Here is a 50,202-nt window from a genome sequence, read left to right as displayed (position 1 = left end):
CGAGGCGGGCGCATGAGCGAGCGCAGCGAGCGAATCATTCACAGGTGCGCGTGGGCGAATGCCCCTGCCGAACGAAGCGAGGCGGGCGCATGAGCGAGCGCAGCGAGCGAATCATTCACAGGTGCGCGTGGGCGAATGCCCCTGCCGAACGAAGCGAGGCGGGCGCATGAGCGCTGTCGTGCCCGACGGACGGACGGTGGTCCGCGCCCTGGTGGCGCTCAAGCTGCGCCTGCTGCGCAACGGGCTGCGCCGCAGCCCCGGCCGTACCGCGGTCTACATCATCGGCGGCCTGTTCGGCCTGGCCTTCGCGAGCGGTGTCGCCGTCGCCATGGCGGCGCTGAACGGGCGTTACGACGGCTCCGCGAACGCCGGGGTGGTGCTGCTCGGCGTGCTCACGCTGGGCTGGGCCGCGCTGCCGCTGTTCCTGTTCTCCAGCGACGAGAGCGCCGACCCGACCCGGCTCACCATGCTGCCGCTGCGGCCCGGTCCGCTGCTGCGCGGCTCGCTGCTGGCCGCGCTGATCGGGCCCGGTCCGCTGATCAGCCTGGTGCTGGTGACCGGCGCGGCACTGTCCGGCGCCGAGGGGGGTGCTTCGGCCGCGGCTGCGGTGGTCGGGGTGCCGCTCGCGGTGCTCTGCCTGGTGACGCTCTCCCGCGCGGTCGCGGCCGGCAACGCCCGGATGCTCTCCAGCCGGCGCGGCAAGGACTTCGCGATCTTCGGCGGACTGGCCTTCGCACTGCTGGTCCAGGCCGCCAACGTCGGTTCGCAGAGCATCTTCGGCCGCCGGGGCGGCCCGATCGACCTCAGCCCTCTGGCGCCCATCGCCTCGGTGCTCCGCTGGATCCCGCCGATCAGCGCGGCCGACGCCACCCACACCGCCGGCGAGGGCCGGTACGCGTCGGCACTGCTGCAGCTGGCCGCGGCCGGGGCACTGCTGCTCCTGCTGCTGCGCTGGTGGCGGAGCAGCCTGCAGGAGCTGATGGTCACCGCGGACTCCTCCACCCTGGAGGTGGCGCGCGGAGTGCAGACGTCGCGCGGCTGGCGCTTCCTGCCGCAGGGCAGGACCGGCGCGGTGATACAGCGCCACCTGCGGTACGCCTGGCGCGAGCCGCGGGCCAAGGCGGCGCTGTTCACCAGCATCGGGATGACGCTGGTGATCTGCGTGCTGTCGGTGGTCCAGGGCTGGTCGAGCGTCTACCTGCTGGCGATGACCGGGACCTTCCTCGGGCTGCAGATGCTCAACCTGTTCGGCATGGACGGCTCGGCGTTCTGGATGGTCGCCGCCACCCTGAGCACCCCGGCCGACGCCCGGGACGAGCTGCGCGGCCGGGCGTACGCGGTGCTGTCGTACGCCGTCCCGGTCACAGCGCTGCTCGGGCTGGTGCTGGCCACCGTCACCGGCGACTGGGCCGGGCTGCCGTCCGCGCTCGGCCTGGCGCTGGCGATGCTCGGCTGCGGCGTCGCGCTCGGCTCGGTGTTCAGCGTGCTCGCGCCGTACACCATGCCGGCCGACAGCAACCCGATGCGCAACGCGGCCCCGGGGCAGGGCGGACTGATCCTGCTCAACCAGTTCGGCTCGATGTTCGGCGTCGCGCTGCTCGCCCTGCCGGTCGGCGGTTACCTGCTCTGGGCGCTGACCTCGGACGGGCCGGCCTGGCCGGTGCTGCTGATCGGCCCGCTGTACGGCGGCCTGATCGCCGCCCTGGGCATCCGGCTGGCGGCCGCCCGGCTGCTGGAGCGCATCCCCGAGATCCTGGCCAAGGCGATCGAGCGCTAGGGCCTGTCCCGTCGGTCGGCTCGGCCGCTCCGGCATCATGGGCCGGAGAGGTCGAGCCGTCGAGGAGAGCAGGGACACACCGTGGGCAAGCGCGCGCAGCAGGCCGGGAACGCCGGGCCGCTGCTGGAGCAGGCGGTGCGGTCGGTGCTCACCGCCCCGGACGAGGGGCTGGACCTCGCGCTGGACACCGGGGCCTCGCTGCTGGCCGCCTCGGCCGGGCAGTGGCCGGCGGTCAGCCGGGCGCTGCTGGGGTACGTGGACACCGCCGTGGGCCGCTGCTGGTCGGCGGGCTGGCGCCCGGCCGACCTGGTGCGGGTGGTGCGGCGCACGCTGAAGCCCGTCCACCTGGCGCTCGCGGTGGACCTGATCGCCGCCGAAGGCCGCCGCCACCCCGCCGCGAGCCTGGACCGGCGCTGGCAGGAGCAGCTGCGCGAGCTGGAGACCGAGGTCTGGTGGCCGGACGACGAGCGGTACCTCGGTGCCTTCGCCCACCGGCACCGGCTGGACCGCTTCGCGCTCGCCACCGCCGTCCTGGAACTGCTGCGCAGCTGGGGCCGGCTGCCCCCGATCGCCCCGGTCGGCCCGGGGCCCGGCCAGTCGGTGCGGGCGCAGCGCCCCGCCGACCCGGTGACCGGTGAGCCGCGGATGCTGGCGCGGATCCGGGCGCTACTGGCCAAGGCCGAGTCCACCGAGTACCCGGAGGAGGCCGAGGCGCTGACCGCCAAGGCCCAGCAGCTGATGGCCCAGCACAGCATCGACGAGGCGCTGCTGGCCGCGGCCGGTGCCGACCGGGACACCCCGGCAGCGCTGCGGATCGGCGTGGACAACCCGTACGAGGGCCCCAAGACGATGCTGCTGGACGCGGTCGCGGCGGCGAACCGGTGCCGGGTGGTGTGGGCGAAGGAGTTCGGCTTCTGCACCGTGATCGGCTTCGACGGCGACCTGGACGGCGTCGAGCTGCTCTACACCTCGCTGCTGGTCCAGGCCACCCACGCGCTCAACAAGGCCGGCTCCGGCAAGGACTCGCGCAGCAAGGCGTACCGGCAGTCCTTCCTGGTGGCGTACGCGGCGCGGATCCGCGAGCGGCTGACCACCGCCACCGCGCGGACCACCAGCGCCGCCGCGGCCGGGCGCCACCTGCGCGAGGACGGCACCGAGGAGCAGCTGCTGCCGGACGAGCGGCTGCTGCCCGCGCTGGCCGCCCGCTCGGAGGCAGTGGACGAGGAGGTGGGCCGGCTGTTCCCGAAGCTGGTCTCGCAGCGGGTACGGGTCAGCGACGGCGAGGGCTGGGCGGCCGGCCGCGCGGCCGCCGACCGCGCCGCCCTGCACGGGCGGGGTGAGATCCACAACTGACGGGCCGCCTGGTAGAACGTATCCCGCCACGAACGAAGGGGGATTCGACGTGACGGAGTCGGCGGCCGAGTCGGGCTACCGGGACCGGGTGCGCGGAGCGCTGCTGGGCGGTGCGATCGGCGATGCGCTGGGTTGGCCGGTGGAGTTCCTGCAGCTCCATCAGATCCGGGACCGTTTCGGGCCGCAGGGCGTGACCGCGCTGCCGGCCGGGAGCGGGCCGGTGGAGGTCACCGACGACACCCAGATGACGCTGTTCACCGCCGAGGGCCTGATCCGCGGCTTCGTCCGCGGCTGGTCGGGCGGCGGCGGCTCGGTGCCGGAGGCCATGCACGGCGCCTACCGGCGCTGGCTGCAGACCCAGTACCAGCCCGCGCCGGACACCGAGCCGCAGCCCCGCCCGTACGACGGCTGGCTGCTGAGCCGGTCGTTCCTGTACGCGCGGCGGGCACCGGGCAACGCCTGCCTGAGCGGGGTGTCCGAGCACCCGGTGTTCGAGGCGCCGTCCGCGATCGGGCTGCCGGGACCGATCAACCCCGGTTCCAAGGGCTGCGGCACGGTGATGCGCTCGGCGCCGTTCGGGCTGGCCCGCCTGGGCGTCGAGCAGTCCTTCGGGCTGGCCGTGCAGTGCGCCCAGCTCACCCACGGGCACCCGACCGGCTACCTGGCGGCGGGCGCCTTCGCGGCGCTGGTCGAGCGGCTGGCGGCCGGGACGGAACCGTGGGCGGCGGTCGGCGAGACGGTCGAGCAGATCCGCGAGCTGCCGAAGTCCAAGGAGACCGTCCAGGCGCTGGCCCGGGCGGTGCGGCTCGCCCAGGAGGCCGAGCCCTCGGCGGACACGGTGGAGCGGGTCGGGCTGGGCTGGATCGCCGAGGAGTGCCTGGCCATCTCGGTGTACGCGCTGCTGGCCGCCACCCTCGACCCCGACCCGGTGCGCACCGCGCTGCTGCTGTCGGTGAACCACTCCGGGGACAGCGACTCCACCGGCGCGGTCTGCGGCAACCTGGTCGGGGCCGCGTACGGCGCCTCGGCGCTGCCCGCCGAGTGGGCCGGGGCGGTGGAGGGGCGGGCCGAACTGCTGACGGTCGCGGACGACCTGCTGGTGCTGTTCGGCAGCCGTGACCCGGGCCACCCGGCGCTCAGCGGGCGCTATCCGGCCTGGTAGGAGCTACTTCGCCTGAGGGTCGGCGACCTGGCCGAGGAACAGCGGCCGCCCGCCCGAGGTGTCCCGGATCAGGAACAGGAACGGCCGGTCGATGTGCAGTTGGGCGGCCCGTTGCGGAGCGGGCGCTGCCATGACGCCGATGTTGACGCCGCTGCCGGCCGCCGCGACCGTGCCCTCCTCGTCGACCTGGACGGTGGCCTTCTGCACCACCGTGCTGACAGCGAGCGGCGGCTCCTTTGCGATGCCGGTCAGGTCGGCGTTGTCGAAGGCCGAGTGGACGCCGAGCGAGCGCAGCGCGGGGGTGAGCTCGTTGGACGTGTCGAAGTGGAAGCGCGGCAGCTGCAGGTCGACGGGCTGCGCGCTGAGGGCGCCGAGGATCCGGTCCAGCTCGGGCTGGTCCAGGCCCTTGGTGAAGGCCGCGAAGCCGCCCTGTGCCGGGACGATCAGGTCCATGGCCAGGTTGCCGTCCGCGTAAGGGAGTTCAACGGCCTGCCAGGGCTCGCCGACGATGCCGCCGGAGCCGTCGGCGTACTTGAATTCGCCGGTCTGGCTCATCATGGAGACGTTCGGGGTGGCGCCGTCGAGCTTGTGGAACGGGCGGTCCTCGGTGTGCGCGGGCTTGAACTCGGAGGCCCACTTCGCCTTGAGGTAGAGCGCGTCGGTGAGGACCACCCGGGTGTCCGGGTTGATCGCCTTCGCCGCGAAGAGGTCCTTGATCCGCCCCTCGGTGGCCTTCTCCACGGCCGCGTTGATCGCCTTGCGGCTGCCGTCCGGGTCCTTCTTGAAGTCGGTGGTGTGCACTCCGGCATCGAAGGCGGCGGCGAGGGTGGCCAGGTAGTCGGACTCCACCGGGAAGCCCTGCTGCGTCCAGACCTCGTCGCTCTGGCGCAGGGTGAGTCCGTCGGTGGTCGGCGCGGGTCGGTTCAGCGCGCCGGTGGCGAGGGCGTACTGCTTCGGGTCGAGGTCGGTGTGCAGGGCCTTGGCGAGCTCATCGGCGGTCGCCCCTCGGGCGCCGGGGAGCAACATGGCGAGCACGGTGGCCAGGCCGGACGGGGAGACCACGAGGTTGCGCCCGGCGTCGTCCGGCTTGGCGGTGAGGGTGTGCAGGAGGTCGAGTCCGAAGGCGTCGGTGGCCTTCGCGGTGGCGGCCGCCTGGGCCGGGTCCACCGCGGGCCGACTGGCCGGCGCGGAGGCCCGCAGCTCCGAGGTGCCGGCGGCTCCGGTGCTGCCACAGCCGCTGACCAGCGGCGCGGCGAGCGCGGCGGCGAGGAGCAGCGCCGCCGGACGGCGGGGCGTGCGACGACTGGTTCCGGTGCTGCTGTTCGTCATGGCCCTTCGACGCGGCACCCCGCCGACCGGTTCCGCGCCGGCTACCGGACGACAGGAATCTGACCGCTTCGCCAGTCATCGAGCCGCTTACGGATGCTCGCGACCATGGGTAGCGCGTCCACCTCGTCCGGGTGGAACCAGGCGACTTCGAAGGACTCGTCCGAGGTGCGAAGGGTGCCGCCGATGGCTCGACCGAGGAGACAGATGGAGAACTCCTGGCGGACCTCCCCGTCGTCGTACGCGAAGACGTGGCCCGGATTCGTGTAGGTGCCGACGATCCCGGTGATCTCGATCTCGATACCAGTCTCCTCGTGGGTCTCGCGGATCCCGCATCCCGCGGGGGATTCGCCCAGCTCCATCTTTCCACCGGGCAGTGCCCACATGCCGTTGTCGGTGCGCCGCTGCAACAGAACTCGGCCTGTCTCGTCCACCACGACCACAGAGGCAGCCGGAACCAGGCTGTTGGCCTCGGGGGCGTTCGGATCGTCTTCGTAGTCACGCCTGGCCATGCTCGGTCGCCTCCCGTGCTGCTCAATGCTTCGCACTTCTGAGGATGCCTAGAACGGGAGGGCGGGTTTGCCCTCCGCCCCGATGGTGACCACCTGCTCATGGAACTGCCTGGTCAGGACCTCCTGCGGGTAGTTCGTCTGAAGTTCCTGGTCCAGTTCTCCGGCGATCATGAGCAGCGACGGCAGCGGCTTCCGCTCGGCCTCGAAGGCCCGCCCGGCGACGGAAACAGCCTCCTCAAGCTCACCTCGGCGAGCCGCAGCGACACCGAGCGTGAGCCGGGCCTCCGCCATGCGCATGGGCGACCGCTCGGACCCGTCTGACACGGTGCCCACTCGGATGACCTCGCGGGCGTGGACCGAGGCGCGGGCGTCGTCACCGAGCAGCCGGTACGCATCCATCGCGTAGAAGGCCCACTTGTCGGGGTCGATGACGAAGTGGTGGTCCGAGTGCTCCGGCTCAGGAAGTCGCTCCAGCCTCGCACGCCCGGCCTCCAGGGCGTCTCGCACACCTCGGCCGTCGCCCATACGCCCGTACGCCTTGGCGGCCTGTCCGTAGAGCTGGGCCCCGATGGAGTGGCTGGCGTCTGCGGCGTGTCCAGCCTCGACAGCGGTGATCACATCGGCGAACCGGCCCTGCGTGAGGGCGAACCATGCCTCAAGTTCCCATGCCCAGGCGACGATCTCCCCATGGCCGCTCTCGACTCCGATGCGGAGGGCTGCGGCCCTGCTGAGGTTCGCCGCCTCGACCTGGCCCATGTCGTATTCGAGGCACCCACCCAGCAGGAAGAGCCATCCGGCGTCGACCAACAGGTCACGGTGCTGCTTGAGTGAGATCCGGCGATCCAACTGCCGGGTGACGAAGTTGATCCCCTCGCGGGTCTTCTGGTGGAGGTCGGCAGCCGGCGCGTACGGATAGGCCCGGCAGAGCTGGTAGATCGCGGCTTCGATCGACTCCATCGACGCCGGATTTATATCGGACTGCTCAATGCGTCGTACCATCTCGGCCACCTCCCACAGGCCGAAGCTTCCTGCGGGCGGCAGAGCAACGGCGACTGGCGGTTGTGTGACCACTCCTACCACAGCGCCGCGTTCCCAGGGCCGGGCGGCCAAGCCGAGAAGATGGCCGGGAATCCGCAGACCGTCCGCGACCTGGATGATCTTGTCCATGGTGGTGATCGCGCCTTCACCACGGGCCAACCTGCCGACCCGTTCGGCCTTCATGTCGATCGCCTCACCGACCTTGGTGAAGCTGATGCCGCCCCACTTCCGGGCCAACGCGAAGACTTCACCCAGGTCGCGACGGTTCAGCGCATCGCGCACGTCGGCGCGCTCAAGGACATGCGGTGGGAGTTCTGCGGGCGTTGGAGCTTCAGGCATGGCCACGTCCCCATGAGTCGACCTGACGCCGAGTCGCGCGGTGATCACCAAGTGTACCCATCATGGGTGTACCCACCATGGGGAAGCGACTTGGGCCTCCGCCCATGAATCCTCTTCTGAGCGCGAGGAATTGCCATCAGAGGAGAGACGCGATGTCAACCGTCGGACTTTCCGCGTTCGAAACGATGCTCACGCGGCATCGGCGGCCTGTCGGAGCAGCCAGGGATTACTTGCGTCAGTTCCTTGAGCAGGTTCCCGGAGGTTCCGCCCTCCTGGGCGATGGCCAACTCGTGGTTTCGGAGTTGGTTACCAACGCGGTGGTGCACGCACGGGTTTCGCCCGGGCGGGAGATCGCCGTGCGCTTCGAGTTGGTCTGCGGCCATCTTCGAATCGAAGTGCACGACGCGAGCAGCGAGAAGCCGGCGATCCGGCGCGCGGCCGGCCCGGATGACCTCTCGGGGCGCGGGTTGTGCCTGGTGGAGGCCCTGTCCGTGGAGTGGGGCTGCGAGCCTCGGCCGGAAGGCATTGGAAAGATCATTTGGGCCCTGGTGGGCCCGGAAGGTGGTGCGTGACGAGGCTCGTGAGTGCGTCCGGGGAGGCTGCGCCGCACCCGTTCCCCGTAGTGGTGCGAGGCGCGCCGCCCACCGCGAGGTGACGCGGTGGTGCGGCGAGCCTGGGTATCTCGACAGCTACCGGATGCAGTTGATGCGACGGATCTGGCGGGAACACACAGGAGTTGACGACCCGCTGGCCGGCCTGAACGAGGCGGCGCTGTTCCGGCGGATCTTCGGCCGCGAGACCGGGCCTTGACCGCTCGAACTAGTAGTTGACGGGGGGATAGCCCTGACCGGCCGCGGAGGGGTACCAGATCTGGTTGTTGCCGTTCCAGCAGTCCCACTGCTGGATGTGGATACCGTTGGTGTTCGCCCCGCCGGGGACGTCCAGGCACTTGCCGCTCCACGCGTTGCGCAAGGTGTAGCCGGTGCCCGGGACATGGGTCCAGATCCACTTCTGGTTGGCGCCGCCGTTGCAGGACCACTGCTGGGCGGGTGCCCCGTTGTCGGTGCTCCAGCCGCCGATCTCCAGGCACTTGCCGCTGCTCACGTTGACCAGCGAACCGCCCACCAGGCTCCAGTTCTGGTTGGCGCCGCCGTTGCAGGACCACTGCTGGGCGCGTGCGCCGTTGTCGGCACTCCAGCCGCCGATCTCCAGGCAGTGCGGGCTGATGGCGCTGCCCAGGGTGACGACGTTCGGGACCCCGGACGGGTGGTAGTCGTCGGCACTAGCACTGGGCACGCCGACGGTGAGCGCGAGGCCGGCGCCGAGGGCGGCAGCGGCTATGCGGGTCTTGAGGGCCAAGGTTGTGATCCTCATCAGAAAGATGGGTGATGAAAGGGGCACGTCGCTCGCGAGCACGATCGCCCCCAGCTGCTAGGCGGCCACACTAGTGGATCGACCACCTGACGATCACAAGGGTTTCACCTCATCACCCATGATTGAGGCGGCGCTGTTCCGGCGGATTTTCGGCCGCGAGACCGGGCCTTGACCGCTCAGTCCCAGAGCGCCCCGAGCGCCAGCAGCTCGTCCCGGTACTCGATCCGCTCGACCCACTCCCCCGGCCAGACCGCCTCGCCGTGGTGGGCGCCCGCGAAGGCGCCGGTCAGGCATGCCAGGGAGTCGGAGTCGCCGGAGCTGTAGGCGGCCCGGCGCACGGCGGCCACCGGGTCGTCCGGCAGCAGCAGGAAGCAGAGCAGGCCGGTGCCGAAGGCCTCCTCCGCGACCCAGCCCTCACCGGTGGCCAGGCAGGGGTCGGCCTCGACGTCGGGCGCGGCGAGCGCGGCCTCCAGCTGGTCGAGGACGGCCAGGCAGTCGTCCCAGCCGCGGGCGATGACGGCCTGCGGCGAGGAGCCGTACCAGCGCGCGGCGAGGTCGCCGAGCCAGAACTCGTCGTACCGCTCGCGGCTCGCCAGCGCGTACGCCCGCAGCACCGCGGGCAGCCCGGCCGGCGGGAGGCCCTCGGCCAGCTTGCGCACGGCGTAGGCGGTGAGGTCGCTGGCGGCGAGCGCGGTCGGGTGGCCGTGGGTGAGGGCGGACTGCAGCTGGGCCGCGCCGGAGAGCTGCCGGGCGTCCAGCTCACGGATCAGTCCGATCGGGGCGACCCGCATGTTGGCGCCGCAGCCCTTGGAGCCGACGTCGCTCGCCTGCTGCCAGCGGTACTCGTCGTGACTGAGCCGCTGGCAGGCGCGCAGGCAGGTCATGCCGGGGGCGCGGTTGTTCTCCGGGGAGCGCCACCAGTCGACGAACTCCTCGCGGACCGGCCGCTCCAGCCGTAGGGGCGTGAGCGGCCCGCGCTCCAGGGCGGTGCGCAGGCCGCGGCCGAGGGCGAGGGTCATCTGGGTGTCATCGGTGACCAACGCAGGCTCGGGCAAGGGCAGTTGCCGCCAGTCCGGGCAGTACTGAGCGATGTGCTCGATCTCGTCGAACTCAGTACGGTGGCCGATCGCGTCCCCGATCGCCAGCCCCAGCAGCGCCCCCGTCGCCTTGCCCACGGCAGCTCCCCCTCTTCCCGTTACAGCTCGACCAGCAGTTCCTTGAGCCCCCGGATCACATAGCCCGGGTTCCACTCGGGCTCGCGGACCAGCCGCAGGCCCGGGGCCCGGCGCAGCAGGGTGCCGTAGGACTCGGTGAGCTCCAGTCTGGCAAGCGGGGCGCCGAGACAGAAGTGAATTCCGGCGCCGAAGGTGATGTGGGGGTTGTCGGCGCGGGCGAGGTCGAGGCGGTCGGGGTCGGCGAAGCGCTCGGGGTCGCGGTTGGCGGAGCCGAAGAGCAGGGCGATCTCGGCGCCGCGCGGGATGGTGACGCCGCGGACCTCGACGTCCTCCAGGACCCAGCGCTCGAACATCTGCAGCGGGGTGTCCCAGCGCATCAGTTCCTCGACGGCGGTGGGCAGCAGCTCGTCCACCGAGCCGCGCAGCCGGGCAAGCTCCTCCGGGTGGCGGAACAGCGCCCACCAGCCGTTGCCGGTGGTGTTGACGGTCGCCTCGTGGCCGGCGTTGAGCAGCAGCACGCAGGTGGAGACCATCTCCTGTGCGCTGAGGGCGTCGGAGCCCTCCTGGGCCTGGATCAGGGCGCTGATCAGGTCCTCACCCGGATTCACCCGGCGCTCGCGGATCCGGGTGCGCAGGTAGTCGGAGAACTCGATGCTCGCGGTGACGGCCCGGCGGGCGGCCTCCTCGGTCGGGTTGAGCTCGAACATCCCGGTGATGTCGGCGGACCAGGGGCGCAGCAGGTGCCGGTCGCTCTCCGGGACGCCGAGCATCTCGGCGATCACGGCGACCGGCAGCGGCTCGGCGACGGCGGCGATCAGGTCGCCGCCGCCGGCCGCGAGCAGGTCGTCGACCAGTTCGCCGGCCAGGCGCCGGACGGTCGGCCGCAGTCCCTCGACCATGCGCGGGGTGAAGGCCTTGGAGACCAAGCGGCGGATCCGGGTGTGGTCGGGGGCCTCCAGGTCGAGCAGCCCGTGGTCGTTGAGGGTGTGGAAGGGCTCGTGCGCCGGGTCGGGCTCGGGGCGGCCGAACTCCTGGTGGCTGAAGCGGTGGGTGTAGGTGCGGCCGAGCCGCCGGTCGCGCAGCAGGGCGCTGACGTCCTCGTGGCGCGAGACCAGCCACTGGTTCGTCGGCTCGAAGTACGCCACCGGCGCGTGCTCGCGCAGCTCGGCGTACGCGTCGTACGGGTGGGCCACGAACGCCGCCGACCAGGGGTCGAACTTCGCCGTCGTCGTCATCGCTCGATCACTCCAGGCCGTGAGGGGAAGCCGGGAAGATCATCGTATGCATGCGGTACGTCCGTAAAGGGTCGTCACGCCCGTTCCGTCACCAGCCGCCGCACCAGCTCGGGCAGCGCGGTGGAGATCGGCTCCCGGATCACCTCGGCCGCGGCCTCGTCGAAGGGTGTCGGCTCGCCGTTCATCACGATCAGCCGGGCACCGCCCTCCACCGCGATCTGCGGCAGCGCGGCCACCGGGTAGACCTGGAGGCTGGTGCCCACCGCGACGAAGATGTCACAGGCCTTGGCGATCGCGTCGGCCTGATCCAGCACCACCGGGTCCAGGTTCTCCCCGAACATCACCGTGCGAGGCTTGAGGATGCCGCCGCAGTCCCGGCACGCCGGGTCCGGCTCGCCCGCCTCGACCCGCGCCAGCGCCTCCTCCATCGAACCGACCACCCGACAGCGCACGCACTGCACCTCCCGTGCGGTGCCGTGCAGTTCGAGCACCTTGCGGGCGGGCAGACCGGCCCGCTGGTGCAGCCCGTCCACGTTCTGGGTCAGCACCCGCATCGGCAGCCCGGAACGCTCCAGGTCCACCAGCGCGCGGTGCCCGGCGTTCGGCTCGGCGGCCAGCGCGCCGGCGTCGCGGCGCATCAGCCAGGCCCGCTTGCGCACCTCCGGATCGGCCAGGTACGGGCCGATGGTCACGAGCCTCTGCGCCGACGGGTCCTTCTGCCACAGCCCCTGCGGGCCGCGGTAGTCGGGGATGCCGGAGTCGGTCGAGATGCCCGCGCCGGTGAGCACGGCGATCAGGGGGCGCTTCGCGTTCATATCCGGGACGGTACGACCACCGCCCCGCCCGCGGCCACCGAAAATCCGGTGCGCCCGGTCAACTCCCGCCGCACACTGGGCCGGTCACCCGCCGTACCGCGAAGGAGCCCCGTGCAGGGAGCAGTCAGCGTCTCGCCCGCCCAGATCCCCGAGCTGCTGCTCGGGCTGGCCACCGTCCGTCCGGTCTTCCTCTGGGGAGCGCCCGGGATCGGCAAGTCCTCCCTGGTCAGGGCGTTCGCCGAGTCGCTCGGCCTGGAGTGCGTGAGCCTGGTCGGCACCCAGCTCGCCCCGGAGGACCTGATCGGCGTCCCCCAGCTCACCCCGGAGGGCCGCTCCCGGTTCTGTCCGCCCGAGCAGATCGCCCGCGACGAGCCGTACTGCCTGTTCCTGGACGAGCTCAACGCCGCCTCGCCGGACGTCCAGAAGGCCTTCTACTCGCTGATCCTGGACCGCCGGATCGGCTCGTACGAGCTGCCGCCCGGCTCGATCGTGATCGGCGCCGGGAACCGTGCCACCGACGGCGCGCTGGCCCGCCCGATGGCGTCCGCGCTGGTCAACCGGATGGTCCACGTCCATCTGCGGGCCAGCTCCGAGGACTGGCTGCGGTGGGCCCACGGCGCCGGCATCCACCCCTGGGTCGTCGACCACCTCACCGACCGGCCCGACCACCTGTGGTCCGCCCCGCCCAAGACCGAGGAGCCGTTCTCCACCCCGCGCGCCTGGCACATGCTCTCCGACACGCTGCACTCCTTCGGTCCCACCCTGGACGAGGAGACCCTCAAGGTGCTCGCGTACGGCCTGCTCACCGCGCAGCACGCGGTCGCCTTCTGCGGCTACGCGAAGATCGTCCGCAACTCGTACGGCCTGGAGGCGATCCTCAAGGGCGACGCCCGCTGGCCGCACCGGCTGGAGGACCGCGACCTGCTCTACTACCTCGCCGACTCCTTCCGCGGCCGCCTGGTCAAGGAGCTGCCCGCCCGCAAGGAGCACGCCTCCGGGGCGCAGCGACAGACCGCCTTCCGGGCCAAGTCGCTGCTGGTGCAGCTGGCCGAGATCTCCGTCGAGGTCGCCCAGACGGTGATCGCCGACGGCGCGGACGGCAACCCGGTGCTGCCCGCCTGGTTCCTGATCGAGGCTGCCCGGGACATGCCCCGACTGGTCGAGGCCCGCCGGTGAAGCGCGCCCCGGCCGACCGGAAGAAGCCGGACCCGGGGGCGGAGATCTTCGCCGAGGGCGTCCAACTGCTGCGCCGCAACCCGGCCTTCGCCGCCCTCAAGGCCGACTTCTGCCGCCGCGACGACTGTCCGCACGCGCCCGTCGGCGGCTGGGCGGTGGTCGACTCCGACGGCACCGTCCACGTCAACCCGCGCCGCCGCGCCGAGCCCGAGGAGTGGGCCTGGGTGCTGGCGCACTGCCTGCTGCACCTGGGCTTCGGCCACGTCCCGGCCGCCCGGGGCACCCGCGTCCAGCCCGACGCGTACGAGACGGCCGCCCGCTGCGCGGTGGTCAACCGCTTCCTCGCCACCTTCCCGATCGGCCGCGCCCCGGTCGTCCTCCCGCAGGAGTACCCCGGCGGCGACGAGGACGAGCTGGCCGACCGCTGGCACCGCGACGGCCTGCCGCCGGCCGGCACCGCCGGGGCGGACGGCACCGCGGGCGCCACCGCCGACCAGCTGCTGGTCGAGTGGACGGGCTACGGGAAGCACCCGCGGGACTGGGCCGCCGCCTTCGCCGCGGCGCTCACCCGCACCATGTCCGCCGCGATGGACCGGGCCGGCGGCCGGATCGACCGGGAGACCGGCGAGCGGCTGCCCGAACGGCCCTGGACCAGGGCGCTCAACTGGTTCGTCTCGTCCTACCCCCTGCTGGGCGGCCTCGCGGCCGGCATCACCGTCGTCGCCGACGCCGAGCTCGCCCGCGCGCACGACATCGCCGTCGCCGCGGTCAACGCCGAGGCCGGCGAGATCTACGTCAACCCGCTGCGCCACCACACCGACGAGGAGTGGCGCTTCATCCTCGGCCACGAGATGCTGCACGCCGCCCTGCGGCACGGCGAGCGCCGCGGCGGGCGGGACCCGTTCCTGTTCAACGTCGCCGCCGACTACGTCATCAACGGCTGGCTGCTGGAGATGGGCGTCGGCGAGATGCCCGAAGGACTGCTGCACGACCCGCAGTTGAAGGGCCTGTCGGCCGAGGAGGTGTACGACCGGATCGTCGGCGACCAGCGCCGGATCCGCCGTCTCGCCACCCTGGCCGGGAAGAACCGCCCGGACGTCCTCGGCGAACCGCTGGACCGCGGCCCGCGCGACTACGTGGACCTGGACGACTTCTACCGGCGCGGCCTGCAGCAGGGCTTCGAACTGCACCAGCGCGAACGCGGCCTGCTCCCGGCCGGGTTGGTCGAGGAGATCCGGGCGCTCGCCCACCCGCCGCTGCCCTGGGACGCCCGACTGGCCCGCTGGTTCGACGAGTTCGTCCCGAGCCCGGAGCCGGTGCGCAGCTACTCCCGCCCGGCCCGTCGGCAGTCCGCCACCCCGGACATCCCCCGGGCCGGCCGCTACCGCCCCGAGGAGGAGGTGCCGCGCTGCACCTTCGGGGTCGTCCTGGACACCTCCGCGTCGATGAGCCGGACACTGCTCGGCAAGGCGCTCGGCGCGATCGCCTCGTACGCCGCCGCCCGGGACGTCCCGGCCGCCCGGGTGGTGCACTGCGACGCCGCCCCGCACGACGCCGGGTACCTCCCGGTCGAGGAGATCGCCGGGCGGCTGCGGGTGCACGGGCGCGGCGGCACCGTCCTCCAGCCCGGCATCGACCTGCTGGAGCGCGCCGAGGACTTCCCGCCCGGGGCGCCCCTTCTGGTCATCACCGACGGCGAGTGCGACGTGCTGCGGGTGCGCCGCGAGCACGCCTTCCTCGTCCCGCGCGGCGCGGGGCTGCCGTTCACCCCGCGCGGACCGGTCTTCCGGATGAGCTGAGCGGCCCGTCAGACCAGCGCCGCGCGGGGCGCGAGGCCCGGGCGGGTGAGCGGAGCGAGCGCGCCGAGGTAGCAGGCGGCGGCGAGCGGGATGAAGGCCAGGTCGGCGGCCGAGGCGACGGTGCCGACCAGCATCAGGACCGGGCTCCACCAGCGCAGCGTCCGGGCCGCGCCCACCGAGGCGGCGACCAGCAGGGCCAGCAGGCCGACGTAGAACAGCAGCGGGCCGACCTTGTAGACGACGGGCAGCACCCCGGGGACGTCCTGGACGCGCTCGAACAGCCGCGCCTGCTCGTCCTTGGTGGACGAGGCCAGACCGACGTACAGGTCGATCCCGATCTGCACCAGCGAGGCCGCCAGGCCGGCGAGCGCCGTGCCCAGCGCGGTGTTCGCGGCCAGCCGCCCGACCGTGGTGCCGCGCGGGGCGAGCAGTCGGCGCAGGGCGAACAGCACCGGGGCGAACAGCAGCAGGCCCGCGAACATCGCGGTGTGCCCGGCGGTCCAGCCGAGGCCCGGCGCGCGGGAGCCGGGCACCAGGCGGATGCCGCCGTAGAGGGCCATCAGCGCGGGGGCGCCGACGGCGGCGTAGCAGGCGAGGCGGCTGTTCCGGAGGGCGTTCATGCGAGGTTCTCCCGTGGTGGTGTCCGTGGACCGTTCCGACACCCCAGAGCCTCCCGGCCGGGGCCCTCGTCACGGATCGCCCGCACCGGCGAACTCCCGGCCTCCCCCGCAGGGGGGAGCCGGTCAGACCCCGCCCTGCGGGGGACCGATCGGACCCCGCCCGTAGGGAGCCGGTCAGGCCTCCCCCGCCACCACCGCCCCGGCCTCGTACGCGAACACCACCGCGTGCACCCGGTCGCGCAGCCCGAGCTTGCTCAGCACATTGCTGACGTGCGTCTTCACGGTGTGCTCGCTGACCACCAGTTCGGCCGCGATCTCCGCGTTGGACAGCCCGCGCGCGATCAGCCGCAGCGTCTCCTGCTCGCGCAGGGTCAGCTGCTCCAGCAGCTTGGACGGCGGCCGCACCGCCCGCTCCGGCGCTCCCGGACGGCGTGCGGCGAACTCGCCGATCAGCCGCCTGGTCACCGAGGGCGCGAGCAGCGCCTCCCCCGAGGCGACCATCCGCACCCCGTGCGCCAGGTCGTCCCGGCGGACGTCCTTGAGCAGGAAGCCGCTGGCACCCGCGTACAGGGCGTCGAAGACGTAGTCGTCGATGTCGAAGGTGGTCAGCATGATCACCTTGGTGGACGGGAACTCGGCGCACACCCGGCGGGCCGCCTCCAGCCCGTCCATCACCGGCATCCGGACGTCCAGCAGCAGCACGTCCGGGTGGTGCGCGCGCACCGCCTCGACCGCCTCGGCGCCGTCGCACGCCTCGGCCACCACCTCGATGTCCGGCTGCGCGTCCAGGATCATCCCGAACCCGGCCCGCACCAGCTCCTGGTCGTCCGCGACCACCACCCGTATCGACGTCATCCGCCCACCCTCTCCACCACGCCCGTCGGCCCCAGCGGCAGCCGGACACTCACCAGGAAACCCCTGCCCTCCGGCCCCGGACCGGCCTCGGCCCGGCCGCCGCAGGCCGTCGCCCGCTCGCGGATGCCGACCAGCCCGCGCCCGCCGGACCAGCCGGCCACCGTACGGTCGGCCGCCAGCGGCACGCCGCGCCCGTTGTCGGAGACCAGGACCTCCAGCACGTCACCGGCGCGCCGCACCCGGATCGCGGCCCGGTCGGCCCCGGAGTGCTTGACGGTGTTGGTCAGCGCCTCCTGCACGATCCGGTACGCCGCCGCCTCCACGTCGGCGGGCACCGCGTCCAGCCCGTCGGCGAGTTCGAACTCCACCTCCAGGCCGGCCCGGCGCACCCGCTCCGCCACCTCGGCGAGTTCGGTCAGCCTGGGCTGCGGCGCCAGTTCCCGCCCGGCCTCCGGGTCCTTCAACACCCCCAGCACGCGCCGAAGTTGGACCATCGCGTCGCGGCCCGAATCGGCGATGGTGTCGAACGCGCGGATCGCCCGCTCCGGCTTGTTGTGCACCACCAGCGGCCCGGCCTCGGCCTGGATCACCATCAGCGACACGGCGTGCGCCAGGATGTCGTGCATCTCCCGGGCGATCCGGGCCCGTTCCTCCGCCACCGCCCGCGCCGACTCGCTGGCCGCCCGCTCCCCGGCCTCCCGGGCCCGCTCCGCCTGCACCCGGGCCAACTCCCGCTGGGTGCGCACCAGGAAGCCGAAGACGAAGGAGCCGCCCGAGGTGAGCACGCTGAACAGCGCGCCGTTCGGCGAGTGGGTGCCGATCACATTGGCGACCACCACCACCGCCAGCACCGGCCAGCGCTGTCGGTCGGGGAAGCGCTCCGCCACGGTGTACATCCCGATCACCACGTACAGCGGCACCTGCGGGTTCGCCGAGTGCGCGACCACCGACAGCACCAGCGAGGGCGCGCTGCCCACGATCAGCAGGAGCAGCGAGGCCCGGCGCCGCCAGGGCAGGAACAGCGCGGTGGACACCGCCAGCAGGTAGACCCACCAGGGCCAGTCCGTGTCGTCGTTGTAGACCGACCAGACCGACACCGCGGCCGAGCAGACCGTCAGGAAGGTGTCCAGCACGTACGGGCTCAGCCCGGTCGTCCATGTCCGCCAGCGCGCCACGCGCTCCACCGTCGCACCTCCCCCGTACCCGGGGGCCCCGCCCCCGCGGAGAAGATCATGCCCTACCGGCAGAACCTCCGGCACCGCCCGGTCAGGCACCGCTGACCGTCACACCGCCGGTCTCCGCCCGCGCGGTGATGCTGTGCGCCGCGCCCGGCTGGGAGGGGATGCTCACGTCCGTGCCGCCCGTCGTGGCCTGCGCGTTCACCGTGTACGCCTCCCCGGACGGCACCTTCAGCTTCACCCCGCCGTTCGAGGTCGTCGCCTCCACCTTCGCCGGCGCGCTGGCGAAGTCGGCCCGCACGCCCCCGTTCACCGCGGTCAGCCGCACCTGCGGGGAGGTCAGCCCGCTGGCCTCGACCCCGCCGTTCTTCACGTCGGCCTCCGCCTCGGCGGCCAGCCCGGTCAGCTTGATGCCGCCGTTGCCCTCCTTGACCCGCACCTTGGTCCCGGCCGGCACCTGGACGGTGTACCCGACCCCGCAGGAGTCGCAGTCGTACGTCAGCCGGAGCACGCCGTCCTTCACCTCGTGGGTGCTCTTCGGCGCGTCCCCCTTGTAGTTCTGGTTCTCGACCACGTGCACCGCGTCGCCGCCGCCGGTCACCACCACACCGCCGTTCCGCCCCTCGACCACCAGCTCCTTGACCTGCTCGGCCACCCCGTAGCTGACCGTCCGGTGCTCCTGGTCGTCCCCGATCGGCAGACAGCCCGACATCCCGACCAGCACCCCCGCCGTGATCGCCATCGCGCCCAGCACCCGCTTCATTTCCGGCCCCCTTCGCAAGCCCCGTCATCCCGACACCGAGAAGCCTCCCGCAGCGACCCCCTCCGCCACCTCCCTCGCCGGAGCGGTTCCCGCGGCTCCCCCGCGAGGGGGAGGGAGGGGGAGGGAGGGGGAGGGAGGGGAGGCTGGCGCGGGTCCGCTCGGCCCGGACGGCCCCCGAAGCGGCGTCAGGAGGAGTAGCCGGAAGGGAATTCGCGGATTCGCCGACGGCGCGGCCGGTTCGCGAGTAGCTTGTTTGCCCGCGCTCAACCACCCGCGCACCCCTGCCGAGGCGAACACAGCGAGGGCTGATCAGGCATGGCCAACACGCCGTCCGGCGGACCCGGTCCCACGACCGGCCACGGCCTCGACGACCGCGTGCCCTTCCTGGCCAGACTGGACCACGCCGACCGCAGCGCACTGCTCGCCCTCGGCCGCCGGCTCAGCTACCCCGCGCGCTCCACCGCACTGCGCGAGGGAGAACCCTCCGACCACGTCCTGCTCATCCTGCACGGCTGGCTGAAGGTGACCGCCGCCGCCGAGAACGGGTACGAGGCGCTGCTCGCCCTGCGCGGCCCGGGCGACATCGTCGGCGAGTCCGCCGCGCTCAGCGGACGGCCCCGGGCCGCCACCGTCACCGCGCTGGAGCAGGTCGAGGCCGCCGCCGTCGACCGGGCCACCTTCACCGCCTACCTGCAGAACACCCCCGCGGCCTCGATGCAGCTGCTGGCGCTCTCCACCGACCGGCTGCGCGCGGCCGACCACCACCGGCTGAAGTTCGCCTCGCTCAGCGTCGGCGAGCGGCTCGCCGACCTCCTGCTGGAGCTGGCCCGCACCCACGGACGCCGGACCGAGGAGGGCATCGTCGTCTCGGTCCCGCTCAGCCAGCAGGAGCTGGCCGGTTCGGTCGGCGCCTCCCGGGAGGCCGTCGCCCGGCTGCTCAAGTCCCTGCGGGACCGCGGCATCGTCGTCACCAGCCGCCGCTCACTGGTCATCGCGCGCCCCGACCTGCTCCGGAGGCCCGGTCAACTCCGTTGATCCGTCCAGATGTTCTGTGCACACCGTCACAGAACGAGTGCCTCAACGGCGCTCACGCCACCACGCCCGCACCGGGCAGGCTGAGGCCCGATGACGAACCGAGAGGTGACCATGACCGAGCCGGTGAACCACACCATCCTGCTGCTGGACATCGAGCAGTTCGGCCGACGGGACGACGTCGAGCAGGCCTTCATGCGCCGGATGCTCTACTCCGTCCTGCACGAGACGCTGCGCAGCGCCGGCGTCGAACCCGCCGAACAGCGGCTGGAGGACCGCGGCGACTCGGTGATGGCCCTGATCAACCCGACCGTCCCCAAGTCCAAGCTGCTGCACGCGCTGATCAACGAGACCCCCACCCTGCTGCACGCCAACAACCGCCTCGCCGCCGACAGCGCCCGGGTACGGCTGCGGATCGTGCTCGCCTCCGGCGAGGTCGCCGTGCAGGAGCTGGGCGGAGCGCTCGGCGGCGCGGTCGGCTGGGACCTCAACCAGGCCTTCCGGCTGCTCGACTCGACGGCCCTTCGGGAGGCGCTGAAGCACCGGGACGGGCCCTGCGTGCTCGGCGTGTCCGACTCGCTCTACCAGGGCATCGTCCGGCACGGCCACAACGGCATGGCGCCGGAGACGTTCCACCGGATCACCGTCGACGGCAAGGAGGGCGAGTTCCCGGCCTGGCTGCACGGCGTCCCGGCCCCGGCTCCAGCCCCGGTTGCCCAAGCCGCGCCCGTCCCGACCGCTGCCCCGGCCCCGCTCCCCGCCGCCGCTCCCGCCGAGAGCCGGACCCCCGCCACCTTCCAGTTCCTCGGCGGCTCCCCCTCCTTCGGCGGCAACCTGATCGGCGGCGACCAGCACATCGTCTCCGGCGGCGAGGTCCACGGTGACATCAACACCGGCAACACCGTCGGCGGTGACCGATGACCGCGACCCCCGAACCGGAGGCCGCCGACGAGGCCGGCCTTCAGGAAGCGCCACCCGAGGAACCCCAGAACGCCTTCGAGGCCGCCCAGGAACTGCTGGAGCACGTCCCGGACGCCTTCGCCGGCCACGGCTTCCTCTTCGCCGGCGGCGACCCCCGCTTCGGCGGCGGCCTCATCGGCGGCGACCAGCACACCGTCTCCGGCGGGCAGGTCCACGGCGACGTCGTCACGGGCCACAAGACCACCGTCTACCAGCTCGGCTCCGCCTTCGGGGCTCCGCTGCACGCCTCGGGCGAGGTCCCGGCCGATGAACTCGACGCCCTGGCCGCGGTCTTCCGGGACGGACCGGCCTTCTTCACGGCGCTCCACCAACTGCGCGAACAGCGGGTCCTGATCCTCACCGGCCGGGCCGACACCGGCCGCCGCTCCGCCGGACTGATGCTCCTGGCCGGGCTGGGCGCCCGTCCGATCCGCAACCTCGACCCCGACGTCTCCGCCACCACCCTGCTCACCGGAGTGGAACAGGCCAAGGGCTACCTGCTCGCCGACTACGCGGCCCCCCGTACCCGCCCGCTGCGCCGACCCGACCTCGACCGTCTCCGCGAGACCCTCACCAAGCAGGACGCCTACCTGGTCATCACCACCATCCGTTCCGGCGCGATGCGCGGACTGCCCACGGTCGACTGGCAGCCGCCCGACCCCCGGCAGGTGCTGACCAAACATCTGCTCGCCCTGGCCGACATCCCGGCCACGCGGATTCAGGAGCTGTTCGACCTCAGCCCGGTCCACGACTTCCTGTCGCAGAAGCGACCGATGCGGGAACTGGCGGAGTTCGCCGTCGAGTTGGCGCAGCACTCTCCGGAGACGGACGACCCCTCCAACCTCGCCAAGTTCGGCCACGGCATCGTCCAGGAACAGGTCGGCCGTTGGTTCGGCGACCTCGAACTCCCGCTCCGCGAAAAGGCCTTCCTGATCTCCCTGGCCGTCTTCGACCACGCCCCCTACACGCTCGCCGTCGAGGGCGCCGACCGCCTGTTCCGCCGGCTGGAGACCATCCGCACCGCCGGCGAGCCGGACGGCATCCCGCCCTTCGGTGGCTCGATCGAGGAGCGGATGACCCTCGCCCGGGCCGAACTCACCGAGGAGACCGAGCAGACGCCCTGGGGCCCGGTGCCGCAGCGGATGGCCTCCTTCCTCGACCCCCGCACCTCGCACACCCTGCTGCGCGAGGTGTGGGCGAGCCACCCCTCCGCCCGCCCCGCGATCACCGGCTGGCTGAACGCGCTGGCCACCGACTCCCGCGCCCTGGTCCGCACCCGGGTGGCCTCCGCCACCGCCCTGCTCGCCTCCGTCGACCTCTCCGCCACGATGAGCGGACTGCTCGGCCCGTGGTCCGGCGCCAAGGACTTCCGGCTCTGCCTGCAGGCCGCCAACAGCCTCGCCCTCGCCTACCACGCCGGCACCGCCGCCGTCCCGCGCATCCTGCGCAGCTGGGCCGGTGACGACAACGCCCGCCGCCGCTGGACCGCCATCCGCTGCTACGCCCTGCTCGGCCCGCTCCTGCCGGCCCAGGCCCTGGAGGCCTTCGCGCTGGCCGCCGAACGGCTGGCCACCGAAGAACTGGACCAGCTCGCCGCCAAGTTCCAGCTCGGCCACCAGGACCCGGCCCCGGACCAGCCCAACCGCCACCAGGTGCTCGGCCTGCTCGAAGCGGCCGAGCTGCTGCTGCTCTCCCCCGAGGCCGAGCAGGCCCTGCGTGCCCTGGTCCGCTGGCTCTCCGGCCCGACCGGCCTGCGGCAGCTCGCCCTGGCCACCTTCCTGACCGCCGCGCAGCGCACCGAGGACACCGCCGTGGGCAGGCCGCTGCTGCTCGACTGGTACGCCCGGAGCCCACGCCCGGAGCCGGGGAGCGTGGTCAGCGTCACCGTGCTGTCGGCGCCCGGGGAGCCGTCGCCCGTCCGGTCCCTGCTGGCCGCCCTGTGGCGTGAGGCACTCACCGACCGCCTCTACGGCACCGTCGCCCTGGGCGTGCTGCGCGGCTGGCTGATCGGCGCCACCGACCAGCCCGAGACCAAGGCCCGACTCACTGAGCTGTTCGACGACTTGGCGGTCACCGAGCGCGACCGTCAGCGACTCGACCACCTCGTCCGCACCGTCCGCGACGGCGGCCCGACCTCCCGGCCGCCCGCCCCGTCCGCGTCCAGCGGCCGAAGCTGAAGCCGAAGCCCACCCGACCCGTCCCGATCCTGGAGTATCCGCGCATGTCGGCACGACACCGCCCCGACCTCCCCGCCGGCGACCTCACCGACCCGGTCCTGAAGGTCCACCCGCTCGGCCGCTCGCTCGGCCTGCCCAAGCGGCCGGACGCCCGGGCCGACTCCGCGCTGGTGCTGACCTCGCCCTCCGGCGAGCACCAGGTGTTCCTCCCACCGCACCGCCCCGGCTTCAGCGACCTCGTCGGCCGCGGCTACCAGGCCGCGTTCGAGATCGACCTCGGCCTGCACCACCTGCGGATGACGGAGCGGCTGCCCGGCCGGGACGACGTCGGCGCCTTCGAGGCCGTGGTGGAGATCGACTGGCAGGTCGCGGTCCCGGAGCTGGTGGTGTCCAGCCGGATCGGCGACGTCCCGGCGCTGCTCGTGCCCCGCATCCGGCAGCGGATGCGCGCGGTCACCCGCACCCTCGGCACCGACCAGAGCGGCGAGGCCGAACTCGCCGTCCAGCAGGCGCTGGACGAGTACCCGGTCGCCGAGGCCGAGGGCCTGCGGGTGGGCTGCGCCGTCCAGCTCGACATCGACCAGGCCGCCCGCGACCAGAAGGAGCGGCTGCGCGGCTACCACTTCGACACCCAGGCCCACCCGCACGCCCTTCGGCAGGTCCAGGAGGCGAACGAGATCCTCGCCGCGAAGGCCGAGTTCTACCAGTACCACCTGGAGCGGGGCGGGATCGCCGCCTGGGCCCTCCAGGTCGCCGCCCACCCCGAGGACCTGCCGCGGGCGCTCGGCTACCTGAAGGACGAGCAGCAGGAGCTGGTCCAGGGCCAGCTCTCCGTGATCCAGCGGCTGCTCGACCAGGACGCCCTGGAGGACTTCGAGTTGGAGGGCCCGCGCCAGGACGCCAGGACCGCGTTCGAGGCCATCCTGCGCCACCGGCCCGGCGGACCCGTGCCGCCCCGGCTCGACAAGAGCCCGAACCCGCCGCTTCCCCAGTGAACCCGAGGAGCCCCACCGTGTCCGACCCTCCCGACCCGCCCCCGTCGACCCCGCCACCCGGTACGGCCCTGCTCGCCGAGCTGCGCGCCGAGATAGCCCGGGCCGACAGCAAGGCCTCCGTCCTGGTCGCCGCGCTCGGCGTCACCGTCGGGGTGCTCGGCGGCCTGCTCACCGGCAACGGCTGGGCACCGCAGCGTCTCTCCGCCCTCGCCAAGGTGTTGCTCGCGCTCGGCGGCCTCGGCATCGCCGTCTCGCTGGTCTCGCTGCTGTTGGCGGTGCTGCCCCGCTACCGCCGCAGCAACTGGCGCCCCGGCCGTCCGCTCGGCTACTTCGGGGACATCCGCCGGGCCGCCGAGCAGGGTCTGCTGGCCGACGCCCTGGCCGACACCGAGCAGCGCGCCGCCGAGGCCGTCCGTACCGCGCTCGCGGAGAACAGCCTGATCGTCCTGCGCAAGCACTCCTGGGTCAGGACCGGCATCCTCGCCTTCGGCGCCGGCCTGTTCCCACTGGTCACCGCCCTGTTCCTGGGCTGACCCGGTTCCGCACACCCGTCCACCGTCGTACGGACGCCGCTGTCGCGCGCGTCCCGTCCCAAGGACTCCGTCATGACCGAACCGACCTATCCGGACACTCCCCCGCCGCAGTACCCGGCGTCCCCGCCGCAGTACCCGACCGTCCCGCCGCAGCATCCGCACGACGCTCCCCAGTACCCGGCCGCCGCCCCGGCCTACCCGACCGCGACACCCCCGCAGTACCCCACCGCCGCTCCGCCTCAACACCCCGCCGCACCCCCGCAGTACCCCAGCGCCGTCCCGCCCCAGTACGCACCCCAGCAGCCCCCGCAGCAGCCGCCCCGCATCCCCGCCCAGGGCTTCGCCCCGCCGCCCGCACCGCCGCAGCCACCCGTACTCGACCCCACCGTCGACATCGACCCGCACACCGGCCGGATCCACCTGGCCGCCCGCCAGCGCGGCGCCGACGCCACCGCGATCGGTCAACTGGTGCTCCAGCTCCCGCACTTCCTCTGCAGCCTGGCGGTCGTCGCGATCGTCTCGCTGTTCCTCCCCTCGCCCGTCAACCTGGTGCTGATCGGTCTCTGGATCGCCTCCGGGGCGCTGGTCTTCCACCGCCCCACCGAGAAACTCCTCGCCCGCTACCTGTTCCGGATGCGCCCGGCCCTGCACTCCGAGCTGACCCGGCTGGAGCCGATCTGGCACCAGGTGACCGCCAAGGCCGGGGTGAACCCGGAGGCGTACGACCTGTGGATCGAGGACCACAAGAGCGTCAACGCCACCGCGGCCGCCGGGCACATCGTCGGCGTCACCCGGTACGCGCTGGACACCCTCCCCGCCGCCCAGCTGGCGGGTGTGCTGGCGCACGAGCTCGGCCACCACCGCGGCGGCCACGCCTGGGCGACCCTGCTCGGCTACTGGTACTCGCTGCCGGCCCGGTTCGGCTGGGCGCTGTTCCGCTTCGTGGCCGTGATCGCGTTCCGGATCGCCTCGGTCTTCTCGCTGCTCGGCGCCCTCGTGGTGGGGCTGGTCTCGGTGGTCCTGGTGGTGGCCGTGGCCTTCTCCTTCCCGCCGCTGCTGCTGCTCCTGGTCACGCCGTACCTGCTCGCCGCGGTCGGCCGCCGGTCCGAGCTGCGGGCCGATGTCCAGGCGGCCGAGCTCGGCTTCGCCGACGCCCTGATCGAGGTCTTCCACGGCTTCCTGCGGGACGAGGAGGAGGCCATGGCGGTCGCGCAGCGGGAGAACGGCGGCCGGGACGTCCGCCCGGGCCTCGGCCAGCGGCTGCTCTCCAGCCACCCGGACACCCACACCCGGATCCGCCGTCTGGAGGACTGGCGCGCGGCGGCGGCCTCCGCCGCCCGCTAGGCGGGCCCGGCAGCCGGAAACGCCGCAGGGCGGCCACCCCGTGAGGGGTGACCGCCCTGCGATCAGTGGCCGTTGCCGGCCGAAGAGGTGACTCAGCCGGTGTACGGGCCGTAGTCGTAGTCGTCCAGCGGAACCGCCTGGCCGGAGCCGGCGCCGAAGGGCGACAGGTCGTAGTCGTCGTAGCCGACGGCCGAGTACATCGCGGCCTTGGCCTCCTCCGTCGGCTCGACCCGGATGTTGCGGTAGCGGGGCAGACCCGTACCGGCCGGGATGAGCTTACCGAGGATGACGTTCTCCTTGAGGCCCAGCAGCGGGTCCGACTTGGCGTGGATCGCCGCGTCGGTGAGGACCCGGGTCGTCTCCTGGAAGGAGGCGGCCGACAGCCAGGACTCGGTGGCCAGCGAGGCCTTGGTGATACCCATCAGCTGCGGACGGCCGGAGGCGGGGTGACCGCCCTCGGAGACCACACGACGGTTCTCGGTCTCGAAGCGGCCGCGCTCGACCAGCTCGCCCGGGAGCAGCTCGGCGTCGCCCGACTCGATGATCGTCACGCGGCGGAGCATCTGCCGGATGATGATCTCGATGTGCTTGTCGTGGATCGACACACCCTGCGAGTTGTAGACCTTCTGGACCTCGGCGACCAGGTGGACCTGGACGGCACGCTGGCCCATGATGCGCAGGACGTCGTGCGGGTTGGTGGCACCCATGGTCAGCTTCTGGCCGACCTCGACCGCCTCGCCCTCGCTGACCAGCAGCTTCACACGCTTCGAGACCGGGTAGGCGATCTCGTCGGTGCCGTCGTCCGGCGTGATGACGATCTTGCGGGTCTTCTCGGTGTCCTCGATCCGCGCCCGGCCGGTGGCCTCCGAGATCGGGGCCACACCCTTGGGGGTACGGGCCTCGAAGAGCTCGACGACACGCGGCAGACCCTGGGTGATGTCGTCACCGGCCACACCACCGGTGTGGAAGGTACGCATGGTCAGCTGGGTGCCGGGCTCACCGATGGACTGGGCGGCGATGATGCCGACCGCCTCACCGATGTCGACCAGCTTGCCGGTGGCCAGCGAACGGCCGTAGCAGAAGGCACAGGTGCCGACGGCCGACTCACAGGTCAGGATCGAGCGGACCTTGACCTCGGCGATGCCGTGGCGGATCAGCTCGTCGATCAGCACGTCACCGAGGTCGGTGTTGGCGGTGGCCAGCAGCTTGCCGTCGACGGTGATGTCCTCGGCGAGCATGCGGGCGTACACGCTGGTCTCGACGTCGTCGGCCTTGCGCAGCACGCCGTCGGCGCCCACGGAACCGATCGACAGCTTCAGGCCGCGCTCGGTGCCGCAGTCCTCCTCGCGAATGATGACGTCCTGGGAGACGTCGACCAGACGACGGGTGAGGTAGCCGGAGTCGGCGGTACGGAGGGCGGTGTCGGCCAGACCCTTACGGGCACCGTGGGTGGAGATGAAGTACTCCAGCACGGTGAGACCCTCACGGAACGACGCCTTGATGGGCCGCGGGATGGTCTCGTTCTTGGCGTTCGACACCAGACCACGCATACCGGCGATCTGACGCATCTGCATCATGTTTCCACGAGCACCCGAGTCGACCATCATGAAGATGGGGTTCGTCTTCGGGAAGTTCGCGGCCATGGCGTCCGCGACCTCGTTGGTCGCCTGGGTCCAGATGCCGACGAGCTCCTGCTTGCGCTCGTCGTTGGTGATCAGACCGCGCTCGTACTGCTTCTGGACCTTCTCCGCCTTCGCCTCGAAGCCCTCCAGGATCTGGGGCTTGCTCGGCGGGACGATGACGTCCGAGATCGAGACGGTGACACCCGAACGGGTCGACCAGTGGAAGCCGGCCGCCTTCAGGTTGTCCAGGGTCGCCGCGACGACGACCTTCGGGTAGCGCTCCGCCAGGTCGTTGACGATCGCGGAGAGCTGCTTCTTGCCCACCTCGTAGTCGACGAACGGGTAGTCCTCGGGCAGCAGCTCGTTGAAGAGCGCGCGGCCCAGGGTGGTGGTCAGGCGGAAGGGCTCGCCCTCGAACCAGGTCGACTGGCCGTCCTCGTCCACCGGGGCGGTCCAGCCGCGCGGCGGGACGGTGCCGGCGCCCAGGCGCAGCTCGATCGGGGCCTGGACGTCCAGGTCGCGGGCGTCGAAGGCCATGATCGCCTCGGCGGTCGACGAGAAGGAACGGCCGGCGCCCTTCACGTTGTCGCGGTCCGAGGTCAGGAAGAACAGACCGAGCACCATGTCCTGGGTCGGCATGGTGACGGGGCGACCGTCGGCCGGCTTCAGGATGTTGTTCGAGGACAGCATCAGGATGCGGGCCTCGGCCTGCGCCTCCGCGGAGAGCGGCAGGTGGACGGCCATCTGGTCACCGTCGAAGTCCGCGTTGAACGCGGTGCAGACGAGCGGGTGGATCTGGATGGCCTTGCCCTCGACCAGCTGCGGCTCGAAGGCCTGGATGCCGAGGCGGTGCAGGGTGGGCGCACGGTTCAGCAGGACCGGGTGCTCGGCGATGACCTCTTCGAGCACGTCCCACACGACCGGGCGGGCACGCTCGACCATGCGCTTCGCCGACTTGATGTTCTGCGCGTGGTTCAGGTCGACCAGGCGCTTCATCACGAACGGCTTGAAGAGCTCCAGCGCCATGGCCTTCGGCAGACCGCACTGGTGCAGCTTGAGCTGCGGGCCGACGACGATGACCGAACGGGCCGAGTAGTCGACTCGCTTGCCGAGCAGGTTCTGGCGGAAACGACCCTGCTTGCCCTTCAGCATGTCGCTGAGGGACTTCAGCGGGCGGTTGCCCGGGCCGGTGACCGGACGGCCGCGGCGGCCGTTGTCGAACAGCGCGTCGACGGCCTCCTGGAGCATGCGCTTCTCGTTGTTCACGATGATCTCGGGGGCACCGAGGTCGAGCAGGCGCTTCAGGCGGTTGTTGCGGTTGATGACGCGGCGGTACAGGTCGTTCAGGTCGGAGGTCGCGAAGCGGCCACCGTCCAGCTGCACCATCGGACGCAGGTCCGGCGGGATGACCGGGACGCAGTCCAGCACCATGCCGTTCGGCTTGTTGCTGGTCTGCAGGAACGCGGAGACGACCTTGAGGCGCTTCAGCGCACGGGTCTTCTTCTGGCCCTTGCCGGTGCGGATGATCTCGCGCAGGCGCTCGGCCTCTTCGGCCAGGTCGAAGGTCTCCAGGCGGTCCTTGAGGGCCGCCGCGCCCATCGAGCCGGAGAAGTAGGTGCCGAAGCGGTCGCGCAGCTCGCGGTAGAGCAGCTCGTCGCCCTCCAGGTCCTGGACCTTGAGGTTCTTGAAGCGGGCCCACACCTCGTCGAGGCGGTCGAGCTCGCGCTGCGCGCGGTCGCGCAGCTGCTTCATCTCGCGCTCGGCGCTCTCGCGCACCTTGCGGCGCACGTCGGCCTTGGCGCCCTCGGCCTCCAGCTCGGCCAGGTCGGTCTCGGCCTTCTTGGCGCGGGCTTCGAGGTCGGAGTCGCGACGGTTCTCGATCTGCTGGCGCTCGACGGAGACGTGCGCCTCCAGGGACGGCAGGTCGCGCTGGCGGCGCTCGTCGTCGACCCAGGTGATCATGTAGGCGGCGAAGTAGATGACCTTCTCGAGGTCCTTCGGCGCCAGGTCGAGCAGGTAGCCGAGGCGGGACGGCACACCCTTGAAGTACCAGATGTGGGTGACCGGGGCGGCCAGCTCGATGTGGCCCATCCGCTCACGGCGCACCTTGGCGCGGGTCACCTCGACGCCGCAGCGCTCGCAGATGATGCCCTTGAAGCGGACGCGCTTGTACTTACCGCAGTAGCACTCCCAGTCCCGGGTGGGGCCGAAGATCTTCTCGCAGAAGAGGCCGTCCTTTTCGGGCTTCAGGGTGCGGTAGTTGATGGTCTCCGGCTTCTTGACCTCGCCGTGCGACCACTGGCGGATGTCGTCGGCGGTGGCCAGGCCGATGCGGAGCTCGTCGAAGAAGTTGACGTCAAGCACTGGTCGTCAAGCCCTCTTTCGTAATTCGAGAGTCTTATCTGTGGTCTGAGGGGGGCCTGGGGGTGGGCCGGCTGCTCGGGGCAGCCGGCCCGACCTCCGTCAGACCTCTTCGACGCTGCTCGGCTCGCGCCGGGACAGGTCGATGCCGAGCTCCTCGGCGGCGCGGAACACGTCCTCGTCGGAGTCCCGCATCTCGATGGACTGGCCGTCCGAGGACAGCACCTCCACATTGAGGCAGAGCGACTGCATTTCCTTGATGAGAACCTTGAAGGACTCGGGAATGCCGGGCTCGGGGATGTTCTCGCCCTTGACGATGGCCTCGTAGACCTTGACTCGGCCGAGGACGTCGTCGGACTTGATGGTGAGCAGCTCCTGCAGCGCGTACGCAGCGCCGTACGCCTCCAGGGCCCACACCTCCATCTCACCGAAGCGCTGACCACCGAACTGAGCCTTACCACCGAGCGGCTGCTGGGTGATCATCGAGTACGGACCGGTCGAACGGGCGTGCAGCTTGTCGTCGACCAGGTGGTGCAGCTTGAGGATGTACATGTAGCCGACCGAGACCGGCATCGGGAACGGCTCGCCGGAGCGGCCGTCGAACAGCCGGGCCTTGCCGGTGGAGTTCACCAGGCGCTCACCGTCACGGGTGAGGGTGGTGTGGTCCAGCAGGCCGGTGATCTCGTCCTCGCGGGCACCGTCGAAGACCGGGGTGGCGAGGTTGGTGCCACCGGCGACCTGGTCGGCGCCGATCGACTGCAGGCGCTGGGCCCACTCGTCGGCGAGACCGGAGACGTCCCAGCCCTGCTTGGCGAGCCACCCGAGGTGGATCTCCAGGACCTGTCCCGGGTTCATTCGGGACGGGACACCCAGCGGGTTGAGGATGATGTCGACCGGGGTGCCGTCCTCCAGGAAGGGCATGTCCTCGACCGGGAGGATCTTGGAGATGACACCCTTGTTGCCGTGGCGGCCGGCGAGCTTGTCACCGTTGGTGATCTTGCGCTTCTGGGCCACGTAGACGCGGACCAGCTGGTTCACGCCCGGGGGAAGCTCGTCGCCCTCTTCGCGGTCGAAGACGCGGACGCCGATGACCTTGCCGGACTCACCGTGCGGGACCTTCAGCGAGGTGTCGCGGACCTCACGGGCCTTCTCACCGAAGATCGCGCGGAGCAGACGCTCCTCGGGGGTCAGCTCGGTCTCACCCTTCGGGGTGACCTTGCCGACGAGGATGTCGCCGGTGACGACGTCGGCGCCGATCCGGATGATGCCGCGCTCGTCGAGGTCCGCGAGGACCTCCTCGGAGACGTTCGGGATGTCCCGGGTGATCTCCTCGGGGCCGAGCTTGGTGTCACGGGCGTCGACCTCGTGCTCCTCGATGTGGATCGAGGAGAGGACGTCGTCCTGCACGAGGCGCTGCGACAGGATGATCGCGTCCTCGTAGTTGTGACCCTCCCACGACATGAACGCCACGAGCAGGTTCTTGCCGAGGGCCATCTCGCCCGCGTCGGTGCAGGGGCCGTCGGCCAGCACCTGGCCGGACTCGACCCGGGCGCCCTCGTCCACGAGCACCTTCTGGTTGAAGGCGGTGCCCTGGTTGGAGCGGGTGAACTTGGCGGCGCGGTACGTGGTGTACGTGCCGTCGTCGTTGGCCACGGTGACGTAGTCGGCCGAGACCTCCTGGACGACACCGGCCTTCTCGGCGGTGATGACGTCCGCGGCGTCGACGGCGCAGCGGTACTCCATGCCGGTGCCGACCAGCGGAGCCTCGCTCTTCAGCAGCGGCACCGCCTGGCGCATCATGTTCGAGCCCATGAGCGCGCGGTTGGCGTCGTCGTGCTCGAGGAACGGGATCATGGCGGTCGCGACCGACACCATCTGGCGCGGCGAGACGTCCATGTAGTCGATCTCGGTGCCGGGGATGTAGTCGATCTCGCCACCACGGCGGCGGACCAGGACACGCGGCTCGGCGAAGGTCAGCTCCGCCGTCAGCGGGGCGTTGGCCTGCGCGATGACGTAGCGGTCCTCCTCATCGGCCGTGAGGTAGTCGACCTGCTCGGTGACGACACCCTCGATGACCTTGCGGTACGGGGTCTCGATGAAACCGAAGGCGTTGACCCGGCCGTACGAGGCCAGCGACCCGATCAGACCGATGTTCGGGCCTTCCGGGGTCTCGATCGGACACATGCGGCCGTAGTGCGAGGGGTGCACGTCACGGACCTCGAAGCCGGCGCGCTCACGGGAGAGACCACCGGGACCGAGGGCGGACAGACGACGCTTGTGGGTCAGGCCCGACAGCGGGTTCGTCTGGTCCATGAACTGCGACAGCTGGCTGGTGCCGAAGAACTCCTTGATGGAGGCGACGACCGGCCGGATGTTGATCAGGGTCTGCGGCGTGATCGCCTCGACGTCCTGGGTGGTCATGCGCTCGCGCACGACGCGCTCCATACGGGCGAGACCCGTACGGACCTGGTTCTGGATGAGCTCGCCGACGTTGCGCAGGCGGCGGTTGCCGAAGTGGTCGATGTCGTCGACCTCGACCACGATGTCGCGGCCGGTCTCGTCACGCCACTCGGTCTCACCGGCGTGCAGCTTCACCAGGTACTTGATCGCACCGATGATGTCGGGCTCGGTGAGCACGCCGGAGTCCAGCGACTCGGCGTTGCCCAGCTTGCGGTTGAGCTTGTAGCGACCGACCTTGGCCAGGTCGTAGCGCTTCGGGTTGAAGTACAGGTTCTCCAGCAGCGTCTGCGCGGCCTCGCGCGTCGGCGGCTCGCCCGGACGCAGCTTGCGGTAGATGTCCAGCAGCGCGTCGTCCTGGCCCTGGGTGTGGTCCTTCTCCAGGGTGTTGCGCATCGACTCGTACTCGCCGAACTCCTCGAGAATCATCTCGCTGGTCCAGCCGAGAGCCTTGAGCAGCACGGTGCCGGACTGCTTGCGCTTGCGGTCGATGCGGACGCCGACCATGTCGCGCTTGTCGATCTCCATCTCCAGCCAGGCACCACGCGAGGGGATGACCTTGCAGGAGTAGATGTCCTTGTCGGACACCTTGTCCAGGGTGGAGTCGAAGTACACACCCGGGGAGCGGACCAGCTGCGACACGACGACACGCTCGGTGCCGTTGATCACGAACGTGCCCTTGTGGGTCATGAGCGGGAAATCGCCCATGAAGACCGTCTGAGACTTGATCTCACCGGTCTCGTTGTTGGTGAACTCGGCCGTGACGAAGAGCGGAGCCGCGTACGTGAAGTCGCGGTCCTTGCACTCGTCAATGGAGTTCTTCGGCGGCTCGAAACGGTGGTCGCGGAAGGTCAGGGACATCGACCCGCTGAAGTCCTCGATCGGGGAGATCTCCTCGAAGATCTCCTCCAGACCGGACTTGGTGGGGACGTCCTGACCGGACTCCAGCGCCTCCTCGACCCGGGTCTTCCAGGCCACGTTGCCGAGCAGCCAGTCAAAGCTCTCGGTCTGCAGGGCCAGGAGGTTCGGGACCTCGAGGGGCTCCTTGATCTTCGCGAAGGAGACGCGGAGCGGGGCGGTGGATGCGGCGGAATTGTTCGAGGCGTTGCGCGGCGCGGCCAAGAGGGGGGTCCTTCCGAGGGCTCGGAGCTCACTACGCGCGTACCAGCCGGGCCTGCTTGAGCCTAGGTGCCGCCTCCCTCGCCACTGGCCTCCGCCGGGGTCGAAACCCCAGGTCAGAGCCGCGTTGCGGAGGCGGTGCCAGACCCCTTCAGGGCAACGCAAACTCCGGGCGACGAGTCACGGAGAAGCTAACAGGCAGCGCAAAGGGACAGTGTAGCCAAAGGCCACACTGCTGTCCAGCTCTGATTCGGAAACCGAATCGGAGACTCCTCCCGGTAGCCGGCGGACGCGGGCGCCCGCCGGGTACTGCTCTAACTCACGTGGAGTCACTTCCCGCCGGAGCCGCTGGTTATGCATCCAGCCGCAAACCAACCGGGCGGTGCTCGCGCCTTGAGAATCGCGCGCCGCGCCGGGTTCGTCAAGGGCCCGCCGGCGGGGCGGACCTCGACTCGTTCATCGGTCCGAACCCCTCCGGCGTTACAGAAGCCGTGGTGGGGGCCACCGTCGATGACGGTGATCACCATACTCCTCGGCGCCGACAGTGCCGAGTGGGCATTCGGCCACACCGGTGGTGCGGGACGGCCTCCGGATACGCGAAAAGGCCGGGCCGACCACCCGCAAAGGGTGGTCGGCCCGGCCTCAGGCCCCCTCAGAGGGGGCGAGAAGTCACTTGACGGTGACCTTGGCGCCGGCACCCTCGAGGGCGGCCTTGGCCTTCTCGGCAACGTCCTTGGCAACCTTCTCCAGGACCTTGGCACCAGCGGTGTCAACGAGGTCCTTGGCCTCCTTCAGGCCGAGGGAGGTCAGGGTGCGCACCTCCTTGATGACCTGGATCTTCTTGTCGCCGGCACCGTCGAGGATGACGTCGAACTCGTCCTGCTCCTCAACGACCTCGGCCACGGCGCCCGGACCGGCAATGCCGGCAACGGCGACCGGGGCGGCAGCGGTGACGTCGAACTTGTCCTCGAAGGCCTTCACGAAGGCAGCGAGCTCGATGAGGGTGAGCTCCTCGAACTGCGCGAGCAGCTCGTCCTGGGTCAGCTTCGCCATGATTGGCGTCCTTCCACTAAATCGGCAGGTGGTGCCGGATGTACGGGTTGGCGGGCGTACGGGCCCGCAGCGAGGCGTGAGCCCGCCGAACTACTCGGCGGCCTCGTCCTCGGCGGCGGGAGCCGGCGTACCGGCACCGCCCTGCTCGACCTTGTCGCGCAGCGCGTCCACGGTGCGGACGAGCTTCGACGGCAGGGCCTGGAAGAGCGCGGCAGCCTGGGACTGCTTGGCCTTCAGGGCACCCGCCAGCTTGGCGAGCAGCACCTCGCGGGACTCGAGGTCCGCGAGCTTCTTGATCTCATCGGCGGACAGCGCCTTACCGTCAAGGACACCGCCCTTGATGATGAGAGCGGGGTTCTCCTTGGCGAAGTCACGCAGAGCCTTCGCCGACTCCACCGGGTCACCGGTGACGAAGGCGACAGCCGTCGGACCGTTGAACAGGTCGTCGAGCTCGGAGATCCCGGCCTCATTGGCCGCGATCTTGGTCAGCGTGTTCTTCACCACGGCGTACTCGGCGTTGTCGCCGAGCGAGCGACGCAGGGTCTTGACCTGCTTCACCGAGAGACCGCGGTACTCGGTCAGCAGCGCCGCGGAGGAGCCACGGAACTTGTCCGTGATCTCGGCGACGGCAGCAGCCTTGTCGGGCCTGGCCATAGGCTTACGCCTCCTTCCGTGATGTCGAAGTCCGGCCGACCGCGAAAGTCGACCATTCACACCTCGAACCGACCGGACGGAAGGAAAGCTCCTGCGGAAACGCAATGAGCCCCGGTGCGCAGGCGCACGGGGCTCGAAACGACCTCAACGGGCGACCCGCGCGAACGCGGGACCCGGAAGTCGAAGCTCCAGACACACCTGCGCGGGCTGCCTGCGCTAGGCGCAGATCCTTCGGTCACCGGCTCCCTGACGAGCGCCCGGCGACAACCAGCGGTCTTTGGCTTCGGCAACAGTAACCGGACTCGTTCGCACGGCGCAAATCGGCCTCGGCCGGGCGAGCGAACGGGCCGGCTCAGCGGGCCAGCGGGGAGACCGTCCGGACCCCGGTGTCCACGGTGTCCGTCTCCGCCGGGGCCTGGGCCGAGAGCAGCGGCCCGGCGAAGTCGGAGTAGAGCACCGAGTCGTCCGCCCGGCCGCTGTCCCCGTTGCCGGTGCGCTGGAGGCGGACCAGCTGGTCCTTGTCGTTGAGCCAGAGGTCCACGCTGAGCGAGAGCGAGCCGCCGGGCGCCAGCGCGGCCCGCAGGCCGTCCCGGCGGGCCTGGCTCAGCTGGGTCTGGGCGGCCGCGTACTTCTCGGCGGTGGTGGTCACCCGGTAGTGCTCGACGGTCGAGTCCTCGAACTTCTCCTCGCCGACGAAGGTCGGGTCCACCCCGTCGGCGGTAGCCGCGGCCAGCGCCTCGACCGGGTTCAGCAGGTCGATCAGCCCCGCGTACGGGACCTCCTTGTGGCCGTCCGGGCCGGGCGGGACGGAGAAGCGCTCCCAGTGCTTGCCGCCGTTGCGGGCCGCGGTCGCGGCGTCACCGCCCTGGTAGGCGGTGGTGTCCACGACGATCAGCTGTTCGGCATCGGCGGGGGTGGAACGCTTGATCTGCAGCGCCGTCTTGGGCGCCCAGAACAGCGGACCGGACCCGGCGTCCCCGCCCAGCCGGTAACTGACCTTGGCCCGCCGGGCGGTCTGCATCGCCAGCTCGGCGGAGAGCAACACCCCGTGCGGCGACCGGTCGGTCGGCTTGGCCGGCCCGGTCGGGGTCGCACTGGTCGGCGGGGCGCTGGCGGACGTCGGGCTGCCGGACGGCGTGCCGGAGGCGTCGTCGCCCCCGCCGCACCCGGTCAGCCCGCTCGCGAGCACGGTGACGACGGCCAGTGCCGCCAGCCGCTGCCGTCCCGCCATCGTCCGTTCCTCCCTCACCGGGCCACCTTGCCATCCGGACCGGGACCGGCCGGAGCCACCCCCCGGGCCGGGTTCCGCCGGCCCCGACTCATCCATCGGGTCAGAGGATGAGTCGGGCGCCGGAACGGGGAGCGAGATCAGTTGTCGGCGGCGGCGTTCTTGGCGAGCTTCGCCATCTCGGCGAACTCCATCGTGTCGGACGTGTCCGGCGCGGTCGTGGTGACCGGGGTGCCGTAGTCCGAGTAGGTGACGGTGACCTTCATCGCGCCCATCTTGGTGTCGGCCTGCTCGGACCGCTTCACCACGAGCTGGTCGGAATCCACCCAGACGTCGATCGTCTCGCTGGTGATGCCCATGTCGGCCATGGACTTCTTCAGCTGCGCGAGCCGCTCGGAAGTCAGCTGGTTGCCGTTCGCCGAGGCCATGTCGGAGACGTTCAGCTCACCGGTGTAGTGAGTGGCCGGCTTGCCGTTGACCGTCTCCTGCCCGACCTCGGTCACCTTGCCGGAGGCGATCAGGGTCCGCACGCCCTCCACGGGGTCGGCCTTCTTCAGCTGGTCGGCCTGACCCGCGCCCGCGCCGCCCTGCATCTTGGACAGGTCGTCGTAGCCGATGTGCACCCAGTGCCGCCCGTCGGACGCCTTCAGGGCATCGCCACCGAGCTTCATGTACATGCCATCCTTGACGAACCGGTACGTGAACCCCGTGCTGCCGATGCTCTTGGCCATCTTCTCGGCGCCCGGGGTGCCGGACATGTCCATCGTGATGTCGCCCTGGAGGCCGTCGGCCCAGGCCATCGCGCCGTCGGCCTTCATGGTCATGCTGCCCATCGTGATCGACTCGGTGACCTTGGCCGACTTGGCCGCGTCGGTCTTCTTGGTGACCTGCTCCAGGAAGACCGCCGGGCTCACCTTGGCCGGCGGAGCGGCCGGGGCGGCGGCGGTGGTCGCGGCGGCGGCCGAGGTCGGCGCGGCGGGGGCGGCGTCCTTGCTGTCGTCGTTGTTGTTGCAGGCGGTCGCGGTCAGCGCCAGGGCGGCGAGGACGACGGTGACGGCGGTCTTACGGGTTCCAGCCATGGTGGTTCCCCCCTTGAGAACCTCCGGGCGCGCGGTGCGCCCGGAGCGGTAGCCGGTTGGTCGGTGCGGATCGAGCGGGTGCGGGACCGGCTCAGCCGAACAGCTTGAGTAGGTCGGCCTCGGAGCCGAGGTCGCCGGCGGCGGGCGCCTCGATCTTGTCGCCCTTGCCCAGGTCGGAGTACTTGACGGTGACGGCCTGCGACTCGCCGTTCGTGTCGCCGTACTCCTGGTACTTGACGAGCTCCTGCTTGTCGTTCAGCCAGAAGTCGATGGTGAGGGTCTTGCCGTCCTCCTCCAGCTTCTTCTGGACGGACTGGCGCTGGTCCGGCGTGAGCGTGGTCATCCCGGCCACCAGGACCGAGGTGTCCTCGACCGCCCGCAGGTGGGTGGTCTGGACGCCGTCCACGGTCTCCTGGCCGACCTTGCTCAGCTTGCCGCTCTGGGCGGCGACGGTGAGCTGGGCGACCGGGTTCATCATCTGGCCCATCACCAGGAAGGCGCCGCCCATCTCCTCCGAGACGGGCGCCTTGACCCAGTGCTTGCCGCCCAGGGCCGAGGCGCCGGCGCCGTCGCCGCCGACGTAGGCGTCCGTCCCGACCACCCGGACCTTGAGCTTCTTGCCCTCCATGTCGATGGCCACGTCCACGGCCACCTTGCCCGGGTCCTTCCAGTCGGCGGTGCCGCCGCCAGCGGCGTTGGAGCTGTCCGCGGAAGTCATGGCGACCTTGCCGTTGCCGGCCTTCTGCATCACCAGGGCGGAGGCGGCCAGCGCGGCCTTCGGGTCGCCGGTCAGCGCGGCCGCGAGCGAGCCCGGGTCCTTGGCGTCGGTGCCCTTGGCGTCGCTGCCGCCCTTGCTGCCGCAGGCGGTGAGGGCGGCCAGCAGGACGGCGGCGGTGGCGACGGTCGAGGCGAGGCGCACAGCGCGCATGGAGATACCCCCGTAAGTTCTTCGGAAGAGCCGATCCTCAGCTTCTTCTCACGCGGACTCTAACGGATCGCCGGATCCGTTCCGCACCGGATATCCACCTCCCGTCACCCGGTTGCGGCAGCTGCCGTGTCCCCCGATCCGGAGGCTGAGACATCCGTCGTGGTCACCGTGGTTCCGGCACTCCCCCGGACCGTCTCACGCAGCCTCAACAACCGCTGGCCGGGCCCGACCCAGAGGTCGTAGCCGATCTCCGTCACCCCTTGCCGGCGGTACCAGTCGACCACCACGGCGAGCCGCTCAGGGCTCAACTCCCGGTCCGCGCCGAAGTAGTCGGCCACCGGCGCGGAGCCCTGGTAGTGCGCGACGGTCAGTCCGGCGAGCTGCTCACCGCCGAGCGAGCCGAGCCGGTCGGTCTGGGCGATCGCGTACGCCCGGCTGCCCGGGTTGGTGACCAGGTCGGTGGTCCAGCCGCCCGCGTAGCCGGCCGGGTCGGTCCCGGCCTTCGGGTCGAGCGACTCGGCGGTGGCGCGGTCCGCGTGCTTGGTCGCACCGCCCTGGTAGGCGAGGTCGATCGCGCCGTCCCGGAGGGTCAGCTGCCCGGTGCCCAGTTCGTCGCTGACGGTCAGCGCGGCCTCGTCCCGGTCGCCCCAGGCCAGCGTGCCGCTCGCGGTGCGCTTGCCGGACGCGCTCTCCCGCACCACGTCGATCCGGGCGCCGCCGGTGTCGTCCAGGGCCTGGGCCGCGGTGAGCACCACCTGCTTGGGCGGGACCGGCGCCGGCTCACCGGGGACGCGGGTACCGGGGGCGGCCAGGACGCTGCAGCCGGTGACGGCGCCGAGCAGCAGCAGGGCCGCCGCGAGCGCGGCGGAGCGAAGGGCGGGCGGCACGGCACACTCCTGCGGTCACAGGCTCTCCACATGATCTGACCGGCAGAGCGTACGACGGCTCGGGCAAACGTTCCCATCCGCCCGTGTTCCGATCCGGCAACCGTTTCGCCCCCGCGACGACGACGGCGGGCCCGCACCCCCGGTGAAGGGGGTACGGGCCCGCCGTACGGACTGCTCTAGAGCGCTGGGGCTCAGACCGCGGCCGGGTCCTCCTCGACGAGGAGGTTGCGGGTGCGGTTCGGGTCCACCTGGATGCCGGGGCCCATGGTGGTCGAGAACGCGGTCTTCTTGATGTAGCGGCCCTTGGCGGCGGACGGCTTGGCGCGGAGCACCTCGTCCAGCGCGGCGGCGTAGTTCTCGACCAGCTGCTCGTCGGTGAAGGAGGCCTTACCGATGATGAAGTGCAGGTTCGAGTGCTTGTCGACGCGGAACTCGATCTTGCCGCCCTTGATCTCGTTCACAGCCTTGGCGGTGTCCGGGGTCACGGTGCCGGTCTTCGGGTTCGGCATCAGACCACGGGGACCGAGCACGCGGCCCAGGCGGCCGACCTTGCCCATGAGGTCCGGGGTGGCGACGACGGCGTCGAAGTCGAGGCGGCCCTTGGCGACCTCGTCGATCAGCTCGTCGGAGCCGACGATGTCGGCACCCGCAGCACGCGCGGCCTCGGCACGCTCGCCGGTCGCGAAGACCAGGACCCGAGCGGTCTTACCGGTGCCGTGCGGGAGGATCACGGTGCTGCGGACCATCTGGTCGGCCTTGCGCGGGTCGACGCCCAGACGCATGGCGACCTCAACGGTGCCGTCGAACTTGGTGGTGCTGGTCGCCTTGGCGAGGCGGACGGCCTCGAGGGGGGCGTAAAGGCGCTCGCGGTCGACCTTGGCGTCCGCGGCCTTCAGAGCCTTGCTGCGCTTCACTGCTGCTCCTGAATGGTGAATGGAGTTGTGGTGTCTCGGGCCTGCGCAGGCCCTACCACAGGGGACGAGAAGGTGATCAGCCCTCGACGGTGATGCCCATCGACCGGGCGGTGCCGGCGATGATCTTCGCCGCGGCGTCCAGGTCGTTGGCGTTCAGGTCGGGCATCTTGGTGGTGGCGATCTCGCGGACCTGGGCGCTGGTGAGCTTGGCGACCTTGGTCTTGTGCGGCTCGCTGGAGCCCTTCTCGATACCGGCGGCCTTCAGGATGAGGCGCGCGGCCGGCGGCGTCTTCGTGATGAAGGTGAAGGAACGGTCGTCGTAGACCGTGATCTCCACCGGCACGATCATGCCGCGCTGCGACTCGGTCGCAGCGTTGTAGGCCTTGCAGAACTCCATGATGTTGACGCCGTGCTGGCCCAGCGCGGGGCCGACCGGCGGCGCCGGGTTGGCCGCGCCGGCGTTGATCTGGAGCTTGATAAGCCCCGTGATCTTCTTCTTCTTGGGAGGCATGTCTCTCCGGGTCCTTCCGAGAGGTGATTGCTGGTGCGTGCGGAACCGGGGCGACACCCGGCTGCCAGCACACACATCGGACCAGGCTAACGCGTCCGCGCCGCTGGACCAAAACGGATCCGGGGCGGGGCCCACGGCCCCGCCCCGGATCCGAAGACCGTATGACTAGTTCTTCTGGATCTGGTCGAAGGAGAGCTCGACCGGGGTCTCGCGGCCGAAGATCTCGACCAGGCCCTTGACCTTCTTCGAGTCGGGGTTGATCTCGTTGATGGTCGCCTGCAGGGTCGCGAACGGGCCGTCGGTGACGGTGACCGAGTCACCGACCTCGAAGTCCAGCACCTGGATCTCGCTCGGCTTGACCGGCGAGGGCTTGCCGGCCTCCTTGGCCGCCTGGCGCTCGACGTCCGGGGCGAGCATCTTGACGACCTCGTCCAGGGTCAGCGGGTACGGGTCGTAGGCGTTGCCGACGAAGCCGGTGACACCCGGGGTGTTGCGCACGACGCCCCAGGACTCGGGGGTGAGGTCCATGCGCACCAGGACGTAGCCGGGGAGCTTGTTCTGGCGGATGGTCTTGCGGTCGCCGTTCTTGATCTGGACGACCTCCTCCTGCGGCACCTCGGCCTGGAAGATGTACTCCTCGACGTTCAGCGAGACCGCGCGCTGCTCCAGGTTCTGCTTCACCCGGTTCTCGTAGCCGGCGTAGGTGTGGATCACGTACCACTCGCCCGGCATGAAGCGCAGGTCCTCGCGGAACTTGGCGACCGGGTCGACCTCGGCCTCTTCCTCGGCCTCTTCCTCGACCTCGTCCTCGACGGACTCCTCGGCGGCGAGCTCCTCGTCGCTCTCCACGTGCAGCGCGGCCTCCTCGGCGGGCTCGCCGGCCTCGGCCTCGTCGTACGCCTCGACCTCGTCCTCGTCGCTGTCCGAGGCGTCCACGATCTGCTCGGCGGTCTCGGCGTCGTCAGCCAGCTCGGCCGCGTCCAGCTCGGCGGCGACATCCGCCTCGCGGACGGTCTCGTCGGCGTCGTACAGGGGGGACTCAGACACGGTGGCTGCTTCTTTCCTGGAGATGGTGAAGGTGGCGCGCTCCGAAACCGGACCGGCGCGCGACCGCGCGGGCGCCAGGAGAGGCCTCGGAGACTTCAACAGTACCGAGTCCACGGTACGCGCGCGTACGTCCGCCGCCGACAGCTCGACCCGGGCCGAGGAAATCGGCCCGGGTCGGGAGGTGGTTTCGAAGGTGGGGCGGCCGGATCAGCCGAAGACCCAGAGGCTCAGCTTGGAGAAGCCGTAGTCGAGGCCGGCGACGAAGGCCATCACGACCACGACGAAGGTCACCACGACCGCGGTGTAGTTGGTGAGCTCGTTCCGGCTGGGCCAGACGACCTTGCGCAGCTCGGCGATGATCTGGCGGTAGAACAGCCCGATTCGGGCGAACAGACCCTTCTTGGCCCGCTTGCCGGACTTCTTCTTGCCGGACGTCTTGTCGCCCTCGGCCGTGGTCTCGGCAGCGCCGTCGGCCCCCTCGGGGTTGCCGCTCTCAGGCGTTGCGGTGGAGCCCGTGGTCTCCGTCACTCGTCCTCACCTGAATCCGGGTCCGGCCGAACATCACCTGCGTACCCGTTTCAGGCACGAGCGGTCGGCTTAAGCGGTGCTGATCGGTGCCCTCTCCGCATCAAGCCCGCTCGCTCTGCGGAGCGAACGGGCTGAGTACGGTTCAAGCAGCAGGGCAAGAGGGACTCGAACCCCCAACCGCCGGTTTTGGAGACCGGTGCTCTACCAATTGAGCTATTGCCCTACAGAGCCTCGCGGCTCTTGTGGCGACCAACCTACCGCATCTCCCCCCGCTGTCTGTACAGGCGGTGAAAGCTCCGGTCTTTTTCGGTGGGCCGTCGAGCAGCGAGTGTACGTGGTCGAGGGGTGTTTGGTCGAACCTCTTCTTCCGGGACCGGGATCGAGCCGGTGGATGTCCGGCCGGGCGCGGCGGTCACCGGCGGATCGGCGGGGCCGCGATCCGGACGGAGCCGTACGGATACTGAAACCGCGCTGCCCGGTCCGTCCCGGTTCTGCGACGATGCAGGCATGAGCGCTTCCACCCCGCAGCCCGACCAGTCCATCCGCCCCGCCGACCGCCGGGTCTCCGCCCGGATCGGCGCGATCGCCGAGTCCGCGACCCTCGCCGTGGACGCCAAGGCCAAGGCCCTCAAGGCGGCCGGCCGTCCGGTGATCGGCTTCGGTGCCGGCGAGCCCGACTTCCCCACGCCGGACTACATCGTCGAGGCGGCCGTCGAGGCCTGCCGCGACCCGAAGAACCACCGTTACACCCCGGCGGGTGGCCTGCCCGAGCTGAAGGCCGCGATCGCCGCGAAGACGCTGCGCGACTCCGGCTACGAGGTGGACGCCTCCCAGGTGCTGGTCACCAACGGTGGCAAGCAGGCGATCTACGAGGCCTTCGCCGCGATCCTGGACCCGGGCGACGAGGTCATCGTCCCGGCCCCGTACTGGACCACCTACCCGGAGTCGATCCGGCTGGCCGGCGGTGTCCCGGTGGAGGTCGTGTCCGACGAGACCACCGGCTACAAGGTCTCGGTCGAGCAGCTGGAGGCCGCCCGCACCGAGAACACCAAGGTGGTGCTCTTCGTCTCGCCGTCCAACCCGACCGGCGCGGTGTACACCCGGGCCGAGGCCGAGGCGATCGGCCGCTGGGCGCTGGAGCACGGCCTGTGGGTGCTCACGGACGAGATCTACGAGCACCTGGTCTACGGCGACGCGGAGTTCACCTCGCTGCCGGCCCTGCTGCCCGAGCTGGCCGACAAGTGCATCGTGGTCAACGGCGTCGCCAAGACCTACGCGATGACCGGCTGGCGGGTGGGCTGGGTGATCGGCCCCGAGGACGTGATCAAGGCCGCGACCAACCTGCAGTCGCACGCCACCTCGAACGTCTCCAACGTCGCCCAGCGCGCCGCGATCGCGGCCGTCGCCGGCGACCTCTCGGCCGTGCACGAGATGCGCACCGCCTTCGACCGCCGTCGCAAGACCATCGTGAAGATGCTCAACGAGATCGACGGCGTCGTCTGCCCCGAGCCGGAGGGCGCGTTCTACGCGTACCCGTCGGTCAAGGGCCTGCTGGGCAAGGAGATCCGCGGCAAGCGCCCGCAGACCTCCGGCGAGCTGGCGAGCCTGATCCTGGACGAGGTCGAGGTCGCCGCCGTCCCCGGCGAGGCCTTCGGCACCCCCGGCTACCTGCGGTTCTCCTACGCGCTCGGTGACAACGACCTGGTCGAGGGCATCAGCCGGATCCAGAAGCTGCTCGGCGAGGCCCGCGACTGAGACGCGCCCTGAGGTGGTTCCGGTACGGACGTCAATCCGACGTACGGGATTCACCCGACACGCCGCCCTCTTTCACCCCTTCGGGGGATGGGAAGGGGGCGGTTCCCGTTTGGGGACCGCATACGGCAGTATCGGCGAATGGAACGCCTGTTGAACCCGCGAGACGTCAGGGGCCTCCCGAAGGCCCACCTGCACCTGCACTTCACCGGCTCGATGCGGCCCGCCACCCTGCTGGAGCTGGCCGACAAGCACGGCGTCCGGCTGCCGGAGGCGCTCAGCTCCGGCGAGCCGCCCCGACTGCGGGCCACCGACGAACGTGGTTGGTTCCGCTTCCAGCGTCTCTACGACACCGCCCGCTCGGTGCTCAGGGACGAGTCGGACATCCGCCGACTGGTCCTGGAGACCGCGCAGGACGAGCGGCGGGACGGCTCCCGCTGGCTGGAGATCCAGGTCGACCCGACCTCCTACGCGCCCCGGCTGGGCGGGCTGATCCCCGCACTGGAGCTGATCCTGGACGCGGTGGAACAAGCCGCCGAAGCCACCGGGGTGGGCATCCGGGTCCTGGTCGCGGCCAACCGGATGAAGTCCCCGATGGACGCCCGGACGCTGGCCCGCCTCGCCGTCCGGTACACCGACCACGGCGTGGTCGGCTTCGGCCTCTCCAACGACGAGCGCCGCGGCCTGGCCCGGGACTTCGACCGCGCCTTCGCGATCGCCCGCAAGGGCGGGCTGCTGGCCGCCCCCCACGGCGGCGAACTGGCCGGGCCGGAGTCCGTCCGGGACTGCCTGGACGACCTGGGCGCCGGCCGGATCGGCCACGGCGTACGGGCCGCCGAGGACCCCCGGCTGATGGCCCGGCTCGCCGACCGCCAGATCACCTGCGAGGTCTGCCCGTCCTCCAACGTGTCGCTCGGCGTCTACGAGCGCCCCGAGGACGTCCCGCTGCGTCGGCTGTTCGACGCCGGGGTGCCGCTGGCGCTCGGCGCGGACGACCCGCTGCTGTTCGGCAGCCGGCTGGCCGCCCAGTACGACCTGGTCCGGGACGTACTGGGCTTCAGCGACGCCGAGCTGGCCGAGCTGGCACGGCAGTCGGTGCGCGGCTCGTGCGCGCCGGAGGCCGTCCGCAAGGAGCTGCTGGCGGACATCGACGCCTGGCTGGTGAACGGGCACACCGCCGCCGGTGCGACCGCCGGCGCCCCGGCCTAGGACAGGCCTAGAGCGGGCCTAGAGCTTGACGCCCACCATCACCGGCTCGTTCACGAGCTCCACCCCGAAGACCTCCCTGACCCCGTCCCGGATCTCCCGGGCCAGCGCCAGCAGGTCCTCGGCGGTGGCCGAGCCGCGGTTGGTCAGCGCCAGGGTGTGCTTGGTGGAGAGGGTCGCCGGGCCGCTGCCGTAGCCCTTGCCGAAGCCCGCCTTGTCGATGAGCCAGGCCGCCGAGGTCTTGGTGCAGCCCTCCGGGGCCGGGTAGGCGGGGGCGTTCTCGGCGCCCGGGCGGGTGCGGAACGACTCGTACTGCGCGGCCGTGAGCACCGGGTTGGTGAAGAAGGAGCCGGCCGACCAGGTGTCGTGGTCCGCCGGGTCCAGCACCATGCCCTTGCCGGAGCGCAGCTTCAGCACCGCCTCGTACGCCTCCCCCAGCGGCACCCGCTCGCCCTGCTCGACGCCGAAGTGCTTGGCCACCTCGGCGTACTTGACCGGGGTGGAGAGGCCCGCGTGGTCCGCCAGGGCGAACCGCACCCGGAGCACCACGTAGCGGTCCGGCTCGCCCTTGAAGCGGCTGTGGCGGTAGGAGAACGCGCACTCGGCGTTCGCCAGGGTGACCACCTCGTCGGCGGTGCGGTCGTACGCGACCACCTCGGTGATCGTCTGGGCGACCTCCTGGCCGTAGGCGCCGACGTTCTGCACCGGGGTCGCACCCGCCGAGCCGGGGATGCCGGCCAGGAACTCGATCCCGGCCAGGCCGTGCTCGCGCACCACCCGGGTGACCGCCTCCGACCACACCTCGCCGGCCGCCAGCTCCAGCACGGTGCCGTCCAGAGCGAAGCCGGTGGTGGCGATCCGCAGCGCCGTGCCGGGGAAGCCGGAGTCGCCGATCACCAGGTTGGAGCCGCCGCCGAGGACCAGCAGCGGCTCACCGGCCGCGTCGGCCTCGCGAACGGCGGCGATCACCTCGTCGTCGGTGTGGGCGGTCACCAGACGGCGGGCCGGGCCGCCGAGCCGGAGCGTGGTCAGCGGGGCGAGGGGGGAGTCGTTTTCTACCAGCACGCCCACCAGCGTACGGGGACGACGGGAAGCCGCTTCCCGGGGGAAGGCCTTCCCCGGAAGCCCGTCGAACGGGCCTCCGGGGCGGCCGATCGGCGACGGCCGATCAGCGCAGGGGCCGCAGCTCAGACGAGCCGGACGACCGCCTTGGACATCCCGAGCACCTTCTGCCCGCCGGTGGTGGCCAGCAGGTCGACCCGCACCTTGCGGTCGTCCAGCTTCTTGGCGACCTTGGCGGAGACCTCGACCACCGCGCCCACCCCGTCGTTCGGCACCGGCACCGGGCGGACGAAGCGGACGCCGTACTCGACCACCGCGGCCGGGTCGCCGACCCAGTCGGTGACCACCCGGATCGCCTCGGCCATGGTGAACATGCCGTGCGCGATGACGTCCGGCAGGCCGACCTCCAGCGCGAACTTCTCGTTCCAGTGGATCGGGTTGAAGTCGCCGGAGGCGCCCGCGTACTGCACCAGAGTGGCGCGGGTCACCGGGAAGGACTGCGGCGGCAGCTCGGTGCCGACCTCGACCTCGTCGTAGTTGATCGCCATGCCGCTCACTCCCCCGCCTCGTCGGCGGCCCGGGCCACCAGCGTCATGATCGACGTCACCACGTGCTCGCCGCTCTCGTCCGCCACCTCACCACGCACGGTGAGCACGTCGTTGCCCGCCAGCGACTTGATGTTGTCGATGGTGATCGCGACCGTCAGCCGGTCACCGGCCTGCACCGGGCGGGTGTAGACGAACTTCTGGTCGCCGTGCACCACCCGGCTGTAGTCCAGGCCCAGGTCCGGATCCTCGACCACCTGGCCGGCCGCACGGTAGGTGATCACGAACGGGAAGGTCGGCGGGGCGATCACGTCCCGGTGGCCGAAGGCCTTCGCCGCCTCCGCGTCGGTGTACGCCGGGTTGGCGTCCCCGATCGCGATCGCGAACTCGCGGATCTTCTCCCGGCCGACCTCGTACGGCTCGGTGGGCGGGTAACTACGCCCGATGTAGGAGGGGTCGAGCGCCATGGCAGCTCCTCGGAACGCGGGTGGATACGAAAAAACTCCGGGCCGCACCCCGTGAGGGATGCGGCCCGGAGCAGAAGACCTGAATTCACACAGGCCCGGCGCCCTGTGACAGGGTCAGCGGGTCTCGCGGTGCGCGGTGTGCGAGTTGCAGCGGGGGCAGTGCTTCTTCATCTCAAGACGGTCCGGGTCGTTACGCCGGTTCTTCTTGGTGATGTAGTTCCGCTCCTTGCACTCCACGCAGGCCAGCGTGATCTTCGGGCGGACGTCGGTGGCAGCCACGGGAGTGCCTTCCTTGGACAACGAATAAGAACACAACAAGAGTAGCCGACCGGGAGTGCGATCTCCCGACCGACTACGCGGGGTAGCGGTGACCGGACTTGAACCGGTGACACAGCGATTATGAGCCGCTTGCTCTACCAACTGAGCTACACCGCCACAGTGATCCGCAATACAGCCTGAGCTGACTGCTTCTCACCAGAGCCCCCATGCGGAATCGAACCGCAGACCTTCTCCTTACCATGGAGACGCTCTACCGACTGAGCTATAGGGGCGAACGAGGAAGAGATTACACGTTCCGCGCCCAGAGGTGAAATCCGTATCCCGAGGCGAAGACCGCAGGTCGACGAGGTGCACGGACGGTCGATCCAAGGCCGGGCGTTCGACCGGCCCGCGAGCCGCGCGCCCCGACCCGATACGACTATTGCCCGCCTCCCGGCGCCCCGCCCCCACGCGCCATAGGCTCGACGCTCATTGATCGGGGCACCGGCCGATCCCTCCTGGGGCTCACCCCACGGGGCCGATCCCCACGAGCCCCACTGGCCAACGCGGGAAGGAGCCGGCGATGGACAGCTCAGCCGCCGACGGGCCGCACTCCGGGCCCGGCCCGGCGGCCAACCCGCTCGGGCACGGCCCGGTCCTCCTGCTCACCGGCGCCCGACTGGCCGACGGACGAATGGTGGACGTCCGGATCAGCGGCGACCGGATCCAGGCGGTCGGCACCGTCGGCAGCCTCGGCCCGCTGCCCGCCCTGCCCGGCACGCCCACCGTCACCACCGGCGCCCGGATCGACCTCAAGGGCTACCTGCTGCTCCCGGCCCCCGCCGAGGCGCACGCCCACTACGACGCCGCCTTCTCCGCCGCCCTGCCCACCCCTCCGCCGGACACCCCCGCCGACCTCACCCGCCGGGTCACCGAGGCCGCGCTCACCTCGCTCGGCTACGGTGCCACCGCCCAGCGCACCCACGTCCGGATCGGCGACGTGTACGGGCTGCGCCGGCTGGAGGCGGTGCTCACCGCCCGCCAGGCGCTACGCGGCCTCGCCGAGCTCCAGGCGGTGGCGATGCCCCGGCTGCTCACCGGCCGGGCCGGCGCGGACGGGCGGGCGCAGCTGCGCGAGGCGCTCAAGCTGGGCGCCACGGCGGCCGGCGGCTGCCCGGAGCTGGACCCGGACCCGGCCGGGTACGTGCAGCTGCTGCTGGAGGCCGCCCGGGAGGCGGACTGCCCGGTGGACCTGCACACCACCGCCGCGGACGCGGCCCAACTGGCGCGACTGGTGGGTGCATTGGCGCCGCTCCGCCCCCGGGTGACGCTCGGCCCGTGCGGGGCGCTGGCCCGGGGCGGCTCCACGGTGCTGGCGACCAGCGGGGTGCGGGTGGTCTGCCTGCCGCAGAACGGCGGCTGCACCGGATTGGAGGGCCGTGCGAGCGGCCTGCGACCTGGCCTGGTACGGGAGTTGGCCGCAGCCCGGGTGCCGTTGGCGGCGGGCAGCGGCGCGTTGCGGGACCAGTCCAATCCGGTCGGCCGGGCCGATCCGCTGGAGTCGGCCTATCTGTTGGCGGCGAACGGGGAGTTGGAGCCGGAGGAAGCGTACGACGCGGTGGCGAACCAGGCCCGGGTGGCGCTCGGGCTGCCGCCGGTCCGGGTGGACGCGGGGTTCCCGGCGGAGCTGCTGGCGGTGCGCGGGGACAACCTGGCCGGGGCGCTCACGGGCGGGCACAGCCGGCTGGTGGTGCACAGCGGCCGGGTGGTCAGCCGGACCAGCGCGGTACGGGAGTTCGCGGACACCGTGGCGCTGGCGCTGCCCCGGCAGTCCGACGGCGCGGACTGCTGAGGCTCCCGTCAGGGAAGTAGCCCGTCAGGGAAGTAGCCTGTCGGGGAAATAGCCTGCCGGGGACGTTAAAAGGGGCGCGCAACATGCGTCGCGCGCCCCTCCCCCACCTACTGGCCGCCGTCGGCTGCGGCGGCTTGAGCGGCCCCAGGCTTCCCCACATGGAGCATGGCCCGCTCGTTCCAGCACTGACACTACGCCCACGGAACACCGCCGCCGACCGGCCTTGACGCCCTCCTGTCGCCCGCCGAGCCGCTCTTGACGGCGGCTTGACGCAGTGGCCCGTCCGACTCCTAGGGCACGTAGCGGTACCCGATCCCCGGCTCGGTGATCAGATGCCGCGGACGGGCCGGGTCGCGCTCCAACTTGCGGCGCAGCCCGGCGAGGTACACCCGCAGGTAGTTGCCGCGTGCCTCCTGGGCCGGGCCCCACACCTCGCGCAGGATCTGCCGCCCGGGCACCAGCCGGCCGGGGTTGGCGAGCAGCAGACTGAGGATGCGCCACTCGGTCGGGGTGAGCCGCACCGGGCCGCCCGGGCCGGTCACCGTGGTGGCCGCGAGGTCGACGGTGTGGTCGCCGATCACCGGCCGGGCCGGCGACACCCCGCCTAACGGCCGGCGCAGCACCGCGCGCAGCCGGGCCAGCAGTTCGTCCATCAGGAACGGCTTGGTGAGGTAGTCGTCGGCGCCCGCGTCCAGGGCGCCGATCTTGTCGGCGGCGTCGGTCCGGCCGGAGAGCACGATGATCGGCACCGCGCTGCGGGTGCGCAGTCCGCGCAGCACGTCCATGCCGTCGACGTCGGGCAGTCCGAGGTCGAGCAGGACGGCGTCCGGGACGGAGTGCGCGGCCCGGTCGAGCGCCTCGCCGCCGCTGGCGGCGGTGCGGACGGCGTACTGCCGGGCGCTGAGGTTGATCCGCAGGGTGCGCAGCAGGGCCGGTTCGTCGTCGACGATCAGGACCTCGCACCTGTCGATGGTTCGCTCACTTCGTTCACTCATGATGCGGTGGCTCCTCCCCGAGGGCGGCTGACTCGGCGGTGGCGGGCAGGGTGAGCAGCATGGTGGTGCCTCCCCCGGGGGTGTCCTCGACCTCCAGGCTGCCGCCCATGGCCTCGGCGAGGCCGCGGGAGAGAGCGAG

Annotated in this window: 43 protein-coding genes and 3 tRNA genes; 15 read left to right on the top strand and 31 right to left on the bottom strand. The window is 71.3% G+C overall.

The features are described 5' to 3' along the window. Positions 1-166: 166 nt before the first annotated feature. The 3 genes from ABZW30_RS04965 to ABZW30_RS04955 all read left to right on the top strand — a co-directional run bounded on the left by ABZW30_RS04965 (position 167) and on the right by ABZW30_RS04955 (position 4,292). The gene (locus tag ABZW30_RS04965) at positions 167-1,777 is read left to right on the top strand and encodes a transporter (RefSeq protein ID WP_355669637.1); all 1,611 of its coding nucleotides are present in this window, start codon (positions 167-169) and stop codon (positions 1,775-1,777) included. An 81-nt stretch (positions 1,778-1,858) separates the two neighbouring features. Then, the gene (locus ABZW30_RS04960) at positions 1,859-3,130 is read left to right on the top strand and encodes a DUF2786 domain-containing protein (RefSeq protein WP_355669636.1); all 1,272 of its coding nucleotides are present in this window, start codon (positions 1,859-1,861) and stop codon (positions 3,128-3,130) included. A 49-nt stretch (positions 3,131-3,179) separates the two neighbouring features. Next, positions 3,180-4,292, top strand: coding sequence for an ADP-ribosylglycohydrolase family protein (locus ABZW30_RS04955; RefSeq protein WP_355669635.1), 1,113 nt, complete (start codon positions 3,180-3,182; stop codon positions 4,290-4,292). A gap of 3 nt (positions 4,293-4,295) precedes the next feature. Here ABZW30_RS04955 and ABZW30_RS04950 read toward each other — a convergent pair whose 3' ends face one another. Genes ABZW30_RS04950 through ABZW30_RS04940 form a run of 3 tightly spaced genes read right to left on the bottom strand, consistent with a single transcriptional unit; the run spans position 4,296 to position 7,555 of the window. Next, a complete protein-coding gene (locus tag ABZW30_RS04950; protein WP_355669634.1) occupies positions 4,296-5,621 on the bottom strand; it encodes a serpin family protein in 1,326 nt (441 codons plus the stop codon). Positions 5,622-5,662: 41 nt separating this feature from the next. Further along, on the bottom strand, positions 5,663-6,130 hold the full coding sequence (locus ABZW30_RS04945; protein ID WP_355669633.1) for an NUDIX domain-containing protein: 468 nt from the start codon (positions 6,128-6,130) through the stop codon (positions 5,663-5,665). Between the two features lie 48 nt (positions 6,131-6,178). After that, entirely contained in the window at positions 6,179-7,555 is a 1,377-nt protein-coding gene (locus ABZW30_RS04940; protein ID WP_355669790.1) for a tetratricopeptide repeat protein, read from the bottom strand. Between the two features lie 104 nt (positions 7,556-7,659). Between ABZW30_RS04940 and ABZW30_RS04935 the strand changes: the two genes are divergently transcribed. Then, positions 7,660-8,079 (top strand): ATP-binding protein, encoded by a 420-nt coding sequence (locus tag ABZW30_RS04935; protein ID WP_355669632.1) that lies wholly within the window; start codon positions 7,660-7,662, stop codon positions 8,077-8,079. A gap of 247 nt (positions 8,080-8,326) precedes the next feature. Here the strand turns inward: ABZW30_RS04935 and ABZW30_RS04930 are convergent, their stop codons facing one another. The 4 genes from ABZW30_RS04930 to ABZW30_RS04915 all read right to left on the bottom strand — a co-directional run bounded on the left by ABZW30_RS04930 (position 8,327) and on the right by ABZW30_RS04915 (position 12,106). Continuing rightward, the gene (locus tag ABZW30_RS04930; RefSeq protein WP_355669631.1) at positions 8,327-8,866 is read right to left on the bottom strand and encodes an RICIN domain-containing protein; all 540 of its coding nucleotides are present in this window, start codon (positions 8,864-8,866) and stop codon (positions 8,327-8,329) included. A 191-nt stretch (positions 8,867-9,057) separates the two neighbouring features. Further along, positions 9,058-10,056 carry an ADP-ribosylglycohydrolase family protein gene (locus tag ABZW30_RS04925; protein WP_355669630.1) on the bottom strand — a complete coding sequence of 333 codons (999 nt, stop codon included), beginning with the start codon at positions 10,054-10,056 and terminating at the stop codon, positions 9,058-9,060. A gap of 20 nt (positions 10,057-10,076) precedes the next feature. Further along, positions 10,077-11,291 carry a cytochrome P450 gene (locus tag ABZW30_RS04920; RefSeq protein ID WP_355669629.1) on the bottom strand — a complete coding sequence of 405 codons (1,215 nt, stop codon included), beginning with the start codon at positions 11,289-11,291 and terminating at the stop codon, positions 10,077-10,079. Between the two features lie 74 nt (positions 11,292-11,365). Beyond that, positions 11,366-12,106, bottom strand: coding sequence for a Sir2 family NAD-dependent protein deacetylase (locus tag ABZW30_RS04915; protein ID WP_355669628.1), 741 nt, complete (start codon positions 12,104-12,106; stop codon positions 11,366-11,368). 111 nt (positions 12,107-12,217) lie between these two features. Between ABZW30_RS04915 and ABZW30_RS04910 the strand changes: the two genes are divergently transcribed. Both ABZW30_RS04910 and ABZW30_RS04905 read left to right on the top strand, forming a co-directional pair. Beyond that, positions 12,218-13,282: a MoxR family ATPase gene (locus ABZW30_RS04910; RefSeq protein ID WP_355669627.1), complete on the top strand. Its 1,065-nt coding sequence runs from the start codon at positions 12,218-12,220 to the stop codon at positions 13,280-13,282. Further along, the gene (locus tag ABZW30_RS04905) at positions 13,279-15,081 is read left to right on the top strand and encodes a hypothetical protein (protein WP_355669626.1); all 1,803 of its coding nucleotides are present in this window, start codon (positions 13,279-13,281) and stop codon (positions 15,079-15,081) included. Before ABZW30_RS04910 ends, ABZW30_RS04905 begins: the two co-directional genes overlap by 4 nt. An 8-nt stretch (positions 15,082-15,089) precedes the next feature. Here the strand turns inward: ABZW30_RS04905 and ABZW30_RS04900 are convergent, their stop codons facing one another. From ABZW30_RS04900 to ABZW30_RS04885, 4 genes are all read right to left on the bottom strand, one after another. Next, positions 15,090-15,701: a hypothetical protein gene (locus ABZW30_RS04900; RefSeq protein ID WP_355669625.1), complete on the bottom strand. Its 612-nt coding sequence runs from the start codon at positions 15,699-15,701 to the stop codon at positions 15,090-15,092. Between the two features lie 174 nt (positions 15,702-15,875). Beyond that, entirely contained in the window at positions 15,876-16,556 is a 681-nt protein-coding gene (locus ABZW30_RS04895) for a response regulator transcription factor (protein WP_355669624.1), read from the bottom strand. Further along, complete coding sequence (locus ABZW30_RS04890; protein WP_355669623.1) at positions 16,553-17,740, bottom strand: sensor histidine kinase; 1,188 nt, start codon at positions 17,738-17,740, stop codon at positions 16,553-16,555. Before ABZW30_RS04890 ends, ABZW30_RS04895 begins: the two co-directional genes overlap by 4 nt. Before the next feature lie 82 nt (positions 17,741-17,822). After that, positions 17,823-18,497, bottom strand: coding sequence for a DUF4097 family beta strand repeat-containing protein (locus ABZW30_RS04885; RefSeq protein ID WP_355669622.1), 675 nt, complete (start codon positions 18,495-18,497; stop codon positions 17,823-17,825). A 315-nt stretch (positions 18,498-18,812) separates the two neighbouring features. On the opposite strand from ABZW30_RS04885, the gene ABZW30_RS04880 reads away from it, so the two are divergent. The 6 genes from ABZW30_RS04880 (at position 18,813) to ABZW30_RS04855 (ending at position 25,538) form a co-directional block, all read left to right on the top strand. After that, the gene (locus tag ABZW30_RS04880; RefSeq protein ID WP_355669621.1) at positions 18,813-19,532 is read left to right on the top strand and encodes a Crp/Fnr family transcriptional regulator; all 720 of its coding nucleotides are present in this window, start codon (positions 18,813-18,815) and stop codon (positions 19,530-19,532) included. Positions 19,533-19,622: 90 nt separating this feature from the next. Continuing rightward, complete coding sequence (locus tag ABZW30_RS04875) at positions 19,623-20,450, top strand: hypothetical protein (protein WP_355669620.1); 828 nt, start codon at positions 19,623-19,625, stop codon at positions 20,448-20,450. Beyond that, entirely contained in the window at positions 20,447-22,666 is a 2,220-nt protein-coding gene (locus tag ABZW30_RS04870) for a hypothetical protein (RefSeq protein ID WP_355669619.1), read from the top strand. Before ABZW30_RS04875 ends, ABZW30_RS04870 begins: the two co-directional genes overlap by 4 nt. 44 nt (positions 22,667-22,710) lie before the next feature. Further along, positions 22,711-23,661, top strand: coding sequence for a hypothetical protein (locus ABZW30_RS04865; RefSeq protein ID WP_355669618.1), 951 nt, complete (start codon positions 22,711-22,713; stop codon positions 23,659-23,661). Between the two features lie 17 nt (positions 23,662-23,678). After that, positions 23,679-24,194, top strand: coding sequence for a Pycsar system effector family protein (locus ABZW30_RS04860; protein ID WP_355669617.1), 516 nt, complete (start codon positions 23,679-23,681; stop codon positions 24,192-24,194). 72 nt (positions 24,195-24,266) lie between these two features. Next, entirely contained in the window at positions 24,267-25,538 is a 1,272-nt protein-coding gene (locus ABZW30_RS04855; RefSeq protein WP_355669616.1) for a M48 family metalloprotease, read from the top strand. A gap of 92 nt (positions 25,539-25,630) precedes the next feature. On the opposite strand, the gene ABZW30_RS04850 is transcribed toward ABZW30_RS04855, so the two are convergent. The 13 genes from ABZW30_RS04850 to ABZW30_RS04790 form a co-directional block, all read right to left on the bottom strand. Then, entirely contained in the window at positions 25,631-29,524 is a 3,894-nt protein-coding gene (locus ABZW30_RS04850) for a DNA-directed RNA polymerase subunit beta' (RefSeq protein WP_355669615.1), read from the bottom strand. Between the two features lie 99 nt (positions 29,525-29,623). Next, positions 29,624-33,100 (bottom strand): DNA-directed RNA polymerase subunit beta, encoded by a 3,477-nt coding sequence (gene rpoB, locus ABZW30_RS04845; RefSeq protein WP_355669614.1) that lies wholly within the window; start codon positions 33,098-33,100, stop codon positions 29,624-29,626. Between the two features lie 666 nt (positions 33,101-33,766). Beyond that, positions 33,767-34,150: a 50S ribosomal protein L7/L12 gene (gene rplL / locus ABZW30_RS04840; RefSeq protein WP_355669613.1), complete on the bottom strand. Its 384-nt coding sequence runs from the start codon at positions 34,148-34,150 to the stop codon at positions 33,767-33,769. A 90-nt stretch (positions 34,151-34,240) separates the two neighbouring features. Continuing rightward, positions 34,241-34,804 (bottom strand): 50S ribosomal protein L10, encoded by a 564-nt coding sequence (gene rplJ, locus ABZW30_RS04835; protein ID WP_030290437.1) that lies wholly within the window; start codon positions 34,802-34,804, stop codon positions 34,241-34,243. Positions 34,805-35,156: 352 nt separating this feature from the next. Continuing rightward, the gene (locus tag ABZW30_RS04830; RefSeq protein ID WP_355669612.1) at positions 35,157-36,035 is read right to left on the bottom strand and encodes a hypothetical protein; all 879 of its coding nucleotides are present in this window, start codon (positions 36,033-36,035) and stop codon (positions 35,157-35,159) included. A 137-nt stretch (positions 36,036-36,172) separates the two neighbouring features. Further along, positions 36,173-37,111: a hypothetical protein gene (locus tag ABZW30_RS04825; RefSeq protein WP_355669611.1), complete on the bottom strand. Its 939-nt coding sequence runs from the start codon at positions 37,109-37,111 to the stop codon at positions 36,173-36,175. Between the two features lie 91 nt (positions 37,112-37,202). Continuing rightward, the gene (locus tag ABZW30_RS04820) at positions 37,203-38,039 is read right to left on the bottom strand and encodes a hypothetical protein (RefSeq protein ID WP_355669610.1); all 837 of its coding nucleotides are present in this window, start codon (positions 38,037-38,039) and stop codon (positions 37,203-37,205) included. Positions 38,040-38,143: 104 nt separating this feature from the next. Further along, a complete protein-coding gene (locus tag ABZW30_RS04815; RefSeq protein WP_355669609.1) occupies positions 38,144-38,926 on the bottom strand; it encodes a hypothetical protein in 783 nt (260 codons plus the stop codon). 191 nt (positions 38,927-39,117) lie between these two features. Next, positions 39,118-39,840: a 50S ribosomal protein L1 gene (rplA, locus tag ABZW30_RS04810; RefSeq protein WP_355669608.1), complete on the bottom strand. Its 723-nt coding sequence runs from the start codon at positions 39,838-39,840 to the stop codon at positions 39,118-39,120. Positions 39,841-39,916: 76 nt separating this feature from the next. Next, positions 39,917-40,351, bottom strand: a complete 435-nt coding sequence (gene rplK, locus ABZW30_RS04805) for a 50S ribosomal protein L11 (RefSeq protein WP_355669607.1) — start codon at positions 40,349-40,351, stop codon at positions 39,917-39,919. Positions 40,352-40,516: 165 nt separating this feature from the next. Then, entirely contained in the window at positions 40,517-41,398 is an 882-nt protein-coding gene (gene nusG / locus ABZW30_RS04800; protein ID WP_355669606.1) for a transcription termination/antitermination protein NusG, read from the bottom strand. Between the two features lie 207 nt (positions 41,399-41,605). Beyond that, positions 41,606-41,926 carry a preprotein translocase subunit SecE gene (secE, locus tag ABZW30_RS04795; protein ID WP_355669605.1) on the bottom strand — a complete coding sequence of 107 codons (321 nt, stop codon included), beginning with the start codon at positions 41,924-41,926 and terminating at the stop codon, positions 41,606-41,608. A gap of 150 nt (positions 41,927-42,076) precedes the next feature. Then, positions 42,077-42,149, bottom strand: a tRNA-Trp gene (locus tag ABZW30_RS04790). 284 nt (positions 42,150-42,433) lie between these two features. Between ABZW30_RS04790 and ABZW30_RS04785 the strand changes: the two genes are divergently transcribed. Beyond that, entirely contained in the window at positions 42,434-43,681 is a 1,248-nt protein-coding gene (locus tag ABZW30_RS04785; RefSeq protein WP_355669604.1) for a pyridoxal phosphate-dependent aminotransferase, read from the top strand. Positions 43,682-43,819: 138 nt separating this feature from the next. Next, positions 43,820-44,887 carry an adenosine deaminase gene (locus tag ABZW30_RS04780; protein WP_355669603.1) on the top strand — a complete coding sequence of 356 codons (1,068 nt, stop codon included), beginning with the start codon at positions 43,820-43,822 and terminating at the stop codon, positions 44,885-44,887. An 18-nt stretch (positions 44,888-44,905) separates the two neighbouring features. On the opposite strand, the gene ABZW30_RS04775 is transcribed toward ABZW30_RS04780, so the two are convergent. From ABZW30_RS04775 to ABZW30_RS04750, 6 genes are all read right to left on the bottom strand, one after another. Next, positions 44,906-45,949, bottom strand: a complete 1,044-nt coding sequence (locus ABZW30_RS04775; protein WP_355669602.1) for a UDP-N-acetylmuramate dehydrogenase — start codon at positions 45,947-45,949, stop codon at positions 44,906-44,908. 122 nt (positions 45,950-46,071) lie between these two features. Beyond that, complete coding sequence (locus ABZW30_RS04770) at positions 46,072-46,494, bottom strand: MaoC family dehydratase (RefSeq protein WP_355669601.1); 423 nt, start codon at positions 46,492-46,494, stop codon at positions 46,072-46,074. Between the two features lie 5 nt (positions 46,495-46,499). Then, on the bottom strand, positions 46,500-46,958 hold the full coding sequence (locus tag ABZW30_RS04765) for a MaoC family dehydratase N-terminal domain-containing protein (RefSeq protein ID WP_355669600.1): 459 nt from the start codon (positions 46,956-46,958) through the stop codon (positions 46,500-46,502). 114 nt (positions 46,959-47,072) lie between these two features. Continuing rightward, positions 47,073-47,237, bottom strand: coding sequence for a 50S ribosomal protein L33 (gene rpmG, locus ABZW30_RS04760; RefSeq protein ID WP_006604855.1), 165 nt, complete (start codon positions 47,235-47,237; stop codon positions 47,073-47,075). Positions 47,238-47,320: 83 nt separating this feature from the next. Beyond that, positions 47,321-47,393: transfer RNA gene (locus ABZW30_RS04755), tRNA-Met, on the bottom strand. Between the two features lie 43 nt (positions 47,394-47,436). Then, positions 47,437-47,509, bottom strand: a tRNA-Thr gene (locus tag ABZW30_RS04750). Positions 47,510-47,799: 290 nt separating this feature from the next. On the opposite strand from ABZW30_RS04750, the gene ABZW30_RS04745 reads away from it, so the two are divergent. Further along, entirely contained in the window at positions 47,800-49,068 is a 1,269-nt protein-coding gene (locus ABZW30_RS04745; RefSeq protein WP_355669599.1) for a hydrolase, read from the top strand. A 290-nt stretch (positions 49,069-49,358) separates the two neighbouring features. Here the strand turns inward: ABZW30_RS04745 and ABZW30_RS04740 are convergent, their stop codons facing one another. Next, positions 49,359-50,063, bottom strand: a complete 705-nt coding sequence (locus ABZW30_RS04740) for a response regulator (protein ID WP_355669598.1) — start codon at positions 50,061-50,063, stop codon at positions 49,359-49,361. Between the last annotated feature and the right edge of the window lie 139 nt (positions 50,064-50,202).

Source organism: Kitasatospora sp. NPDC004669, from assembly GCF_040609455.1.
Lineage (GTDB): Bacteria > Actinomycetota > Actinomycetes > Streptomycetales > Streptomycetaceae > Kitasatospora.
The sequence above is the reverse complement of the archived record's forward strand: the minus strand, read 5'-3'. Positions and strand labels throughout refer to the sequence as shown.

What these genes read in the sequence shown, in the direction of transcription:
- ABZW30_RS04965 (WP_355669637.1), top strand. Translation starts at nt 167, where the DNA reads ATGAGCGCTGTCGTGCCCGACGGACGGACGGTGGTCCGCGCCCTGGTG.
- ABZW30_RS04950 (WP_355669634.1), bottom strand. Translation starts at nt 5,621, where the DNA reads ATGACGAACAGCAGCACCGGAACCAGTCGTCGCACGCCCCGCCGTCCG.
- ABZW30_RS04945 (WP_355669633.1), bottom strand. Translation starts at nt 6,130, where the DNA reads ATGGCCAGGCGTGACTACGAAGACGATCCGAACGCCCCCGAGGCCAAC.
- ABZW30_RS04935 (WP_355669632.1), top strand. Translation starts at nt 7,660, where the DNA reads ATGTCAACCGTCGGACTTTCCGCGTTCGAAACGATGCTCACGCGGCAT.
- ABZW30_RS04920 (WP_355669629.1), bottom strand. Translation starts at nt 11,291, where the DNA reads ATGACGACGACGGCGAAGTTCGACCCCTGGTCGGCGGCGTTCGTGGCC.
- ABZW30_RS04915 (WP_355669628.1), bottom strand. Translation starts at nt 12,106, where the DNA reads ATGAACGCGAAGCGCCCCCTGATCGCCGTGCTCACCGGCGCGGGCATC.
- ABZW30_RS04900 (WP_355669625.1), bottom strand. Translation starts at nt 15,701, where the DNA reads ATGAACGCCCTCCGGAACAGCCGCCTCGCCTGCTACGCCGCCGTCGGC.
- ABZW30_RS04895 (WP_355669624.1), bottom strand. Translation starts at nt 16,556, where the DNA reads ATGACGTCGATACGGGTGGTGGTCGCGGACGACCAGGAGCTGGTGCGG.
- ABZW30_RS04885 (WP_355669622.1), bottom strand. Translation starts at nt 18,497, where the DNA reads ATGAAGCGGGTGCTGGGCGCGATGGCGATCACGGCGGGGGTGCTGGTC.
- ABZW30_RS04880 (WP_355669621.1), top strand. Translation starts at nt 18,813, where the DNA reads ATGGCCAACACGCCGTCCGGCGGACCCGGTCCCACGACCGGCCACGGC.
- ABZW30_RS04875 (WP_355669620.1), top strand. Translation starts at nt 19,623, where the DNA reads ATGACGAACCGAGAGGTGACCATGACCGAGCCGGTGAACCACACCATC.
- ABZW30_RS04870 (WP_355669619.1), top strand. Translation starts at nt 20,447, where the DNA reads ATGACCGCGACCCCCGAACCGGAGGCCGCCGACGAGGCCGGCCTTCAG.
- ABZW30_RS04865 (WP_355669618.1), top strand. Translation starts at nt 22,711, where the DNA reads ATGTCGGCACGACACCGCCCCGACCTCCCCGCCGGCGACCTCACCGAC.
- ABZW30_RS04855 (WP_355669616.1), top strand. Translation starts at nt 24,267, where the DNA reads ATGACCGAACCGACCTATCCGGACACTCCCCCGCCGCAGTACCCGGCG.
- rplL (WP_355669613.1), bottom strand. Translation starts at nt 34,150, where the DNA reads ATGGCGAAGCTGACCCAGGACGAGCTGCTCGCGCAGTTCGAGGAGCTC.
- rplJ (WP_030290437.1), bottom strand. Translation starts at nt 34,804, where the DNA reads ATGGCCAGGCCCGACAAGGCTGCTGCCGTCGCCGAGATCACGGACAAG.
- ABZW30_RS04830 (WP_355669612.1), bottom strand. Translation starts at nt 36,035, where the DNA reads ATGGCGGGACGGCAGCGGCTGGCGGCACTGGCCGTCGTCACCGTGCTC.
- ABZW30_RS04825 (WP_355669611.1), bottom strand. Translation starts at nt 37,111, where the DNA reads ATGGCTGGAACCCGTAAGACCGCCGTCACCGTCGTCCTCGCCGCCCTG.
- ABZW30_RS04820 (WP_355669610.1), bottom strand. Translation starts at nt 38,039, where the DNA reads ATGCGCGCTGTGCGCCTCGCCTCGACCGTCGCCACCGCCGCCGTCCTG.
- rplK (WP_355669607.1), bottom strand. Translation starts at nt 40,351, where the DNA reads ATGCCTCCCAAGAAGAAGAAGATCACGGGGCTTATCAAGCTCCAGATC.
- ABZW30_RS04785 (WP_355669604.1), top strand. Translation starts at nt 42,434, where the DNA reads ATGAGCGCTTCCACCCCGCAGCCCGACCAGTCCATCCGCCCCGCCGAC.
- ABZW30_RS04780 (WP_355669603.1), top strand. Translation starts at nt 43,820, where the DNA reads ATGGAACGCCTGTTGAACCCGCGAGACGTCAGGGGCCTCCCGAAGGCC.
- ABZW30_RS04770 (WP_355669601.1), bottom strand. Translation starts at nt 46,494, where the DNA reads ATGGCGATCAACTACGACGAGGTCGAGGTCGGCACCGAGCTGCCGCCG.
- ABZW30_RS04765 (WP_355669600.1), bottom strand. Translation starts at nt 46,958, where the DNA reads ATGGCGCTCGACCCCTCCTACATCGGGCGTAGTTACCCGCCCACCGAG.
- ABZW30_RS04745 (WP_355669599.1), top strand. Translation starts at nt 47,800, where the DNA reads ATGGACAGCTCAGCCGCCGACGGGCCGCACTCCGGGCCCGGCCCGGCG.
- ABZW30_RS04740 (WP_355669598.1), bottom strand. Translation starts at nt 50,063, where the DNA reads ATGAGTGAACGAAGTGAGCGAACCATCGACAGGTGCGAGGTCCTGATC.